Here is a 57,671-nt window from a genome sequence, read left to right as displayed (position 1 = left end):
TTAAACGCTATGGATTTCCAACCCAAACAGATCACCGCAATGCTGATCGGCCTGAAATCAAAAATTCAAACTTTCGCTCTTCAGAGGCAAATTAACACCTACGGCAAAGAACCATTAAGTGCCATCCTACCTGGAGTCGCATTACATGAACTTTGGGGTATGATGTCCGTAGCGGAGCAGGCATTGATGGCCGTTTCCGTGTTCGTCGTTATAGCAGGACTACTGGGTATGCTTTCAAGCTTACTCACCAGCTTGCAAGAAAGACGACGTGAAATGGCAATCTTAAGAGCGATGGGCGCTCGACCTAGACATGTGTTTAGTCTGTTAATTCTTGAGGCTAGTGTCCTGACATTCATCGGCTTAGTCATCGGAATCATCGGGCTCTATGCGGCACTTGCTTTCGCTGCGCCTCTCGTTCAGCAACACTATGGCATCAATCTACAGATATTAGCCCTCTCATCACATGAACTGACGCTGCTGGGAGCGGTACAACTTGCGGGAACCCTAGTCGGATTTATTCCCGCACTAAGAGCTTATAAACAATCGCTTAGCGATGGTATGACGATTAGAGTGTAACAATGAAGAAGATAACGATTTTATTTCTAACGCTGATCACCGTGGCGTTATCAAGCATAACTGCTCATGCAGAAGATACTCTGACTCTCGATTGGATTGACCTGATTCCGGAGAGTGAGCGCAACCAGTTTGACGCATATGGCATGCCCGCCATCGACCACGACGGTGATGTAATGAAACAGTCAAAGGTTGGCACGGTTCGACAAGAGCTAAACGGCAGTATGGTTAAAATCCCGGGCTTTGTCATTCCACTGGAAGGGGATGAAAACATGGTGACGGAGTTTCTACTCGTCCCGTACTTCGGGGCATGTATTCACGTACCACCACCACCACCAAATCAAATCATCTATGTGAAATTCCCTAAAGGCGCGCCCGTTCAACAACTGTGGGATGTTATCTACGTGATTGGGACACTAAAAACAGAAACCATTAGCCATGAGTTGGCAGAAACAGGATATGTCATACAAGGCACCGAGATCGCCGAGTACGATGATATGTAAGTGTTAAAAAATTCGCAGCCTGTTAATTGCCTTTAATTAGGCCAAATAGCTAGACAAATAACCTAGCACCGCTAGGTAAACTAGTAATAAAAGGGCAATTGACAGATGCTTCTTCAGTTTATCTTCATTGAAATACTTCATAAGCTCCCCAAAACTAACGATAACAATTTTAACAACTTGTTATCATTTATGGTAGCGATATTTTTATAAAGTGGCTCACAGTCTTTTTCTGGCGAGCAAAGCCGTTCCGAGGTACATTTAATACTTAACTTTAAGCATATGATGGCTAAGGAAATAGCATGTCTGAGAGCAATAAGCCCGTTGTCATAGAGCATCAAGCTGAGCACACTCAACGCCAAGAAAAGAAATCCAGCTATATCAAAGACAGCGCGAGCCGTGTGCTCAATATCGCCCAGCTTTATGGCTTAGATGCGTTACTTCAGGCTGAGACTCCAGAAAAAAGCACGCTGGAGCGAGCCTTGATTCGCGAAAGGAAACGCAAAGAACTTAGACAGAAAAACCTAGAGCAGATCCTGAAACTGGCACATATCTCATGTAAAGATGAAACAGCCGGAGATCCCGACCAAGACTGGCTCTACCGCTTCTTCGATATGGCACAAGAAGTTCACAACCACTCTATGCAACGCTTATGGGCTCAAGTACTCAAACGCGAGGTCACGAATCCGGGCTCAACCTCGATGAAAGCGCTGAAAGTACTCCAAGACATGACGCCAAAAGAAGCACAGATTCTACAGCGATCCGCTTCATTGGCCTGTAGTTTTGGCGGGGATAACAGCCTAAAGTTATTGGTCGGCTACCGTGCCCAAGGGGGAGTATTCAGTTTTGGTAAACGCAATACCACCAGCAATATTAACGTTGGCAATTACCAACTCCCATACTCCAGTCTGTTGGTGCTGTTTGAACTAGGGCTCATGCATGGTACCGAATTGGAATCAGGGGAAATTGAACTCGAATCACCTCTTCCACTCAACTACCAAGGCAAACAACTCTCTTTACAGGCTCATAGCAAAGGGGTTCGACTACTCTATTACCGTTTTACGCCTACTGGAAACGAACTCTGTAAGCTACTCGGAAACAAGCCTAACATGCAGTACTACGATCAGGTCGTCGCGTTACTGAGTCAGAAATTTACGGCCAGCACAGAGATACAGCCGACAGTGGATACAACGGTATAGCGAAAAGCGAAAAGGGTTGACACACAGTGTCAACCCTTTTTCTTTAAATTCAGACAGTTAAGCTTAAACATTAGCCAACACCGCCTGCAACTTTCGACTCGCTCACCACAAGAACTTATTAAAGGACGAAGCCCGTTCTAAAATCTCGTACGATCTCGAAGCGAAGCGTTCTCGCTCTACGCTTTGTAAGCCTTAAACGCATTGATTAGACCGTTAGTCGAGCTATCGTGCGACGTGATTTCAGAATCATCTGCAAGCTCAGGCAGGATTTGGTTCGCGAGTTGTTTACCTAGCTCAACACCCCACTGATCGAAACTAAAGATGTTCCAGATAACGCCTTGTACGAAGATTTTATGTTCGTACATCGCAATCAGGTTACCTAGGGTACGTGGTGTGATTTTCTTAACTAGGATTGAGTTCGTTGGGCGATTACCTTCAAACACTTTAAATGGTGCTAGCGTAGCCGCTTCCTCTTCACTCTTACCTGCTTTTGCAAATTCAGCTTTTACCGTCTCTTCAGATTTACCGAACGCTAACGCTTCTGTTTGTGCGAAGAAGTTAGACATCAGTTTCTGATGGTGATCACCAGCAGGGTTGTGGCTGATTGCTGGAGCGATAAAATCACAAGGAATTAGCTTAGTCCCTTGGTGAATCAACTGATAGAACGCGTGTTGACCGTTAGTACCTGGTTCACCCCAAATGATTGGGCCTGTTTGGTAAGTCACTGCATTACCATCACGATCAACGTATTTACCGTTAGATTCCATGTTACCTTGCTGGAAGTAAGCAGCAAAACGGTGCATGTATTGGTCATATGGAAGAATCGCTTCAGACTCTGCTCCGTGGAAGTTGTTGTACCACAGGCCAATCAGCGCAAGAATCACAGGAATATTGCTTTCAAGTTCCATTGACGAGAAATGGTTGTCCATCTCGTGAGCACCATCAAGTAACTCAACAAAGTTGTCATAGCCCACTGCAAGAGCAATAGACAGACCGATTGCAGACCATAGTGAGTAACGACCGCCAACCCAATCCCAGAATTCGAACATGTTGTCCGTATCGATACCAAACTCAGATACTGCTGTTGCATTCGTAGACAGTGCTGCGAAGTGCTTAGCGACATGAGCTTGATCGCCCGCAGACTCAAGGAACCAATCACGGGCTGAGTGCGCGTTAGTCATTGTTTCTTGAGTAGTAAATGTCTTAGACGCAATCAAAAATAGAGTGGTTTCAGGGTTAACCTTCTTCAATGTTTCAACGATGTGTGTGCCATCAACGTTAGAAACAAAGTGTAGATTTAGGTGGTTTTTGTATGGTGCGAGTGCTTCTGTCACCATGTAAGGACCTAGGTCAGAGCCACCGATACCGATATTAACGATATCTGTAATGGATTTACCTGTGTAACCTTTCCACTCACCACCAATAACACGCTCAGTGAAAGACTTCATTTTTTCAAGCACTGCGTTCACCGCTGGCATTACGTCTTCACCGTCGACCATAACTGGTTTGTTGCTACGGTTACGTAGAGCCGTGTGCAGCACTGCGCGATCTTCTGTTTTGTTGATCGCTTCACCACTGAACATCGCTTCGATCGCTGCTTTCAACTCAGTTTCGTTTGCTAAAGCAAATAGGTGCTTCAATGTTTCTTCGTTGATTAAGTTTTTAGAGTAATCAACGAGAATATCGCTGCCAAAACGAGCAGAGAAGTTTTCAAAACGAGCTGGGTCTTGAGCAAATAATGCTTTTAGATCCATATCTTGTGCAGATTCGAAGTGCGCTGTTAGCGCGTTCCAAGCTTGTGTTTGCGTTGGATTGATATTTTTCAACATGGTTACTATCCCGATGTTACAGTAGGTTTTATTCCATACAGCCTAGCGAAAACTGGTGGAATCCCCGATTTAGCAAATAATAATATTAGGTATGTTAGGGCAAATTGCCACAAAACAAGACTTTGTAATTTTTTTTCAGGTGCCAATTATGACGCAGGGCTTTCTCACTCACATTGAGTTAGGTCACGTTCCCTGCTTGAACTTTAAACAAACACCTTCATTGCAAGTAAGATTCTACCACTAACCTTGATTAAGCTTAACACTAGAGCAACATCAATCTGCAACAGGCCTGCTTATGTGGACACAAAAAACAATTCAAATCTCAGCGAAGAAGAGAGGATTTCATCTAATAACCGATGAAATTGAACAACAAATACCACAACTTAAACACTATTCCGTCGGATTATTACAGTTATTTATCCAGCATACTTCCGCTAGTTTAACCATCAATGAAAACGCCGATCCAACCGTAAGACACGATATGGAGAAACACTTTAATCACTTTGTCCCTGAGCGAGCCCCTTACTACAAACATACTTACGAAGGTGATGATGATATGCCCGCACACATTAAAGCGTCGACACTCGGTTGCAGTGTGATGATTCCAATAACAAATGGGCGGTTAGCGCTAGGAACTTGGCAAGGGATCTATTTAGGCGAGCATCGTGACTATGGTGGCTCAAGAACCATTATTGCCACTATTCAAGGAAATCACGATTGACTTGGGATACTGGAAGACAAGACTCTCTGTGCGAGAGTCTTGTTATAGCTAAAAAGGTTGGTTAATCATCACGCGAAAAGTGCCTTCATCGGCTCCTTGAGCCACTTCTGCTCGTACCACGATACCTTCCACTTGAAAACGGACAGCACCGCCTAAGTTCCACTTCATATCGCTATGTAAGGTCTTGGCATCGTACTCATCTGCCACACGACCAACCTCTGCAAAAACCACCCATTGCCACCAAGGCAGATCGTAATAATTAATCAAAGGAATGCCATCTAAGGGTTGCCAATCAGGCAGCACTCGGTACTCAGCAGAATAGTGCACCGCTGAACGGCCATGATAACGGCCGCTAGTGTAACCTCGCAGACGATACAAGCCACCCAAGCGTATCTGATCTTGCTCTGGTGGTTTGACACGACTCCAGCTTGGTGTATCCGCAGTATAGAAATCAAACGCTAATACTTGCTGTTCAAACCACTCACCGAGCGGGCCTAACGCATAATATTGGCTATTCTGAAACTCCCACTTAGTCCAAATATCTTCGCTCTGCCAGCGGTCAGCACCAGCAGTAATATCCAATGAGGTATGTGAGCCTTTAGTGGGATTTCTGACGCTATCACGGTTGTCCCAATCAAAACTAAACTTAAAACCACTGGCTTTGTCAGCCTTGTTGTAGATATCCAGCTCTCTTGACGAATAAAACGGAGTCAGCACAACCGAGCTCACTCCAGATTCAATCGGAGATGCAAAGCGCACCTCTCGAATCGGTTGAAACGCACCCATTAAGCCATGCCGCTTCACATTGCCCCATGGCAGCAGGTACTTAAATTCAAACTGGTAGTTCTGTTCGAAACCATTCGTAATGGTTTTTTGCCCTGTTTGTGAGTCATTACTTCCCTGCTCACCCAAGTAGTATGGGTTATCATTGAATTGAGCCTGATACATTTGAGTGCTAAAAAGAAGTTGATCCGCTAACGCGTAATTGAACGCAGACACAAAGCTAACATAGCTCTCTTTCTCTGAATAGAGCGCCATGCCAAACAACGCAGCCTGAGGCTGACCAACACCTTTAGCGACACCTGCAACACCAAAGGTGTGACCGAGAGTTTCAGTGCTAAAGTAAAAAGGCAGGAAGGCGGAATCTTTTTCTGCACTCATTGAGTAGGCAGAAACAAAAAGACTGGCAGTCAATGCCAGTCTTAGCAATAATTTGTACGACATTAGACTACTTCGAAAATTCCATATCAACTCGTGATGTGAGTTTGGTCACCAGTTCATAGGCGATGGTACCGATATGACTTGCCACTTCTTCAGCAGGAAGATCTCGTCCCCACAATATAGCTTCATCGCCAACGAAATCGTGGGCATTTGGACCTAAGTCAACCGTCAGCATGTCCATTGAAACACGACCAGAAATAGGCACTTTTCGCCCATTAACCAAGACGGGTGTGCCATTCGGTGCGGTTCTTGGATAACCATCCCCATAGCCAATAGCAATAACACCCACTTTGGTATCTCGCTCACTGGTCCATACACCACCATAACCGACACTTTCACCCGCTTTAACATCTCGCACAGCAATTAAGTGTGATTTAAGAGTCATTACAGGTTGGTACCCCAGCTCTTGAGCGGTTTTGTCATTAAATGGAGAGACCCCATACATGATAATTCCAGGGCGAACCCAATCGAGTTGGCTATCTGGCCAAGCTAGTAAACCCGCTGATGCCGCGAGTGAACGCTCACCTTCACATCCTTCAGTCAGAGCCATGAACAATTCTGTTTGCTCATTGGTTGTTGAACGGTCAAGCTCATCAGCACAGCCAAAATGGCTCATATAACGGAGCGGTTTTGCGACGTTGTTGCACGCTTTTAGGCGAGTAACAAATTCATCATACTGCTCAGGACGCACGCCCAAACGGTGCATCCCACTATCAATTTTCAACCAAACAACAACCGGGGTTTCAAGCTCCGCCTGCTCTAAAGCGATTAACTGCTCTTCACAATGCACAACCGTTTGAATGTTATTCGTGACTAATACCGGCAAATCACCAGATGAGTAAAAACCTTCAAGCAACAAGATGGGCTTTACTACACCACACGCACGTAATTGAAGCGCCTCTTCAATTCGCGCAACGCCAAAGGCATCTGCACCCTGTGCATTTTTCGCTATGTGGCGCAGCCCATGACCATAGCTGTTCGCTTTTACCACCGCCATGATCTTACTGTTGGGAGCCTGCAGCTTAATCTGCTGTAGGTTATGTTGAAGTGCGTCTAAATCAATATAGGCTGTCGCTGCTTTCATGTAGCTCATAGCGTTACTCATCATCCATATCAAATGCAGGGCCAGCGTAGTTGTCGAAGCGAGACCATTGACCTTGGAAGGTGAGTCTCACCGAGCCGATTGGGCCGTTACGTTGCTTACCGAGGATGATTTCCGCTGTTCCCTTCATTGAACTGTCCGGATTGTAGACTTCATCACGGTAGATAAACATGATTAAGTCGGCATCCTGCTCGATAGAGCCTGATTCACGCAGATCCGAGTTTACAGGGCGTTTGTCAGCACGTTGCTCTAGAGAACGGTTAAGCTGTGATAGCGCAACGACGGGAACATTAAGTTCCTTAGCAAGCGCTTTAAGTGAGCGAGAAATCTCAGCGATTTCCAACGTACGGTTATCAGACAATGCAGGGACTCGCATCAACTGCAAGTAGTCGACCATGATCATAGAAAGACCACCATGATCACGAGCGATACGACGTGCACGAGAGCGCACTTCCGTTGGTGTTAGACCCGAGCTGTCATCGATGTACATATTCTTTTTCTGCATCAGAATACCCATCGTCGATGAAATACGCGCCCAATCCTCATCGTCTAGCTGACCAGTACGAATTTTTGTCTGGTCAACTCGCGATAACGACGCCAGCATACGCATCATAATCTGCTCAGCGGGCATCTCCAGTGAGAAGATAAGTACGGGCTTCTCTTGGGACATTGCAGCGTTTTCACATAAGTTCATTGCGAACGTGGTTTTACCCATCGATGGACGCGCCGCGACAATCACCAAGTCAGAACCTTGAAGACCAGCGGTTTTCTTATTGAGGTCAGTAAAACCCGTATCAACACCCGTGACGCCATCTTGCGGAGATTTGTACAGCAGCTCAATTCGTTCTAACGTTTTCTCGAGGATACTATCAACATTCTGTGGCCCTTCGTTCTCATTGGTGCGAGCCTCGGCAATCGCGAACACTTTACTTTCAGCAAGATCAAGTAAGTCTTCAGAGCTACGTCCTTGAGGATCATAGCCAGCATCCGCAATTTCGTTTGCAACCCCAATCAGATCACGCACCAAAGCGCGCTCAGCGACGATATCGGCATAAGCATTGATGTTTGCCGCACTTGGCGTATTTCTTACCAGATCAGCAAGGTAAGCAAAGCCTCCAACATCTTCAAGCTGTTCACGAAGCTCCAAGAACTCAGATAAAGTAATCAGATCGAGTGGCTTATTATCTTCTAGCGTGGCTTTTACTGCTTCAAAGATCAATCGGTGTGGACGACTATAGAAATCCTTGGCGACAACACGTTCAGCAACGGTATCCCAACGTTCGTTATCCAGAAGAAGGCCACCAATGACAGACTGTTCAGCCTCCAATGAATGTGGAGGGACTTTTATCGCATCAACTTGTGCGTCGCTAAACTTTTTATTTCGATTATCTACTTTCGCTTCAGCCATGGGTCTGCTCAACAACTTGCTATAGACCGCTAATTATAACGAGAATGAAGCCTTTGTCTGTAGCCTTGGGTGAGTTTGTCGGGTTCTAATGTAGAATTAACTTATTGCTGACCGTAAACAGAGCAATTGAAACTACTATTGTGCCATTCTTTTCATCAATATCGAGGTAGTTCGTGTCTAAAATTTGGCTAATGAGTGCAAGTTTAATGAGCTCAATGTTTGTCTATGCCGATGACAATGGACTAAGTAAAACGGATATTGATCTTCCTTCACCATGGAATAGTGAGGTGGAATTTGGTTATCAGGCACACACTGGTAATTCTGACTCGCGCTCGCTTAATTCTCGACTCAGTGCAGAATACGTTGAAGGACGCCACCGGACTAACGGGGAATGGAAATATTACCTACTGTATAAAAATGGTGAGGAAGATAAGCGCCAGTCTAGCTATACCGCTCAAAGTGACTATAAGTTAGGCCCCAAAACCTATCTCTATGGCAGCTTTAAAGGCGTCGACTCTAGGTATAGTGCGTATTTCAAGGATTACACCCTTTCTGGTGGTCTAGGTTATCAGTTCTCTAATACTGACACCTTCTTGCTAGAGCTCGAGTTCGGTCCAGGTTTTCGCTATCAAGAACCCAATCTTGACGAAATTGATGATGATGACATCATTTTTCCTGAGACCGTCCGTGAAGGCATTTTTCGCGGTAACATCAATACCAAGTGGCAAGCGCTCGACAATTTAGCGGTCTCAGCAGATATCACCACTGTTGCTGGTCACAGCAATATCCGCACAGATACAGATATTAGCGTGACAAACAACATCACTGAGGATATCGCGTTGAAGCTTTCCCACTCTCGTCAATATCACGATAAAGTTCCCGAAGGCTTAGAAAAGGCGGACAGTATTTTCTCCGTCAACTTACTGTTCATTTTCTAAACAGCCGGATTTATTTAGATATAAAAAAAGCACCTCTAAGAGGTGCTTTTAAAATACGTCTTGATACTGAATTATTCAGCAGCAACAACTTGTAGAGTAACTGTAGCGAAAACTTCAGAGTGAAGTTGAACGCTGATCTCGAACTCACCGATGTTACGTAGTGCGCCTTCAGGAAGACGAACTTCGCTCTTAGCAACTTCAACGCCAGCTGCAGTGATTGCATCAGCGATGTCGCGAGTACCGATAGAACCGAACAGTTTACCTTCGTCACCAGCTTTAGAAGCAATAACAACTGCTTCTAGTGCTTCAACTTTCTCAGCACGAGCTTGAGCAGTTGTTAGTTGCTCAGCAACTTTAGCTTCTAGTTCAGCGCGACGAGATTCGAACATTTCAACGTTGCCTTTAGTAGCCATAACTGCTTTACCCTGAGGGATAAGGAAGTTACGAGCGTAACCAGATTTAACGTTTACAGTGTCACCAAGACCACCTAGGTTACCGATTTTATCAAGTAGAATAACTTGCATTGTTTAATTCCTCTTTATAAAACGAACCGATTACTGATGCTTGTCAGTGTACGGAAGTAGAGCTAGGTAGCGTGAACGCTTGATAGCGCGAGCTAGTTGACGTTGGTATTTAGCACTTGTACCAGTGATACGGCTAGGTACGATTTTACCAGCTTCAGTGATGTAGTTTTTAAGAGTTGCTACGTCTTTGTAATCAATCTCTTGTACGCCTTCTGCAGTGAAACGGCAGAATTTACGACGACGGAAGAAACGAGCCATGGGCTATCTCCTGATCTTAAATTTGAGTAATGTTGTCGGCATGAAGCACTAATTTACCAATGCCATTTCGGCTGGTTTGGTAAGCGACAAAACCACTTACCTTAATGCTACTGCCTTGTACTAAATTCTGAGTGTCTGCTTGTGACCTTTGCCCGCTGACTACTACCGGCATACGACAATAAACTTGTCTCGGTAAGTCAGCTTCGATAACGGTAGAGCGATGCTCTAACCAAAATCGACAGTGTTCAATACCACTAGGGCTTTTAGAACGAATGGGCGGTTTGGCAATGGTGCCAGATAGATCCATTCGATTGGTCATAAGTTGAATTACTCAGCAGCTGCTTCTGGCTTGAATTCAGCACGCTCTTCGCGACGAGGAGCACGCTCTTCTTTCTGCTTAAGCATGATAGATTGCTCAGTGATCGCTGATTTAGTACGCATGATCATGTTACGTAGAACTGCATCGTTGAAACGGAAAGCAGTTTCTAGCTCATCGATTACAGCTTGGTCAGCTTCAACGTTCATTAGAACGTAGTGAGCTTTGTGAAGCTTGTTGATTGGGTAAGCCAGTTGACGACGGCCCCAGTCTTCTAGACGGTGGATAGTACCGCCAGCTTCAGTGATTGAACCAGTGTAACGCTCGATCATGCCAGCAACTTGCTCGCTTTGATCTGGGTGCACCATGAATACGATTTCGTAATGACGCATGGGTTGCTCCTTACGGATTATTCAGCTTCCACAAATGGCCCGGTCGTCCAGAGGAAGCAAGGAACTAAAGATAATTGACCGAGTTTAAGGAGCACGAATAGTACAGAAAGAAAGCAGTTTAAGCAAGAGAAATGTGATAGGGATCGGCAACGAAATTCACCACACCTCAGGTGTGACATTTCGCTACCGAAAAGGTCGAGTTAGAGTCTAGTCATCTTCATCAACATATTGAGCTTGCAGGTAATTCTGAATACCCGACATATCAATTAGACCTAATTGAGTTTCCAGCCAATCGACATGTTCTTCTTCATCTTCAAGAATATCTTGGAATAGATCTCTAGAAACATAGTCATGGACATCTTCTGCGTAGGCGATAGCGTTTTTAAGGTCTGGAATCGCGGCCATCTCAAGTTTGAGGTCGCATTCAAGCATTTCCTTAGTATCTTCACCGATCATAAGCTTGCCTAAATCCTGAAGGTTAGGCAGACCTTCTAAAAATAGAATGCGCTCTATCAGATGATCTGCATGTTTCATTTCATCGATAGATTCGTGGTATTCCTTTTCCGCGAGATGTTTGAGTCCCCAGTCTTTATACATACGAGCGTGGAGAAAATACTGATTGATCGCTATGAGCTCGTTACCGAGAACTTTGTTGAGATGCTGGATAATGATTGGATCGCCTTTCATGACATAAGCCCTCCTCTTTGGCTCTTTTAAATGTAGAACCAAATGGCAAACTGTCAAAAAAGACTCAGCGATAGCTTAGCTGGCTTGTTTGAGTTGTAGGTATTCTGTTTCTGCTAGGATTTCTTTGGCTGGTTTGATGCACTTACCGCATTGCGAACCCAGCGCAGTACATTTTTTTATCCCCTTGATATCAGTGATCCCTTCATCAATGGCTAACTGTCTAATTTTCTTGTCCGAAACACCATGACAAAGACAAACATACATATCTAAACTTTCCAGTACCGTTAACAGAAGATAAATATAAACAAGAATTGTTATCGTTACCAGTTGTATTGGCACAATAATAAGATCATTTCGTTATAACGCTGGTACCACTCAAGCAACAATTCAAAGCGTTACAGATGAGCCACTAAGCCAAACATCAAACGTAAAATTTTAGAATTAAGCGAAGATCTTAGCAACAACACCAGCACCAACTGTACGGCCACCTTCGCGGATCGCGAAACGTAGACCTTCGTCCATCGCGATTGGAGCGATTAGCTCTACAGTCATCTTGATGTTATCGCCTGGCATTACCATTTCTACGCCTTCTGGTAGCTCGATGTTACCAGTTACGTCAGTTGTACGGAAGTAGAACTGTGGACGGTAGCCTTTGAAGAACGGAGTATGACGGCCGCCTTCGTCTTTAGAAAGTACGTATACTTCTGACTCGAACTTAGTGTGTGGAGTGATTGAACCTGGCTTCGCTAGTACTTGACCACGTTCTACTTCATCACGCTTAGTACCACGTAGAAGTGCACCAACGTTCTCACCCGCACGACCTTCGTCTAGAAGCTTACGGAACATCTCAACACCAGTACATGTTGTTGTGATTGTCTCTTTGATACCTACGATAGCAACTTCGTCACCTACGTTTAGGATACCGCGTTCGATACGGCCAGTTACTACTGTACCACGACCTTGGATTGAGAATACGTCTTCGATTGGCATTAGGAACGGCATGTCTACTGCACGCTCTGGCTCTGGGATGTAGTTGTCTAGCGCTTCTGCTAGTTCAATGATCTTAGCTTCCCATTGCTCTTCGCCGTTTAGTGCGCCTAGAGCTGAACCTTGGATTACTGGTAGATCATCACCTGGGAAGTCGTACTCAGATAGAAGTTCACGAACTTCCATTTCTACTAGCTCTAGAAGCTCTTCATCGTCAACCATGTCACATTTGTTCATGAATACGATGATGTAAGGGATACCAACCTGACGGCCTAGTAGGATGTGCTCACGAGTTTGTGGCATTGGGCCATCTGTCGCAGCAACAACTAGGATACCACCGTCCATCTGTGCAGCACCTGTGATCATGTTTTTAACATAGTCAGCGTGTCCTGGACAGTCTACGTGTGCGTAGTGGCGAGTTGGAGTGTCGTACTCAACGTGAGAAGTTGAGATTGTGATACCGCGCTCACGCTCTTCTGGAGCGTTATCGATAGATGCGAAGTCTTTCGCTTCACCGCCGTACACTTTAGCAAGTGTTGTACAGATAGCTGCAGTTAGAGTTGTTTTACCGTGGTCAACGTGGCCGATAGTACCAACGTTTACGTGCGGTTTCGTACGTTCAAATTTTTCTTTAGACATGAGTTGTCCCTCTAGGTACGGATTTAGGTGGCTTTGATGACCACGCAACCAAAAAGTATTGGTAATAAAATTACTCTCAAACACTAAACGTAGTTCAGCAGCAAGAAAGTATCAAAAGGAAAAGTTTGCTTTAATAGAGCTGGTGCTGATAGGCAGATTCGAACTGCCGACCTCATCCTTACCAAGGATGCGCTCTACCGCCTGAGCTATATCAGCACTCAAAATAGAGTGGAGCGGGCAGCGGGAATCGAACCCGCATCATCAGCTTGGAAGGCTGAGGTAATAGCCATTATACGATGCCCGCAACACGTAACTCTGTGAGCTATTTCCTAAAGAATATGGTGGAGGGGGACGGATTCGAACCATCGAAGGCAGTGCCAGCAGATTTACAGTCTGATCCCTTTGGCCACTCGGGAACCCCTCCAAATTTTCTATCCATTCTCACTACTAAAGGAGAGAATGGTGCCGACTACCGGAATCGAACTGGTGACCTACTGATTACAAGTCAGTTGCTCTACCTACTGAGCTAAGTCGGCATAAGTGGTGCGCATTCTATTGAATGATTTTCTGCCTTGCAATAGTAAATTTAAAAAAAAATCTCTTTTTCGTCCGTTTGGGCTTATTTGTTGAAAATTCGCCCAATTCATCGCCAAAAATTGACTTATGTAGACTATGTCGTTGGAAATCTTTAGCGGTTGTTGTATTTTCGCTGCTCTATCGTATTAGTAAAACCAAGTTAGGATGACTATGACGCCGTATCTCTCTTTTAATCGTCAGCAATGGGCCGCGCTGCGTAACGCTGTGCCTATGACGTTATCCGAGACCGATTTGGTTGAGCTACAAGGTGTAAATGAAAGCCTTACGATGAATGAGGTTGAAGAAATCTATCTGCCGCTAGCCCGTTTACTAAATCTTTACATCGCTGCACGCCAAAGCAGGAACTCAGTATTAAATAACTTCATTTCGAATCAAGAGTCTGCGCCTCCTTTTATCATTGGTATCGCGGGAAGTGTCGCCGTTGGTAAAAGTACCACCGCGCGTTTGCTCAAGGCGCTATTATCTCGCTGGGATAACCACCCTAAAGTTGAGCTGGTGACCACCGATGGTTTCCTGTACCCAAAGAAAGTGCTCGATAAACGCGGCATCATGCACCGAAAAGGCTTCCCTGAGTCATACGATATCAAACAGTTAGTAGCGTTTGTCTCTGATGTAAAGGCCGGCAAACCGAATCTGGAAGTTCCGGTGTACTCTCACATCACTTATGACATTACTGACGAAGTCAAAGTGGTCGATCGCCCAGATGTGCTGATTATTGAAGGCTTAAATGTCCTTCAAAGTGGTATGGACTACCCTCACGATCCTCATCGCGTCTTTGTCTCCGACTTTCTTGATTTTTCACTTTATGTGGATGCTGAGAGCACCATTATTGAACAGTGGTATGTCGAACGTTTCTTGAAGTTTCGTCAGGGTGCCTTTACCAAGCCCGGCTCTTACTTTAGCCATTACACTAAGCTGACTGAACCACAGGCGATTGAAAAAGCGCACAGCATCTGGCAAGCGATCAATGGTGTAAACCTAGATGCGAATATTTTGCCAACCAAAGGACGCGCACACTTAATTTTGCAAAAAGGGCAAAATCATAAAGTCGAACAGGTATTGTTGAGGAAGTAGCGAGAAAATCTTGGAAGGTTGACGTGAAAGCGTCAACCTTTTTTCTGGATTTTAGACGTAAGTCCCTAACAAAAACTCTGTATCAGATACCTACTCAGCATCTATAACGTGCATCTCTCGAAGGGCGCAGCCCGTTCTAAACTCTCGCAGGACGAAGTCCGGTCTCGGAGCGAAGCGTTCTACTTCCCTTCCGGTCCGTATTGATTCTCACCATCCGTGCCTTTAAGGAAACCACACTCAACTAGAATCCATAGACCACAAATCAGTGCTGCCATTGAGCTCACTGCTTGTAAAGTGGTTGGTTGCGCGCTTTGGCTTGGATCGCCAACAGGCATTGTCATTCGGCCAATCACTAAAGGAATATTGAGCAGCAACCACCAACTTGACTTACCTCTGTCATGCCAACGTTTGGCTGTGATGGCGAGATCCGGTAAAAGAACAATCAGCAAGAATACCGGCAAAATAAGATGCGCTATGGATGGAAACAGAACATTCATTCCCAACGCAAAACCGACAATTAGTAAGTAATAAGCCACATTCCAAGTCCAATAGGTTTTACGTCCTATACGACCGTGAAACGAGAATAACAGTTCTTTCATTGACATCTTGAATACCCAAAATTTAAAAATAATTAGATCAAAGTAATCTAATTTACCACTTTCTGAAAACTCTCTTTATCCATGTCGCGGATATTCACCGTTAGACTACGTACATGCCCTGCCTGCTCTGACAGCACATCCATCAATTGACGTGACAACTCTCTTTTTTGCTCTGTACTGCGCCCATCTAACAGTTCAAAACTGATGTGGATAAAGTCAACGCTGTCTCCTTCATCGCCAATCAACCAGTTGTGGTAACGCAGTGCCCTTGACTTGATTGAACCGATATCAAACAACCCACACTGGATCGCAACCTGATGTAAATCTTCCAACAACCCTTGAACATTGACACGTTCATCCACAGAGTTGGAGTATTCCATGACTAGATTTGGCATAGTATTCCTCAAATGTAAGAGAGTTTCACGAGAAAGGGTGAATGGACAACACTATTACCAATTTCTATGCTTAATTCCGAGCATGTTTCAGCAAATTTGTACCATGGGTCACTGATATGTCCATCAATTGCACCAGATATGTGGCATGACTGCTCCTACCAATAAATGATATCCGGTTAAGACATGACGGTAATCATGATCTAACCCATTTTATCTGTTATATTCTTACGAAGATTTTTTACATTAATTGATTAAACACGGAGATATTCCTATGCGTCGTCCTGTAGTGATGGGTAACTGGAAACTTAACGGCAGCAAAACAATGGTAAAAGAGCTGCTAAATGGTCTAAACGCTGAGCTTGAAGGCGTTGAAGGTGTAGACGTTGCTGTAGCTCCACCAGCGCTATACATTGACTTAGCGGAACAGCTAATCGCTAAAGGTGGCAACAAAATCATCCTTGGTGCACAAAACACTGACCTAAACAACAGTGGTGCATTCACTGGCGACATGTCTCCAGAAATGTTGAAAGATTTCGGTGCAACTCACATCATCATCGGTCACTCTGAACGTCGTGAATACCACAACGAATCAGACGAGTTCATCGCTAAGAAATTCGCTTTCCTGAAAGAGAACGGCCTAAAGCCTGTTTTCTGTATCGGTGAATCCGAAGCTCAAAACGAAGCTGGTGAAACTGAAGCGGTATGTGCGCGTCAAATCAACGCTGTTATCGATACTTACGGTGTAGAAGCACTTAACGATGCAATCATCGCTTACGAACCAATCTGGGCAATCGGTACTGGTAAAGCAGCAACAGCTGAAGATGCACAGCGTATTCACGCTTCTATCCGTGCTCTAATCGCTGCGAAGAGCCAAGAAGTCGCTGAACAAGTAATTATCCAATACGGTGGTTCTGTTAAACCTGAAAACGCAGAAGCTTACTTCTCTCAACCAGACATCGATGGTGCGCTAGTTGGTGGTGCATCTCTAGATGCTAAGAGCTTTGCAGCAATCGCAAAAGCGGCAGCAGCGGCTAAAGCGTAATTTTTCTAGATAATAGAATAAAGGTCAGCTTTTGCTGGCCTTTTTTGTGTCTGTTGGCTCAATCAAGTATCCTACGCTTTTCCGAACACTAGTAGTTGTGCCGAATGCAGGATAAGCATGGCCTTTTAACAGGCTCAATTCCCCTAGTTCTCCGTCAGATGACCGTTCCGATGACGTTCGGCATGATCGCGATTCTGATGTTCAACTTAGTCGATACATTCTTTATCTCTCTGCTAGGTACACAAGCCCTAGCGGCGATCAGCTATACCTTTCCAGTGACCTTCGCGGTCAACTGTATCACTATGGGAATCGGTATTGGTCTGTCGACCAGCATTGGACGTTTGCTGGGACAAGGTCAAGCTCAAGACGCTGCGCGATTTTCTACCCACGGTCTAATCTTGGCTGTGACTCTTGTGGTGCTCGCTTCAGCGATAGGTTTCTTTTCCATAGAGCCTTTATTTCTAGCTCTTGGCGCAAAAGCTGATTTACTGCCGCTGATAAAACAGTACATGCAGATATGGTATCTCACCATTCCTCTGCTGGTGATCCCAATGGCGGGTAACAGTGCAATTCGTGCCACAGGCGATACAAAAACCCCAGCAAAAATCATGATGTTAGCTGGATTTATTAACGGGCTACTCGACCCGCTACTGATCTTTGGCTACGGACCTTTTCCAGAACTTGGAATTCAAGGCGCTGCCATCGCCAGTGCATTCAGTTGGCTTGGGGCTTTAATCGGTTCGCTTTATGTATTGGCGAAACGTGAGAAGCTTCTTGCTCTGCCTAACTTTGATTCTCTCTTAAAAGACTGGAAACAAATCCTTAAGATTGGTACTCCAGCGGCACTATCTAATGCTCTAACTCCTATCTCGGGCGCTATTTTAATGATGATGCTCTCTTCTCATGGCACAGCAGCGGTTGCCGCTTATGGCGCAGCGCAGAGAGTTGAGTCAATTCTGATATTAGTTTTAATGGCGTTGACTTCAGCTCTAACGCCCTTCATCGCCCAGAATATGGGAGCGAATAATCCAACGAGAAGTTTTGCTGGTCTATTTCTTAGCATGCGCTTTTCCATCGTCTTCCAGCTCGGGATATTCATTATGATGGTGCCACTCAGTATCCCGATTGCAGCCCTTTTCTCTCAAGAGGTTGCGGTAAAAGATCTGCTTTGGCATTACCTGTTGGTGGTGCCTTTTAGCTATGGTTTTCAAGGCATAATGATGATGTTGGTCTCTGGACTCAATGCCCTTCATCAACCGATGCGTGCTTTCCAATGGAGCTTTATGCGTTTGTTTCTTTTTACCTTACCATGCGCGTGGCTTGGCGGTCAGTGGTACGGTATTGAAGGACTATTTGTCGGAATTGCACTAGGCAATATTGTCGGAGGAACAGCGGGCTATCTTTATGCAACCAAACTTCGTCGTACTTATCTTACTTCACGGCCATAAAACAAAACACCGACCTTTCGGCCAGTGTTTGTGCAAAGATTCACGGGTTATTCATTAACCACGATTTCTTCTTCATCGTCGATTTCTAAATCAACATCAAGTGGTTCTTGAGAAAGAATCACCCCTGTGTTGTCTGCGTATAGGTAATCTTCTGGAAGGAAAGTGACGCCACCGAAGTTAACCGGAATATCAACCTCCCCCACACCTTGGGACGTTGCGCCTACTGGAATAGAAGCAATAGCTTGAATACCGATACTCATGTCTTCCAGTTCATCCACTTCTCGGACGCAACCGTAAACAACAATACCTTCCCACTCGTTCTCTTCTGCCATTGACGCAAGTTCTGCATCAATCAAAGCTCGGCGTAAAGATCCACCACCGTCAATAAGCAGTACTCGACCAAGGCCGTCTTGCTCTAAGATCTCACGGATTAATCCATTGTCTTCGTAGCATTTCACCGTAGTGATCTGGCCTGCGAACGATGCGCACCCACCAAAGTTACTAAACATGGGCTCAACGACATCGACTTGCTCTAAGTAGATGTCGCACAAGGCAGAGGTATTGTATTCCATAGTATTCCTTCCCATACCGTTCGTTATCTCCATCGAGTATATAGGGTCATTAAGTCATTGCAATGACATGCATCATTTAACTCACCAGAGTTTGAGCTATGACCACTCCAGCAAACAGCAAGTTGGTCACCATTGAGCATTTCACTATTGCAGGCATCATTGGCGCAATCTGCGCTGGTTGCTGTGCCAACCAGACTGCTCGACCATGTTTGTAGGTCACAATAAGACTGAGAAGAAAAGGCAGACTGATCCATATTGGGCTAGGTTGATGCACCAAATAGGCGGCAAAAGCAATAACAGCACCCACTAGTAGGACAAAGTGGTACTGCTTGGCACGTTTTTGCCCAAGACGCACGGCGACCGTCTTCTTACCGCATTCTTGGTCGTTATCAATATCGCGCATGTTATTGATATTAAGGACTGCGACAGCCAGTAAACCACAGCCAATCGCTGGCAGGATCAGCAAAGGCGCCACGATGCCGGCATGCAAGAAGTAAGTCCCTGCTACGCCAAGTAAACCAAAGAAAATAAAGACGGAAATATCACCTAAGCCAACATAGCCATAAGGTTTATTGCCAACGGTGTAAGCAATTGCCGCAACGATTGCCAACATCCCCAAGCCAATAAAGGCCAAGATGCTCTGTAAGCTTTCTAACGCGTACATCACCAACGTCAGACCCGCAATAACAGTCAGGACCACATTAATCATCATCGCCTGCTTCATAGCAGACTGACTCACTGCACCTGACTGAATCGCACGCATCGGTCCAAGTCGATTTTCATTGTCGGTTCCTTTCACTGCATCGCCATAATCATTGGCAAGATTCGATAAAATCTGCAGCAGAGTCGCTGTCAAAAACGCCAATAACGCAACAACAAAAGAGAATTGGTGAGTGGAGTACGCCAATACGCTACCCGTTAAGATAGAAACCAATGCGAGAGGCAAGGTTTTTGGTCGAGCGGCATCTAGCCATATTTTAAGAGACTGTTTCATAGGTTATAGTTTAGTACCATCGGACTGACCTAGAATTGTGGCACATCAAACCTTGCAGATAAAAATAAAAAAGGCCACCGAAGTGACCTTTTTCTAAAACTTAACCTAAGCAATGCTTATTTTACACGACTAACGTATTCGCCAGAGCGAGTATCTACTTTGATCACTTCGCCGATAGAGATGAACAGAGGAACGCGTACTACTGCACCTGTAGACAGTGTTGCAGGTTTACCACCCGTACCTTGAGTATCGCCTTTTAGACCTGGATCTGTATCGGTTACTTCTAGCTCAACGAAGTTTGGTGGCGTTACCACGATTGGGTTGCCGTTCCAAAGAGTTAACATACAAGTGTTGTTTTCAACCAACCACTTAGCGTTGTCACCTACCGCTTTAACATCAGCAGCAATCTGCTCGAATGTTTCGTTGCTCATAAAGTGGTAGAATTCGCCGTCGTTATATAGATAATCTAGGTCGATATCCATTACGTCTGCAACTTCACAAGTATCACCAGACTTGAAGGTTTTCTCTAGCACTTTACCAGAAAGAAGTTTACGAATTTTTACGCGGTTGAACGCTTGGCCTTTACCAGGTTTAACGTATTCGTTTTCCAAGATAACGCAAGGCTCGTTATCAAGCATTAGTTTTAGACCGCCTTTAAATTCATTGGTGCTAACAGTAGCCATTTTTTCCTCTTACATTCTTAGAGCTAAATTCAATGCCGCACATCATAACCCGAAAAGTTGAATCTGTTGAGCAAAACTGGCTTAAACAGCTAGCGAATGGGATCTCGGATCCTGCAAAACTGCTCGAACAACTTGAAATTGATCCGACCCCTTGGCTGAACGGGTTTGAAGCTCGAAAGCTTTTTGCGCAGCGTGTGCCGCAAAGTTTTGTCGATAGAATGGAAAAAGGCAACCCTTATGACCCGCTTTTACGTCAGGTGCTGCCATTGAGTGAGGAGTTTGAAATTCATCAAGGATATTCCAACGATCCGCTCGAAGAGCAGAACAATGCCATCCCAGGATTACTGCACAAATATCGTAATCGCGCATTGATGATTGTAAAAAGCGGCTGTGCCGTCAATTGCCGCTACTGTTTCCGTCGTCATTTCCCGTACGACGAAAACAAAGGGTCTAAGCAAGTTTGGCAAACCAGCCTCGACTACATTCAGCAGCACCCTGAGATCGATGAGATCATTTTATCCGGTGGCGATCCTCTCATGGCCAAGGATGAGGAGCTAAATTGGCTCATCAAGCATATTGCAGATATTAGCCATATTAAGCGCTTACGTATTCACTCTCGATTACCTGTCGTCATCCCAGATCGTATCACCCAGACTCTGACGGACACATTGGCTCAAACTCGTCTACAAGTGATCTTAGTTACGCATATCAATCATGCACAGGAGATAGATCAAACTCTTGCCAACGCATTGTCTCGACTCAAACAAGTTGGTGTTACTCTACTCAACCAAGGCGTGATGCTTAAAGGTGTGAATGACAGTGTTGCTAGCCAAGTTGCGCTGAGCAACGCACTGTTTGATGCAGGCATTCTGCCGTATTACATCCATGTACTAGACAAGGTGCAAGGCGCTGCGCATTTCTTTATTTCCGATCAGGAAGCCAAAAGAATCATGGCCGGCGTGCTGGAACAAGTCTCTGGTTACTTGGTACCGAAACTGACTAGAGAAATTGGCGGCCGCGCCAGTAAAACCCCTCTCGACCTACATTTAGAGTAGTAATGAAAAACGTACGTGGATTTACCCTGATTGAACTCATTATCGTCATTGTTGTGCTCGGTATCCTAGCGGTCACAGCGTTGCCACGTATGTTAAATATCCAGTCGGACGCACGCATTTCAGCCCTACAAGGGTTACGTAGTGCCATGCAAGGAGCAAACGATCAGTTAATTGGTTTGTCATCGGTTCGAGGTCTCAACACCGAGGAGAACGCTTCGATTGAAATTGAAGGTGAGAATGTCTTGCTCGTCTACGGCTATGCGAGAGCAGACAATGCAAACGCATGGGCTCATCTTATTGATGCCAACATAGAAAACACCACTTGGGGCCGCGACAATGCTGACTGGTACTTTAGCAATACCAATGGTGACGATGGCATCATTCTCTATATGCCGGCGAGTCGAAGACAAGTTGGACTAAACTGCTTCTTACAGTACACCGAGGCGACGGAAACCGATCCTCCGAGTTTCATTCTTACCACAAATGGCTGCTAGTTTTTTGTCTTAAAGATAGAAATCTTTTGTTCGATCGACACCTGTAATCTATGCATACTCAAGCGTTTTGGAGGTCATAATGCAACCAACTTTAGATCAACTATTAGACTTAGGACCGTTTAGTTGGCTAGCGCTACTTTGCTGCGCTATCAATGGTATTTTAATTGGTGTCGAACGTCAGACTCGTGGCAAACCTGTCGGTATTCGTACTTCAATTCTGATCATTTCTGGTACCTATTTATTTATGTCTATGGCCGTATCACTCTCGCCAAACACCCTTGACCAAGCTCGCGTGCTTGGGCAAATCATTACTGGTGTTGGTTTTCTTGGTGCCGGTGTAATGATGACGCAAGATGGCAAGATCCACGGTGTGACATCCGCAGCAGTTATCTGGATGCTTGCCGCTCTAGGCTTGATGATAGGGTTAGGATACTTACAACAGTCCGTTGTTATCACCTTGCTCGCACTCACGGTTCTGCTTGGCGTAGATAAAGCAGAAAACAGAGTTAAGGCGTTACGTCGAGGCGTACACCAAACATTCCAGAAACGTAAGAGATTACGTTCTGGTGCATAAGCCTTAGATATAAATCGACCTATTTCCTCCATTTAAGCTTCGTTATTTGATAACAAACAAAGAAGAGGCGAATAGTGAAAGTCATGCGCGAGATAAGCAAAAGACCTCACATTTCGCCTACCCCTTTCGGGTTAGCATAATCACAACTTTCAACTTACTGTAGGGTTAGATTATGTTTTACGTACATATGCTCCTGCTTCTGACGGTCATTTTTATCGGTATCCGCCATGGAGGCATTGCGTTTGGTTTACTCGGTGGTCTGGGCGTTTCTGTTCTGGCCTTCGTTTTTGGTGTCGCACCGGGATCACCACCTATCAGCGTAATGCTGATCATTCTCGCGGTGGTCGCAGCATCAGCCACACTCGAAGCAACGGGTGGCCTCAAGCTACTGGTTAAGTTCGCAGAGCGCCTGCTACGCAAACACCCTAGTCAAATCGTCTTCTTAGGCCCACTTTGTACTTACTCTCTTACTGTGTTAGTCGGGACTGGCCACTCGGTTTACCCACTTCTCCCTGTTATTTATGATGTGGCATATAAGAAAGGTATTCGCCCTGAAAGACCAATGGCAATGTCTACGGTCGCTTCACAAATGGGGATCACGGCAAGTCCGATTGCAGCAGCAGCGGCTGTTGTCATGGCGACTGCCGCAGACAACAGTCTCGATATCAGCCTAGTTGACGTACTGCTTGTCACCATTCCAGCAACTCTGATTGGTGTACTTGTTGGCTGTTTATGGAGTTTGAAACGCGGTAAAGATCTCGATCAAGATCCAGCATTCATTGAACGTTGCCAAGATCCTGAATTCAAAGCACAGCTAATTGATGCAAGCGATGAAGACGATCAAACCCCTAGCCACGAAGGCGTTGCGAAGAAAGGTTTAACCATCTTCCTCGCGGGTATCGCCACCGTCATATTTGTCGCGATGTTTGGTAAAGATTTAGGTCTGCTACCAAGCGGAGTTAAGATGTCGGTAGCGATTCAGTTCCTGATGCTATCTGTCGGTGCGTTGATTCTACTCACCACTAAAGTAGAGCCGAAAAAAATCGTCCACAGTAACGTGTTTATCGCAGGTATGACGGCGGTGATCATCATCTTTGGTATTGCTTGGATGAGTGACACAATTATCGGCTTCCACAAACCCTACTTAATCAGTTTGGTGAGTGACATTGTGGCCGCGCATCCATGGACTTTCGCCATCGCGATGTTTGTGGTGTCAGTATTCCTCAAGAGTCAGGCTGCGGTTCTTACCATCATGCTGCCACTTGGATTTGCGATGGGCATTCCAGCCCCTGTTCTGATTGGTGTACTACCCGCATGTTATGCTTACTTCTTCTTCCCGTTCTATCCAAGTGACCTAGCCGCGATTACCTTCGACCGCTCAGGGACAACCCAAATCGGGAAGTACATTCTCAACCACAGCTTCTTGCTACCAGGTTTCATTGGCGTGGTTACCGCTACGACTGTCGGTTACGTTATCTCAACCATGATTGTGAACTAACCAAACGACAAATAGTAAAAAAGCCAGTTGGTTTCCCAACTGGCTTTTTATTTGAATCATTTTAGCGATGTGCTTAGAACAACTCTTCCGCTACCTTGAACAGGTCAGTGCGTACAGGACGCTTCATGTTCTCGATTGCATCGATAATATCGTGGTGAACAAGTTGCTCTTTCTGAATACCAACACAGCGACCACCTTGACCTTCCATTAGAAGATGTACAGCGTAGTTACCCATACGTGAAGCGAGTACACGGTCAAACGCAGTTGGACGACCACCACGTTGAATGTGGCCCAGAACTGTAGCACGAGTCTCACGACCTGTTGCCGCTTCGATCTCTTTAGCTAACTCGTTCGCATCCATCATTAGCTCTGTTAGAGCAATGATCGCATGCTTCTTACCTTTAGCGATGCCATCTTGGATATTACCAATTAGCTTCTCTTTATCTAGACCCGTTTCTGGTGTGATGATGTACTCACAGCCACCAGCGATCGCAGACATAAGCGTAAGATCACCACAATGGCGACCCATGATCTCTACGATAGAAATACGTTGGTGAGAAGATGAAGTATCACGTAGACGGTCGATCGCATCGATAACTGTATTTAGAGCAGTTAGGTAACCGATTGTGTAATCTGTACCTGCGATGTCGTTGTCGATTGTGCCAGGAAGACCAATACATGGGTAACCCATTTCAGTCAGCTTCTTCGCACCCATGTAAGAGCCGTCACCGCCGATAACAACAAGAGCTTCAATGCCGTGTTTCTGTAAGTTTTCGATCGCTTTTTGGCGAACTTCGACTTCTTTGAACTCAGGGAAACGTGCAGAACCTAGGAACGTACCGCCCTTGTTGATCACGTCAGAAACGCTTGAACGATCCAGTTGTTTGATACGATCTTCATATAGGCCTAAGTAGCCATCGAATACACCGTAAACCTCTAACCCTTCAGATAGTGCAGTACGAACTACACCACGGACTGCTGCGTTCATACCAGGTGCGTCACCGCCACTTGTTAAGACACCGATCTTCTTAATCATGCTCACCCTCGATTTTTGGGAATCTTATTTCAATTTTTACGTCAGCCGCTTTCAAACAAGCCACCAACAAAATTCCTTTAACTGTGCAATATGTTACCTTTCCTAGAAAGGAATACTACTTTTATTTGCATCAAATTATGTAAGTTTTCTACTTATGTAAGAGTATTACAGCTTTGCACATTGACTTACTTGATACACATCAGGATCACAGTTAAAAGTGGTATCGCTGAAAAGATAGTCAATAGTTGACGGTTTGTCTGCGTTATTACTCTTACCAATCTTGAGATTTCTGGACTTTCTCCGCTCCCAATACCACAGAATAGGGATCCTGATGAATTAGTACATCCGATTGAGGAAAAAGCTCAAGCAATTTATCCTCGACTTGATCAGAGATTCGATGCGCCTCAAGCAATGGCATATTATCTTCCAATTCCAAATGAAGCTGAATAAAACGTGTCGGGCCAGACATCCGTGTTCTTAGTTGATGAACGCCCAGTACCCCCTTCACATTCAAACAACATTGTCGAATGGCTTTAAGTTCATCATCCGGAAGCTTTCTGTCCAGTAGCGTTTGAATGGCTTCCTGAACCATCTTGAATGCGCTATATAGGATAAACACACCGATCCCGACAGCAAACACCGCATCTGCCTGTGTGATACCAAACCAACTTAAACCCAGCGCCAGCATAATAGCCGCGTTCATATAGAGATCAGACTGATAGTGAAGTGAATCGGCTGCGATCGCTTGGCTGCCCGTTTTTTTGACAACTTGTTTTTGGAAGGTAACCAAACCCAATGTCACCGCAATGGCAAACAAACTGACATATACGCCATACTCTGGTGACTGGAGAGCATGAGGCCTGAAGAAACGTTCTATACCGTTAAGAATAAGAAAGACCGCCGAACCTGAAATGAACATCGCTTGAGCTAAGGCAGCTAAAGACTCTGCTTTACCATGACCAAAGGTGTGCTCTCGGTCTGCCGGTTGTAATGAGTACCGCACGACAACCAAATTGACCAGTGAGGCGGCAATATCAAGCATCGAGTCAATTAGTGACGCGAGAAGACTGACCGATCCCGTGACCCACCAAGCTGCGACTTTAACAATAAGTAAAAGCGTAGCCACTATCGTAGCTGTCCAAGCCGCCATGGTGACAAGGCGAGCGTATTCCTGTTTCATAGTACTTTGATTAGTAAGCAAACATTCCCTAAGTATAACGCTTCACAAGTTGAATAAAAATGATATAAAAAAGACGGCTTTTCAGCCGCCTTTGATCCACTAACTCTAGAACTTAGTTGGTATGTTTTTGCATCTTTTCTGAACGCTCTGTAGCTCGCTCTTGTTGCAACTCGAAATACTTCGCTTTTTGCTCAGGTGTCAGAATACTTAGCATCTTGTGCTGTCTTTCTAACATTTTCACTTTGCGTTCAGTTTGTTGTTCAACCATAGCTTTGGCTAATTCGTTTGCCGCAGCCTGATCAAAATTATCAGCAAGTAGCAACTGTTCTACTTTAGCTTTTTGAGCTAATTTCTCTGCGTGGAATACCGCTTTTTTCTGCTGGTTATTCGTTTCGCGCATCTCTTGAAGCTGAGTTTTTTGCGCATCTGTGAGGTCTAATTGACGCATAATGCCTCGGTCAAAACCACCACCACATTCGCCGTGTCGACCATTTCCACCATTATTGTGATCTTTTCCGCCAAATGCGTAAGCACTTGCTGTACCTAATGCTAGTGGAAGAACAGCGGCTGCCAATACTACCTTTTTTGCTAATTTCATAATCGTACCCTTCACGTTAATCTGTTGAATGAGCTGTCTTCACAGCGGTTAAGTGTAGAATACGACTTGCAGCGTAAAGCAACGTCTATAGAGCGTAAAGAATCGTAAAGAACAATAATGACACTAAATCAATGGACGTTTTCCCAGTAAACTAACGATAACCAAACTAAGTTGAGACCTTGCTATGCCACATATACTGTTAATTGACGACGATACAGAACTCACAAGCCTGTTGAAAGAAGTTCTCTCTTTTGAGGGGTTCGACGTATCGGAAGCAAACAATGGTGAAGAAGGACTAGCACGACTTAGCGATGATGTTGATTTAATTCTGCTTGATGTCATGATGCCTAAACTCAATGGGATGGAAACTCTCAAACGTCTCCGAGAAGACTGGCAAACCCCAGTATTGATGCTCACGGCCAAAGGTGAAGAGATTGACCGTGTTATTGGTCTCGAACTGGGTGCTGATGACTACCTACCTAAACCGTTCAGCGATCGTGAATTACTCGCGCGAATCCGAGCAATCTTACGTCGCACTCAAAGCTCAGACAATGGCAAGCAAAGTAAAAACTCAGACTGTGTCGAATACCAAGATATTCAAATCTATCCCGGCAAGCAGGAGGCTTACTGTCAGGGCCAACTGCTTGATCTGACCACCACTGAGTTCGCATTGTTGAGCCACTTTGTTCAAAATCCGGGACAGACACTAACCAAAGAGACCCTTAGCCTCGATGTACTGGGCAAACGTCTAGCCGCTTTTGATCGCGCTATCGATATGCATGTATCTAACTTGCGGAAAAAACTTCCGGATAGAGAAGATGGCAAATCACGTATCAAAACGCTTCGTGGTCGTGGCTATCTACTGGTTGAGGAGGACTAATGCGACTTCCAAAAATCACCAGTCTGTACGGTCGTATCTTTGCGATCTTTTGGTTTACTATGTTTCTGGTGCTGATGGCGGTACTGTCTCTGCCTCACCTTGATCCAAGGAAAGCTCGTGATATTCCCGCCGATCAATATGATCGTCTGATCGAACTCAAAATGACGATTGAGAAGCAGTTCGCCAACGGGGAAAACCTTGCCAATATTCTATTCAAACTTGAAGGTCCTTCTCGCTCGCCTCGCGATACACGGCCGCGCTTTTTTGTTACCGACCTCGACGGTAGCCTGCTAACCACACAAGATTCAAGAGAACATAGATCGAAAGCGCTACAAAACTTCATCACGAGTGTCGAGCTTTCAGGAAAGCCAAAACAAAAACTATACGGTCACTACATGTTTGCCGGTCCCCTCCCTGTGACATTAGCAAAACAGGAACTATTACTGTTTGTTGGTGTAAAGTGGAATCAGCCACCTCCTTTCTTGCTACGAATGTTTGACCGACCGTTCCAGCTACTATTTGCGGTAATGATCGTAAGTACGCCCTTACTGCTTTGGTTAGCGTGGGCATTAAGTCAACCCGCTCGTAAGCTTGAACGAGCGGCAAAGCGTGTCGCGAAAGGTGAGTTTGTTGTCGACCCTAGCTTGGAGAAAGGCACCAGTGAATTCCGCCAAGCAGGAGCTAGCTTCAACCAAATGGTTGAGGCCGTGAACCAGATGATCTCAGGTCAACAGAGACTGCTGTCCGACATATCCCATGAACTTCGTTCTCCTCTCACTCGTCTGCGCATGGCAAACGCGCTTGCCACCAGAAAACAAGGAGAGAGCGCGGAATTAACTCGCATAGATACCGAAGCGCAACGCTTAGAGCAGATGATTGCTGAACTTCTTGAGCTGTCACGAATGCAAGTCGACAGCCACTTAAATCGAGAGCTACAGCCCGTCAGTAGTCTATGGGAAGCCATCCTTTCTGATGCTCAATTTGAAGCAGAACAAATGGATAAAGAACTGGTTTTCACTCCCTTGCCAAGTTGTGCAATATCAGGTAATCCCAAGTTGCTGATGAGTGCGGTAGACAATATCGTCCGCAACGCCATCTACTACGGAAAGGATCGTATCGAAGTTCAAGTGGTAGAGTCCAACCAGTACATTACGATCACTGTTGATGACAACGGTGATGGGGTACCTGACCATGAACTCGATGCGATCTTCCGCCCTTTCTATCGCGTGTCAACGGCTCGTGATAGGCACAGTGGTGGTACCGGACTAGGATTAACCATCACCGAAAGTGCAGTAAGGCAGCACAGCGGAACCGTGAGTGCAACGCGCAGCAAGCTAGGTGGACTGTGCGTGACGATCACACTCCCTCTCCATCACTAAGTATCCCTACAAAATCACTACATCAGACTTGGCGGCTGTGGCAAGCCGCCTTATACTTTCAGGCCTCAATCCTGTCAGTAATTAAAGAATCACAATATGTTTGATATCGCCCTATATGAGCCTGAGATCGCACCTAATACTGGTAACATTATTCGTCTATGTGCCAACTGTGGTGCCAACTTACATTTGATTGAGCCACTAGGGTTTGATTTGGAAGAGAAGAAAGTACGTCGCGCAGGGCTCGACTATCATGATCTTGCTCGCGTTATTCGACACAAAAACTATCAGGCATTTGTGGAATACTTAGAGAAAGAGCGCGGTGACTATCGCATCTTTGCCTGCACAACAAAAACCACAGGTCATCACGTCGACGCTCAATTCCATAAAGGTGACGTGCTGTTATTCGGCCCAGAAACTCGCGGCCTACCCGCTGATTTGATTGAAAGTATGCCTATGGAACAGCGCATCCGCATTCCAATGATGCCTGATGCACGCAGTCTCAACCTCTCCAATGCGGTGGCGATCATTGCTTTTGAAGCGTGGCGTCAAATGGGCTTTGAAGGGGCGCAATAGCGAGAAGCGAGAAGCGAGAAGCGAGAAGCGAGAAGCGAGAAGCGAGAAGCGAGAAGCGAGAAGCGAGAAGCGAGAAGCGAGAAGCGAGAAGCGAGAAAAACTTGGAAGGGTTGACAGTGTATATCAACCCTTTTCTTTTAAAATCAGACAATTAGACTTAAGCGTTAGCCAGCGCTGCCTGCAACTTTCGACTCACTCACCACAAGAGCCTCTCGAAGGACGAAGTCCGTTCTCGGAGCGAAGCGATCTAGCATCTCGAAGGGCGTAGCCCGATCTCGAAGCGCAGCGTTCTGGCTTTTCTCAGCACTACGGGCGTGTAACGAAACCTACTGCTTGGTATGCTTTCTTCAATGTTTCAGCAGCACGAGCTGACGCTTTTTCCGCACCCTGTCTCATCACTTGATCCATGTAAGCACGATCAGCGCGGATACGATGGTATTCAGCTTGGATAGGCTCAAGCATTGCGACAAGGGCTTCGCCGACATCTTTCTTGAACGGACCATACATTTCAACGCCTTGGTACTTAGCTTCAATCTCTTCAAAGCTTAAACCCGTCGCTGCCGAGTAAAGACCCATCAAGTTAGAAATACCGGCTTTGTTATCCCAGTCATGCGCGATACGTGGTGGTGTCTCTGCGTCTGTTTGAGCTTTGTTAATCTTCTTAATGATTGACTTAGGCTCTTCCAACAGAGTAATCACGTTTTTACGGTTATCGTCTGACTTTGACATCTTCTTAGTCGCATCTTGAAGGCTCATCACGCGTGCATTCACTGTTGGAATATACGGTTCTGGTACTTGGAAGATAGGCTGCTCTGGCGAATAGATGTTGTTAAAACGGTTAGCAATATCGCGTGCTAACTCCAAGTGCTGCTTCTGATCGCTACCTACTGGCACTTGGTGAGCACCGTAAAGCAGGATGTCAGCTGCCATCAATACAGGGTAGTCAAACAAACCCACATTCACATCACCGAACTGGCTAGAGGTATCTTTTGAATAACGAGCAGACTTATCTTTAAACTGAGTCATACGACCAAGTTCACCCATCTGGGTATAGCAGTTAAGAAGCCAACCAAGTTGAGCATGCTCTGGTACATGAGACTGAACAAATAGCGTGCTCTTTTTCGGTTCAACACCAACGGCAAGACAGATTGCTAATGCGTCAAGCGTCGCTTCATGCAGTGCCTTTGGATCTTGGCGAACAGTAATTGCATGAAGGTCTACTACACAGTATTGGCAATCATAATCGTCCTGCATTTGTTGCCATTGACGTAGAGCACCCAAGTAGTTACCGATACTTAGTTCACCTGATGGTTGAACACCACTCAATACAATGGGTTTGCTCATGGGAATGATTCCTTTGACTTCTTAATCTAAATATATGAAAAAACCGTGTCGATTCAGGTTATCAATCACCTAGTGACACGGTTTACTCAGTGTACTCATTAACGAGTATTTTGGAAGATATTTTATTGCACTTACGCGCAAACCGTTACAGCATCGACTAAATCTGCGATGGTGTCCGCGACGTAATCTGGCTCAGAGTCAGAGATTGGCTCACCGTGGTTGTAGCCATAAGTAAGACCAAATGAGTAACAACCTGCATTCTTCGCCGCTTTGATGTCATTGCTTGAATCGCCAACCATCAACATTTCTTCAGGCTGGCAGTTGTGCTTCTCAAGCAGCCAGTTAAGTGCGATGGGGTTAGGTTTTCTTTCAGGGAAAGTATCACCACCAATAACATCTACAAAGTATTGGCCAATGTTATGCTGAGCCAACACTTCAGGAACAAACTTGGAAGGTTTGTTGGTCACCAGCGCCATCGTAAAGCCAGCACGGTGCAGTTCAGCCAAAGTCTCTTTTACCGCTGGGTATAAATGACTTAACTTGTGCCCGCCTTGTTGGTAATAATCATCAAATAACACACGAGCCTTGGCATGCAATTGTGGGTCAAGATCAGGTGACACGGTAAAACTACGGCTAAGTGAACGCCCGATAAGAATATCAGCACCGTTACCCACATAGTCTCGAACTTGCTCTTCAGTGACAGCGGGAAAGCCCAATGCTTGAACAGCTTGATCAGCCGCTACCGCGAGATCAGGTACACTATCAAGCAAAGTACCATCCAAATCGAAGGCAATCAGTTTAATACGCTTATTCATCGAATTACTTCACCTGAGCCAATTCTGCGCGCATATGGTCGATCACTTGTTTGTAATCAGGCTCGTTAAAGATTGCAGAACCGGCTACGAACATATCCGCGCCAGCTTCCGCGATCTCTTTGATGTTATCCACTTTCACACCACCATCGATTTCCAAACGGATATCGCGACCCGATTCGTCAATCATCTTGCGCACTGCACGTAACTTATCAAGGGTATTTGGAATGAAAGACTGACCGCCAAAGCCTGGGTTCACTGACATCAGTAGAATCATATCCACTTTGTCCATGATGTACTCAAGGTGTGACAAAGGGGTCGCAGGGTTGAGTACAACACCCGCTTTACAGCCGTGCTCTTTAATCAGTTGCAACGTACGATCAACGTGCTCTGATGCTTCGATATGGAATGTGATCATCGATGCGCCAGCTTTGGCGAAATCTGGAACGATGCTATCAACCGGCTTAACCATAAGGTGAACATCAATCGGTGCGGTAATACCGTAATCACGCAATGCTTTACAGATAGGTGCGCCAAAAGTCAGGTTTGGTACGTAGTGGTTATCCATTACGTCGAAGTGAACCACGTCAGCGCCTGCTGCGAGCACTTTTTCAACGTCTTCACCCAAGCGAGCAAAGTCTGCAGACAAAATCGATGGAGCGATAAGGAAATCTTTCATACCTGACCTCTAGTAGTAATTGGCATCATTGCATTCAAAACAGATTCTCTGAATTACAGAGCATTTTGCGCGCAATTCTACCTAAGCTAAAGGTCAGAAGATAGGAAAGCTTGATGAAATGTGATTATTCACCGTCTGTTGGCTTAAATAGCGCTAGCAGTTCATCGACTTTATTTCGCCCTGCACCATTGCGGCTTATAGTACGCTTCACCTTAACCACGTTAAGCTCTGCGCCATGATATAAGCGACGAGTGAGTGTTGTATCGTGGTTAGAGATAAGAACTGAGATTCCACGTTCTACCGCAGCTCGCTCGGCAACATCCGCCAAAGCGGCCTGATCATCTAAGCTGAACCCATTGCCTGCGTATGAGGTAAAGTTCGCTGTGTTAGATAACGGTGCATAAGGAGGATCACAATAAACCACACTGCCCTTTCGCGCACGCTTGAAGGTCTCATGGTAGCCTTCACATACGAAAGTCGCCTTCTTTGATTTTTCCGCAAAGAACTCTAGCTCTGCTTCAGGGAAGTACGGATTCTTATACGAACCGAAAGGGACATTAAACCCACCCTTCTTGTTGTAACGGCATAAGCCATTAAAACCAAAACGGTTCATATAAAGAAATGCTAAGGAGCGATACATGACATCGTCAGTGGCATTAAACTGCTGACGAATATCGAGATAAGCTTCCTTACGATTATTCTCAGCACAGAACCAACGCTTCGCTTCCGAGATGTACTCTTGTGGATTTACTTTAAGAAGGTTATACAGGTTGATCAGATCCGGATTAATATCTGCCAGCAGGTATTGCTCGTAGTCCGTATTGAGGAAAACAGAACCAGCACCTACGAACGGCTCTACCAGTTTACGAGCTTCAGGCAAGTGACGCTGGATATCTTCGACAAGTCCATATTTACCCCCTGCCCATTTCAGGAAGGCTCGCTGCTTCTTCATCTAGTGCTCTATCTATCAACCACAAATTAAGGCTGCGGAATGTAACATATTTTGTAATTAATCTCAGGCTATTTTGCGGTGAAAAACAATCTAGTTCTCTTGGCTGCCACGATCTATCTCGCGTTGAACTTGATTCAACGACTTTGCCCACGGATCCAGTTTTTGTAACTCACTCGATAATCCAGCCACTGCATCACGCGCAACCTGAATCGTTGGGTAGTTTTGATAGGTGATAATGTACCATTCAACACCATTGCGTTCCGTTGGATAAATAAAGACTTGGTTAGCAAGTTGATGCTGATCGATAAATTTCTGAACTTCTTGAAGTGAGCTAACGGCAGCAAGCTGCAAAGTATAGCTGCGTGAAGAAAAACTCTTAAGTTCATCTTTAGTAAAGGAGAACTTAATGACCGTTTCTGTTGCTGCTGGCGTCTGTTCTTGAGGCGATACCGCTTCTTCAACGGGAGTCGGCTCTTCGACCATAGATTGTCCAACCACCTCATCGATCACGCTGGTATCCACTTGTTCAGGTTTCCCTTCCATCAGCGCATCGACAACGTCTGATGTGATCACTACACGCTGTTGGGCATCATCGGCAGTACCGACACTTGTTACCTGCTCGGTGACATCGGGTGGCAAAGCCATAGAGTCATCAACCGCATTCACCACGGTCTGATCTATAACGGGCTCTGATTCAATGATAACTGCGCTAGCTTCTGTTTCAGATTCACTTTCAGGGAGAGTAGGAATCACCGTCTGCTCCATCGACTGGGTAATTTGCTGTGCTTTGTCGTCCGCAGATGGTTGCATCATCATCCACCAGTACCCGCCACCGATTAATACCAGCAAAGTAATAACCAGTAATGCAATATTCACCGGAGAACCCACTATCGAGCGGATAATAATCCTTTTTTCCACTTTATAATCCCCTAACGCCATGATCTCGCCAGGGCGGCGAGCGACCGTCCGATACGCGTTGCGTACCCGTTTTTCCATGTCATCTTCGACAAATCGAATCACCAAATGTTCAAAAAAACGATCCGCTTCCTGCTGGCTAAGTGGTTCAATTTCAAGATCAATTGGTTTGTGTTCCTGACCATAACTTAAACGAGTCAGGAGCGCATCCATACTGTTAGACTCTGCAAACAACAGCACATTAACAGTCCAGCTCGGGTTGGTTTGCGCTTCAAGCACTAACATCCAAAGCTCAGACACAAAAGACTCACTCAGCAGATGAGCATCATCCACTGCGATTACCACATCACAGCTTTCACCTTCCATTAAGCGCGTAAAAGATTCCACAAGAGAGTCGGATGGGTTAAATAGCGGCTCGGACACGAGCTGAGTTAAGATTGTCGAGCGACGCTGGTCATCACCTTGGTTGGCATGACACATGAGTAGAGACTGGTTTTTATCTTGAGCCCACGCTTCGAGATAGCATTGCGCTAGCCAAGTTTTTCCAGCTCCCGGAGCTCCTCCTAATGTCACCAAGTTTGAGCCAAAATTAGTTAACAGCTGCAATCGTTCCAGCAGTTCTGTCTGAGAGTCTAATTCCAACACACGTGGATCATGCGCCAAGCTCATTTGCGTTATCCTAATGACAATATGAGTAGTACCAAACCAACATCATTGATGCCAGTTTGGTATTACAGACTAGAAGAATTATACGGTGCGTGCGAAGTCGATCGCTTGCTCAAGTACCGACTCAGGAACACCTTTTACTACTTCGGCTGTTCCTATACTGGTAGGCAAAACCAGTCGAAGTTCACCAGACAATACTTTCTTATCGCGCATCATGTGCTTGATAAAATCAGCAAATGACATCTGCTCCGGTGTATGGACTGGTAGTTGTGCTCTCTTCAGTATAGAAATAATTCGCTCAACTTGCTGCTCAGTGATAAGCCCTTGAAGCTGTGCGGTTTTTGCAGCCATCACGGTACCTGACGAAACGGCTTCTCCGTGTAGCCAATTACCATAACCTAACTCGGCTTCAATCGCATGACCAAATGTATGACCTAGGTTCAGCAATGCGCGAATTCCCGACTCTTTCTCATCCTGTGCAACCACTTCCGCTTTGATTTCACAACAACGTGCAATCGCGTAAGTCAGTGCTTGCTCATCCAGTTGATATAATCTGTCGAGGTTATCTTCTAGCCAAACAAAAAATTCAGGATCGTAGATGATGCCATACTTGATGACTTCAGCCATCCCCGCCGCAAACTCACGACTCGGCAAGGTTTTCAAACAATCAGTATCAATCACGACCGCTTTAGGCTGATAAAAAGCCCCAATCATGTTCTTGCCAAGCTTATGGTTTACTGCTGTTTTTCCTCCCACCGAGGAATCAACCTGAGAGAGTAGCGTTGTTGGGATCTGAATAAAATCGACACCACGCTGATAACAAGCCGCAGAGAAACCGACCAAATCACCAATCACGCCACCGCCTAGCGCAATAACCACAACATCACGGGCATAGTTGCCTTCAAGCAAGTAACTCATGACGGTGTTAAAGGTATCGAGTGATTTGTATTGCTCTCCATCTGGTAGCTCTAACACAGAGGCTTGACAGCCAAGTTGTTCTATAAGAGAGAGGATTTTATCCGCGTATAAAGGAGCCACCGTCACATTGGTGATGACGACAACTTTTTGTTTTGCAGATAAGAAAGAAAGGTGGGCCGGATCATTAAATAATCCGGCGCCAATTGAGATTGGATAGCTACGTTCACCTAAACTGACCGTAATCCGTTCCATGGGTATTCTCCAGTTGCTAAAAGTCTTAACTTTCTTCTAGCATTTTTACGATCTGGTTGGCTACCACTTTTGCACTTTGATCGTCTGTACGTACTGTGTAGTCCGCAATTTCTTCGTAAAGAGGGTTACGTTCACCCGCTAGGGATTCCAACACTTCACGTGGACTATCAGTTTGTAATAATGGGCGCTTCTTGTCGCGGTTAGTACGCGCAAGTTGCTTCTCAATTGTTGTCTCTAGGTAAACAACAATACCGCGAGCAGAAAGGCGATTGCGGTTTTCTTTGCTCTTGATTGAACCACCACCTGTTGCAAGTACGATACCTTGCTCTTCAGTGAGGTCATTAATCACTTTTTCCTCGCGAACGCGGAAGCCTTCTTCACCTTCTACGTCAAATACCCAAGCGATATCTGCGCCTGTGCGTTCTTCGATGACAGTATCTGAGTCAACAAACTCCATATGAAGCTGTTGAGCTAGATGTCTACCAATTGTGCTTTTGCCGGCACCCATAGGGCCAACAAGGAAAATATTGCGTTTCTCAGCCATGTTTAGCAGTAATTTACAACGTTAATTCAATGACATCGCCACAAGAAAAGCCAGTATAGTACTAGCGATGGAAAAGCTTGTGGCACCGATTCCTCACAGATAATTCGTGATAAGACCCGAAATTATCTAGATAAGGTGCCATTAATGCAAATTTATTTTCGCACCTCAGAGAAATCTGACTCAGTGACTATGGTTGGAGTGACGAAAATCAGCAACTCGCTTTTAGCGATATTTTGGTAAGTACGACGAAACAGCGTTCCCAGAATGGGAATATCACCAAGCATAGGAACCTTATCTATAGAATCAGTCACACTGTATTGATAGATCCCTCCCAGGACGACGGTTTGACCATCGTTGACCAAAACTTGCGTCTCGAGTCTCTGAGTATTGATCGCCAGCGCTTCATTTTTCCCCGCTTTGACCACATTACCTGGCCGGTCTTGAGTCACGTTCAAATCGAGTATCAACTTATCTTCAGACAAAATCTGCGGTGTGACCTCTAAGCTCAGTACCGCCTTTTTGAATTCAACACTAACCACACCTTTATCCGATGTTTCAAAATAGGGAATTTCTGTCCCTTGCTCTATGTAGGCTGCCTGTTTATTTGTGGTCATGAGTCTCGGTCTTGATATGACCTCCGCCTTCGCTTCTGATTGCATTGCTGACAACTCAAGATCGAGTAATACATCCGAGCCTAAAGTCGCAAGCTGAAAAGCGATATTGGCGGCATTAACTGAAGTCGAACCAAGGTTGACATTCAGCATTTGGTCGAGGGTAAATTCTTCAAGTGTATTTTCCTCAATACTGCCCCCTATCACCGTGTTTCGGTTTGTGCGATCTAATCCCCACCGGACGCCCAACTCGTCCAATTGCCCTTCATCCACTGTGACAATACGAGCCTCTATCTGCACCTGTTTGAGGGGAATATCCAGTGAACGTACGATGTTTCTAACGCCTATCACATTAGGTTCTAAATCATGAATAAGTAGAGCGTTGGTTCGCTCATCAACACTCAGGGTGCCTCTCTCTGATAGATACGGGTTACTGCCACTTTCATTGTTACTTAGCATCAGTAACAAATCGGCAGCCTTAGCGTATTTGACCCAAATAACCTCCGAGATCGCCTGTTGTCGTTCCCTCTCCGATCGAGTGCTATTTAGAATCTGTTTTTCCCGCTCTTCAACTTCAGATAATGGCGCAACAATGATCACCCCATCTTCGACCCATTTCCCCAGTTGTTTTGACTTGAGAATGGTATTAAACACCTGCTGCCAAGAGACCTTAGTGAGTCGTAAACTCAGATTCCCACTAACCGAATCTGACACCACAATGTTAAAATCGCTGTGTTCCGCCAACAACTGCAATACGATTCTCACTGGAATATCTTGGAAGTTAATCGACAGTTGGTCTCCATCCACCTCTACCTGATTCCTTTGCTGGTCGCTGTATTCGTCGCGACCTGTAGACTCCAGCGCATTAGCAGTGCTATCACTTGTCCATATACATAGCATCGTGACAAGCAACCACAGTGATAGAGAGTGGATGTTGCTACTCATTTTCCTCGGCCAAGACTCACTCATAAGATACCTTCTATTTACTCAATGCAGTTTGAGAGAATGTCGAACTGACCGCCGTTCTGGTTCAGAAAGCACTTCTCGCATCACGACTGAGTCAGCCGTTATCTGCTCAACAACCATTGTTCCCGAATCGAGAGATTGCTCTGTCGTCGCACGTTTTATCTCTCCTTGAGGTGTTTGGAGAAACGCAGAGGCTGCTTTCACACCAATGATGGTGCCTTTGAGTAACCAGTTGTTGAGCGGACAATCAATCGTGGGCTGGCACGTTGATAACTGGTTCTCGACGCTATTATTTTGAGTCTGAGTCTCGATGACTGGCAGCTCAAACGGATCTCGAACCGCCCGTTTAGCACTAAGACCTTGTGCATCCCTAGCCAATAATACAGATGCCGATGCCTCAGTAAGATAATCCATCTTTGATGCCACGAGTTCTTGCTTGGCTAGGCATCCTTTTGCCATCAAGCCAACCACTAAGGCAGAGAGAACCTTAGTCTTCATTGTTCTCTCCAATCAACAACTGATAAAGATAGACCCGCAGTCGGAGTTTCAATGGCGAATTTGCCTCTGCGCTATTTTGCCAATGAACCTCTTCAACGACGATCACTTGAGGGAGTTGAGCGAGATCGCGGATAAATGCTCCGATATCAAAATAGCGCCCACTCAGCTCAATATTGATAAGCTGGCGATAGAATAACCGGTCCGTGTCTTGCTCTTGCACTTCGATACGAGTGAATGTCAGGTTTCGCTCTACACCAAGCCGGTTCATTTCAACCACCACATCGGTGATATCGGGTTGAGACAAGAAGGGGGCCGAGATCTGCCTCTTTTGTTCCAGTGCCAGACGGTAGTTCGCTTTAATATCTGTCAATTCAGCAAGTTTCACCAAACTCTCATCAATCAGCAATTGCAGTTGTTGTTGCTGTTTTTCAGTGACGACGACTTGGGCTAGTTTTGGGGTTAGATACCATTGATAACCAATACCCTGTATAAACACGAAAAAGAGTAGAGTGATGAGTAGTTGGTAACGCAATGGCCATTGTGACCATTGTTCAATGTTGAAAGTTAGCTTAGCCATTTGGGAGTCCCTCACTGCCATCTAGCGAAAATGAGAGCTCCGCTTTGTGGTAAAGAAGACCAGAAAAGTAACTGTCATTGGTTATCGAATGAATTCGGACCTGTTGGCACCATTGGCAATTTTCGAGTGAGTCTAGTAGTGCTCTGATATTGGCGATCTCTCTGCTGATCGCCACCATTTCAATCTTATTCCCCACCATCTGAAGGCTAACGAGATACACACGTAACGGGATATAGACAGGAAGTGATTCAATAAACTGAACGACGGTGTCGGTTCGTTGCTTCAGCTCAGCTAATTCTTCATGATGCCCACGTACGTTATTCAGCTCTCGCCGCACATTGTCCAACTCTCCTTGTTGCTGTTTTGTCTGTGCTAACTCTGAGTTCAATAATGCCAAGTGAGATAGCTTGATATCAATTTGGTGATCAATATAGATACCCGCCAAACCTTGAATAGCAAGAGCCACCATAACACCTGAGTTAACTAACCACTTCAAGCGCTGCTTTTGTTGGTGCCTGCGCCATTCTCTCCAAGGAAGTAAATTAACGTTATACAACACTCTTCGACTCCAACCAGCTAACACCTCGCAAGGCCGCTCCGGTGGCGATCGCAAATGCCCCTCCCTCTAACTCACTTCTTGGCACGCGACAAGACGACCACTCTAGTAGTTCAAAGGGATCAAGTACCTGACATTCTAGCTTTAAGTAAATGTGTAGCCATTTAGAGAGTTTTGACAGCTGCCCTGCCTCTCCGCATAACCAAATTCCCTGAATGTTGACATTGTAGATGGATGCAATGAGCTGAATTTGTCGTTTTAGCTTCTCGACTAATCCTTGCGCGAATGCCTTGAACTGGCACTGTGATAAGGTCGGCTTATGCTCATCTTCATTGCCGACATGAATATCCTTGCAATAAGGAGCATGAAGAGGAAAATCAATACACACTGTCGAGAGATGCCGATCGATATTGATGAGCATCCAGTCATTGCGACCTAACTGACTCGCCGCCAGTTGCCAAACTCGGGCTAGGCTGTGTGAACGAAGGTCTATCAGCAGCGGGGACATTCCTGCGGCTCGCAGCACTTCAATTCGATTATTCACGACACCCTTTTTGGTCGCGAAAACTTGAAACAATCGAAATTGATCGGTGTTTTGCTCCTCCAGCTCAACGTAATCTAAGCACAACTCCTCTACAGGAAAGGGGGACTGAGACGAAAATGCATCGAGAAGAGCAAATTCTATTTCATGCCGACTAGTGGCACTATCTATCTGTAATACTTTACTTATTACTGAATTATCAGCGAGAGTAAGTGCTACTTTGCGACTAATTCTTGGTAAAGTCTTCCTTAGTTCTTTGAGTTTCTTTACAATTTTCTGATAATTTAACATGTGGTTATCAGAGAAAATGCCAGCTTCAATCGGTAACTCTTGGTAACCTACCAGTGCGTATCTGCCCTTGTATGGTTTAAGTACGACCACTTTTATACTGTGGTGGCCGATATCAATACCTGAAACTACTGATTTACCCATGCTGCTAATGCCTTATAGTTGCTAAGCTCTTATGCGTAAGTGAATGGTTCAATAAGCACATAAATGATTGAGCTAACTGTTAGCTTAAAATACAAGGGTTTGCATATAGTGAACCCAATTATTCAGGGAATCTCCGGTGAAGTTCATAAAGCGTTTGTTTATTTTCACACTGATTTGCATATTTCTTGGAATCGGAACTATTTTCGGTTTCTATTTATATGTCAAACCCGAGCTACCAGATGTAGCCACCCTAAAAGACGTTAAACTGCAAACTCCGATGCAGGTATTTAGTCAAGATGGCAAACTGATCTCTCAGTTCGGCGAAAAACATCGCATACCTGTCGCCTATGACGACATTCCCCAACATCTTATTGAAGCGCTTATCGCAACCGAAGATAGCCGTTTCTATGACCACCCAGGTATTGACCCAATTGGTATTACTCGAGCGGCGGTTGTGGTGGCACTTTCTGGCTCAGCGAAACAAGGTGCGAGTACCATTACGCAGCAGCTCGCGCGTAACTTCTTCCTCTCCAACGAGAAGAAGATAATGCGTAAAATCAAAGAGATATTCATTGCCATCCATATTGAACAGCTTCTAAGCAAAGAAGAGATCATGGAGCTGTACGTCAACAAGATTTTCTTAGGCTACCGTTCATATGGGTTTGGTGCCGCTGCACAAACCTATTTTGGCAAAGAGCTTAAAGATTTAAGCCTAAGTGAAATTGCCATTTTAGCGGGCATGCCTAAAGCTCCGTCGACAATGAACCCAATTTACTCATTAGAACGTGCCACTCATCGACGCAATGTTGTTTTACTTCGTATGCTCGATGAAAAATACATCACGCAAGATGAGTACGACCAAGCTCGTGAAGAACCGATCATGTCTCAATACCATGGCGCTGAAATTGAACTAAGTGCACCTTATGTAGCTGAACTTGCTCGTGCTTGGATGGTTGCACGCTACGGTGAAGACGAGGCATACACCTCAGGTATGAAGATCTACACCACGGTCGATTCTAAACTGCAAGCCGCAGCAAACGACTCTGCGATTAACAACCTACTCGCTTACGATGAGCGTCACGGCTACCGCGGTGCTGAGAAAGTATTATGGAAAGAAGACCAAGCCGCGTTTGAACAAGCCCAAATAGATAAAACTCTCAACGATGTGCCAAACTACGGTGAACTCATCCCTGCTGTTGTCACTAAGGTTGAAAACAAACAAGCAACCATCTCAGTAAAAGGACAAGGCATTCAAACCTTAACTTGGGATAACATCAAATGGGCACGTAAGTTCCTAACGGATGACCGCCAAGGTCAGTCACCATCAAACGCAAAAGAAGTGCTCAAAGCTGGTGAACAAATCTGGGTACGCCAAGTCAAGATCACCTCAGATAACGACGAAGCAACATTTGCATGGCATCTCAGTCAGGTTCCAAATGCTAACACGGCTTTCGTTGCTATGAATCCTGAAAATGGCGCTGTACTTTCTCTGGTGGGTGGCTTCAACTTTGTCCACAACAAATTTAACCGTGCGACACAATCGGTACGTCAGGTAGGTTCAAGTATTAAACCATTTATCTACTCTGCCGCGATCGATAAAGGAATGACCCTAGCATCGCTGGTCAATGACGCACCGATTAACCAATGGGATCAAAGTCAGGGAACAGCGTGGCGTCCTAAGAACTCACCACCAACCTACATTGGCCCAACTCGTCTACGTATTGGTTTAGCTCAATCGAAAAACGTAATGGCAGTGCGCGTGCTGCGTGAAGTCGGCCTTGATGAGACCCGTGAGTACCTAACGCGTTTTGGTTTTGAACTTGATCAGTTACCACGCTCAGAAACAATTGCACTCGGCGCAGGCAGCTTAACGCCAATCAAAATGGCGCAAGGCTATTCTGTTTTCGCCAACGGTGGTTACTATGTGGAACCTTTCTATATTAGTCGCGTAGAAGGACCATTCGGAGACCTAGAATTTGAAGCCACACCTAAAACCATCTGCCGTCAGGGCTGTGAGTCAGCGCAAAGCATTAGCGGCCAATTTGCTGAGCAAGACGTGACTGAACAACAGCCACCCCAGTATGCACCTCAAGTTATTTCTGAGCAGACTGCATTCTTAATGCGCGAAATGATGTACAGCAATATTTGGGGTGGCGGTAACTGGCGTGACGGTACTGGCTGGAACGGCACAGGCTGGCGAGCTCAATCGTTAGAACGTCGTGATATAGGGGGTAAAACCGGTACCACAAACGACTCTAAAGATGCTTGGTACAACGGCTATGGCCCAGGTATGGTTGCAATCGCTTGGGTTGGGTTTGATGACCACAATCGTAATCTAGGGACAACCAAGCCAAACAGCAACTTGGATAAAAATCAGATTTCAGGTGCAGAAGCGGGAGCCAAAACCGCTCAACCAGCATGGGTAGACTTTATGCACACCGCTTTAGTTGGGGTACCTGAACAAGCGAAAGTCATCCCTGAAAACATTGTCCGTGTTCGTATCGACAGAGACTCAGGTCTACTTACCAATAAGTTTGATTCAAGCTCCATGTTCGAATATTTCCTTGAAGGAACAGAACCGACTGAGTTTGTCACCAATGAGCTCTCAAACAGCATCTATACCTCAGAAAATGGTGGTGAAGAGCTGTTCTAACCAATAAAAAAGAGGTTGATGTGCAGACATCAACCTCTTTTTTTATCTCAGTATTCTACGCCTGCGATTGCGCTAACTGATGTGCGATGGCTTCAGCAATCTGCTCGAAACGAGCTCTTAAGGGAGACCCTGGGCGGTAAGCCAACACGATACTACGTGAAGGCACAGGATTGATCGCCTTAACGTAGCAAACGCCATCCTTCTGCTTCTCTTTTGGCAATGACAGCTCAGGCAAGAGTGTAATTCCCGCGCCTGCGGCAACCATGTTTCTCAGAGTTTCCAAACTGGTTGCTTTAAAGCGCTCGTCATCTTTCGCACCTGCGGCAAAACAAAAGCCCAAAGCCTGATCACGTAGACAGTGGCCATCACCTAATGCCAGCACAGTTTTGCCATTGAGTTCCAACATATCAAGTTCATCAAGATCAGCCCATTCATGGCCACAAGGAACAGCGACACTCAGTGGCTCATTGTAGATCTCAATCTCCTTGAAAGGCGCCGTTTCTGTCACAGCCGCCAGAACAAGACAGTCAAGTTTGCCATCCTCTAGCTGGCGCACCAATTGATGCGTTTGAGCCTCATGGAGAAACAGTTCTAAATCCGGAAAACGCTCTTTTAGCATAGGGACGATTTTAGGCAGCAGATAAGGTCCGACTGTCGGAATAAAACCGATATGCATTGGCCCGACCATCTCACCAGCTTGACCACTGGCCATATCTCTAAAGGTTTTCACCTCTGCGAGAATTCGCTTTGCTTGGTCAACCAATTGCAACCCCGCGTCGGTAAACAGTACCCTGCGGCTGCTCCTTTCCAGTAGGGCCGCTCCTAATTCATCTTCTAGTTTGCGGATCTGACCACTCAACGTAGGTTGACTGACGAAACACGCCTCAGCAGCTTTACGAAAATGTTTGTGCTCAGCGAGCGCGACTAAATACTCAAAATCTCGAATATTCATAATTGGTTGTTTCTCCATCCTATTAGATAGAAATTATCTATCAAAACTATAGCATTAAACGATTAGAGCTATCAAAGGATTTTTTTAATAATAGCTTCATCGAAACGGAGCACAGTGAAAGCACTGATAAGACTTACCACCAAATTACATAAAATCAAAAGGAAACAAATATGTTTGCATCTAAAGAAGGTCAAAACGTACCACAAGTTACTTTCCCAACTCGTCAAGGTGATGCATGGGTTAACGTAACCACTGATGAGCTATTTAAAGGTAAGACTGTATTAGTATTCAGCCTACCTGGTGCGTTTACTCCGACTTGTTCATCAAGCCACCTACCTCGTTACAATGAGTTGTTCCCTGTATTCAAAGAGCATGGTGTTGATGAAATCCTATGTGTATCGGTCAATGACACATTCGTTATGAACGCGTGGAAACAGGATCAGGAAGCAGAAAATATTACCTTCATTCCTGACGGTAACGGTGAGTTCACAGACGGTATGGGTATGCTAGTTGACAAAAACGACCTTGGCTTCGGCAAACGTTCATGGCGCTACAGCATGCTGGTTAAAGATGGCGTAGTAGAAAAAATGTTCATCGAACCAAACGAACCAGGTGACCCGTTCAAAGTCTCTGACGCTGACACAATGCTTGCGTACATCGCTCCTGACTACAAAACACAAGAATCTATCACTGTGTTTACTAAACCAGGCTGCCCATTCTGTGCGAAAGCGAAACAAAACCTGATTGACCACGGTCTTCAGTATGAAGAAGTGGTTTTGGGTAAAGATGCGACAACAGTAAGTCTACGTGCAGTCACTGGCCGCTCTACAGTTCCTCAAGTTTTCATCGGTGGTAAACACATCGGTGGCAGCGAAGAGCTAGAAGCTTACCTAGGCTAATAAAACCCTCGGTCTCCCGTGCCACTGCGGTGCGGGGGACACCTAAATTCTACTCCTCCCCAGTCTTGATAAGTCGTTGTCTCAGGGCAGTCCCACGACTTATCCAGATTGATACAAACATAGATTCAAATCCTCAAGCTTTCTCACTCGGAAACGCTTGGAGTAAAAAGCGAGACCCAATTATGAAACAGTTAAATGTCGATGTTGCCGTTATTGGTGGTGGTACAGCAGGTTTAGGCGCATACCGCGCAGCAAAAGCACATACAAACAGCGTTGTGATGATTGAAGGCGGCCCATACGGCACCACTTGTGCTCGCGTAGGTTGTATGCCTTCGAAGCTATTGATTGCTGCGGCTGAAAGCGTTCACCAAATCGAAAAAGCACCAGGTTTTGGAGTTCATCCTCAAGGCGAAATCGTGATTAACGGCCGCGAAGTGATGGATCGTGTAAAACGTGAACGTGACCGTTTTGTAGGCTTTGTACTGGAAGGTGTCGATGAGATCCCAGCAGAAGACAAGATTGCTGGTTACGCAAAATTTATCGACAACAACACCTTGATCGTCGATGACCATACTCAGATCCACGCGAAACGTATTGTTATCGCGACGGGTTCACGTCCAGCATACCCTGCGGTTTGGAACGAACTCGGGGATCGTCTCATCATTAATGACGATGTGTTTGACTGGGATGATCTTCCTCAAGCTGTTGCTGTATTTGGCCCTGGTGTTATTGGTCTTGAACTTGGACAAGCGCTGCATCGTTTAGGTGTCAACGTGAAGCTGTTTGGTCTTGGTGGTCAAGTAGGCCCAATCACTGACCCTGAAGTCATGGCTTACGCAGATAAAGCCTTCAAGCAAGAGTTTTACTTGGATGCGGACGTTAAAATCGAAAGCATGAAGCGTATTGACGGCACAGACAAAGTTGAAATTCTCTTTATTAATCAAGATGGTGAATTGGAAAGCTTTATCGTTGACTATGTATTGGCAGCCACTGGACGTCGACCAAACGTTGATAAACTAGGCTTGGAGAATACCACTCTAGAGCTGGATGAGCGTGGCGTTCCAACCGCTGAATATTACACGCTGCAAACGTCAGTAGAGAGCATCTTTATTGCTGGAGATGCCAGCAACCAAATTCCATTGCTGCACGAAGCAGCAGATCAAGCGCGTATCGCAGGGGATAACGCAGGTCGTTTCCCAGATATTCGTGCAGGCCTGCGTCGTTCACCAATATCAGCCGTCTTCTCTGACCCACAAATCGCAATGGTTGGTGAGACCTATAAGCAGCTAACCACACGTTTAGGTAATTGTGGCTGTTTCGCGACGGGTGAAGTTTCATTTGAAAACCAAGGTCGATCTCGCGTTATGTTACGCAATAAAGGCATCCTTCACGTATACGGAGAACAGGGTACTGGTCGCTTCCTCGGTGCTGAGATGATGGGACCGAATGCAGAGCACCTAGCTCACCTGCTAGCCTGGGCACACCAGAATAAAATGACTGTGTCTGAGATGTTAGATATGCCTTTCTATCATCCGGTGATCGAAGAGGGTGTACGCACAGCCTTACGTGACCTAAACGCTAAACTACATCTAGGTCCAGAGATGATCAAACACTGTCTAGATTGCGGCCCAGGCTGCTAATCCAAAATCAAAAGCGAGCCTAAATGGCTCGCTTTTTTGTATCTGGTTGTGGAACAGCACGTTCTCTTTGGGTTAGGATATAAACCACTCAATAGGCTCACTAATAAGCCACCAGCATGACATGCCAGTATTGTAAAAACAGCCAATGGTTTTGGAAAAAACTTGGCCGCTGCCAAAGATGTATCGATCAACTCTCTGTGCTTTCTGTTTTATGTTGGATTGTATGGTGGTTTGCGTTTAAAGATAACCCGAAAACTATCGAATCGATCGCGCTTATTTTGGCTGGTTTTGCTTTCAACGGTCTACTCTTCCTGCACCTTTGGATGCGCTTTGTGATCCTTCCATGGCGAAAACGCAATGGCAAAGAGTAGCACCATAACAGCGAAGTGCTCGAGCCAATCAAATTTAGCGAGACGCTAAAAAAGAAAAAGCCCCAAAACCAATATCTGGTTTGGGGCCTTCTTAGATTCTTCTAAGAAAAAGCAGTGGTATTTTTATAGACTCTGCTTAATCTTATTTGTTCCAAAAAAGAACGATCTTTTTTGATCTTTTTTTGATACATTCAGATTCAATCACTTACGCGACGCTGACGCGTGCAATGGCTTGCTCAACCAAATTGACTTCAAGTGCCACTTCGTCACAAGCGTGTTGCCTTGGACATTGATCGCAATCTTTTAGTACCTTCTCAGGCAATAATGACTTCGATGTCGGCAAGAAGGCCTGCTTCATAAAGAACTCTGGTGTTCTCGTTAGAACAAACACTTTTTTGATTGCCATCAAACGGGCTTTTTCTACCAAATACTGAACAATCGCACTGCCTTGTCCCTGTTTTTGCCAGCCAGCTTCAACACCTAATGAGCGAATTTCAGCTAAACCCGAGTCATACACATAAAGGGATGCACAACCAGTCACTTCCCCATGATGTTCCGCGACAGCAAATGAGCCAATATCACGCACAAGTTCGCTACGTGAACGCGGTAAGTTTTCACCCATATTCGCCCAGTAAGCCACCATACCTTCCAATGCTTCAATATCCGTCAGACGTGCTGGTCTCACCTTCACTGCGGAGGTATCACGTTTAATCAAACGCCCTTCGGCCTGCTCAACCGCATAGGCAACCTGCTTAGGTGAAACCCCACCTAAAGCGCTGCGTTTTTCTAAGCACGACTCGATGGTCAGAATACTGTATACATCCTCTTCGATAACGTCTGAAAACTCTTTGAGCTCAGCGATAGAAAGCTCTTCTAGAGCACTGCCTTTAGCAATCGCACCCACGACAGCCACACCAACAATATGGTGAGCTTCACGGAATGGGATCCCTTTCGCGACCAAATAGTCAGCCAACTCAGTCGCATTCGCATAGCCTTGCTTGGCCGCTTCAAGCGTACGTTCTTTATTTACCTTGATGCCGTCAAAGCAGAGTGCAGCCATCTCCATACAATCGTTCCACGTATCGAGCGCATCGAACAAGCCTTCTTTGTCTTCCTGCATATCTTTGTTGTACGCAAGAGGCAGAGCTTTAACCGTCATCATCATGCCTGCCAATGAACCGTAAACACGACCGGTTTTGCCACGAATCAGTTCAAGAGCATCGGGGTTTTTCTTCTGTGGCATCAGTGATGAGCCAGAGGTGACGGTATCAGCCAATTCGATAAAGTTAGACTCACCCGAGTTGTAAAAGATCATATCTTCAGCAAGGCGAGACAAATGCAGCATCGAAATAGAGGCGACAGACATCAGCTCCATAACATGGTCACGATCGGAAACTGAATCAAGAGAGTTACGTGTTGCTCTGCGGAAACCCAGATTATGCGCTAACACTTCACGATCGATCGGATAAGCCGTGCCTGCTAGCGCACCTGAACCTAATGGACAGGTATCAAGACGGGTAATCGCATCATGTAAGCGCGAGTAGTCACGCTCGAACATTTCCACATACGCCAAACACCAATGAGCAAAGGTCACTGGCTGAGCACGTTGTAGATGGGTATAGCCAGGAAGAACCGTATCCTGATGCTGTTTCGCTACCGATACCATCTGAGCTTGAAGACGATCAAGCGCCATAAGTAACTGCTGCCCTTGTTGACGACACCATAGCTTTAAGTCGGTTGCGACCTGATCGTTACGCGAACGACCAGTGTGGAGCTTTTTACCTAAGTCTCCCACTTTGCCAATCAACTGCTGCTCAACCCAAGAGTGGATGTCTTCCGCATCTGAGCGCAAAATTTGGTGTGGGTCTTCCATCACCTCTAGCTTGAGTTCATTCAATGCCAGTTCGAGCTTCTGCTGCTCTTCTTCACTCAGCACGCCAACAGACATCAGAGCCTTAGACCAAGCGATTGACCCTACAATATCTTGTTCAGCTAGTCGGTAATCGAAGCGCAATGAGTCGTTAAAGTCTTTGAATCTCGTATCTGCCGCTTGGGTAAATCTTCCGCCCCATAATGCCATCGCGTTTCTCCTGATTACCTTGCTCACTATTTGTGCTAGTAGCTATATTGCTTAAAATGACTCTGAATCTGATTCAGTTTTTATGATGAATCAAAGTTACGGCAAAACCCAACAAAAATAAAGTATTAATTCATTATTTTTACATATTTATTCACGATAAAATCTATCACTCATCTGCGATGAACATATACGTAAAAAGCCCATTTGGATACCAAATGGGCTCTAACTGTTAATGCATATCTCAATTATTTTTTCTGGCTATTCAACGCACGAATACGGCTTGATAGCGAGTAGAGACGAATGAAGCCTTCCGCGTGGCTTTGATCGTACACTTCGTCTTCACCGAAGGTCGCAAACTTCTCACAATATAGGCTGTTGTCTGAACGCTTTTGAGTCACTGTCGCTTGACCTTTGTATAGTTTAACCACTACTTCACCGTTCACGTCCTGAGCCAGCTCTTCTGATGCAGCGAGAATCGATTTACATAGCGGTGTGAACCAACGGCCGTCGTACACTAGATGAGATGCTTTTAGGCCTAGCTCTTCACGGAACTCAAATGATGTTTTATCCAGCACCAGTTGCTCTACTGCACGTAGTGCTTCCATCATGATAGTGCCCCCTGGAGTTTCGTAACAACCACGTGACTTCATACCAACCAAACGGTTCTCGACGATATCAATACGCCCTACACCGTGTTTAGCACCTTTTTCATTTAGGTAAACCAGTGCGTTGTATGGCGTCATTGTTTCACCATCAACAGCAACCACTTCGCCTTTTTCAACTTTTAGCGTGACATATTCCGCTTCGTTTGGCGCTTGCTCTGGATCAACGGTCCAAACCCAGCAATCTTCATTCGGCGCATTCCAAGTCTCTTCAAGAACACCACCTTCGGTTGAGATATGCCATGCGTTTGCATCACGTGAATAAATTTTCGTTAATGATGCGGTACACGGAATATTACGCTCAGCGAGGTAGTCAAGACACTCTTCACGGCTAACAAGACCCCACTCACGCCAAGGTGCGATAACGTGCAAATCCGGGGCTAGAGCGGCGAATGCTCCTTCAAAACGAACTTGGTCATTACCTTTACCAGTACAACCGTGACACAGTGCATCCGCACCTACTTTACGTGCTACTTCTACCTGAGCCTTAGCAATGATCGGACGCGCCATTGAGGTTCCTAGTAAGTACTTACCTTCATAGTAAGCGCCCGTTTTAAGCGTTGGATAAATGTATTCCGCGACCATCTCTTCTTTTAGATCCGCGATATAACACTCAGATGCACCAGAAGCTTTTGCTTTTGCTTCGATACCTTCTAGTTCTTCTGCACCTTGGCCAACATCTGCGACAAATGCGATAACTTCACAGTCATAGTTCTCTTTTAGCCACGGAATAATGACTGAAGTATCCAGACCGCCAGAGTATGCGACAACAACTTTATTTACTTGAACTTTGCTCATCTTTCTTTTCTCCAAAATCCCGGCTCTGCGCTTGGCGGTCAGTGCTACGGGTTACATCCTGATTGTTTTTTTTGGCTGCACCGCTACATGCGTTGCAGCTAATTCATTGGTTTATTGCTTAGGTAAGAACTGAGTTCCGATGCTTTGTCCGGCAAACAGATCAACCAGCTTGTCTGGGTAACGCCAAGTCGCAACTTCAATTGGTCGACCTAAATCGTTCGCAGCTTCAAGTGCAGCGTTCACTTTGACGATCATACCGTCAGTGATCACATGCCCTTGAATTAAGCTCTGTGCTTGCTTTTCATCGAGGCTCTTGATCAAATGACCTTTTCCATCGAGAACACCACTCACGTCTGATAGCAGAACTAACTCAGCGTCGAGAGCACCTGCGACAGCAACTGCCGCTTGATCGGCATTCACATTCATCATCTGACCATTTGCTGTTAAGCCGATCGAGCTAATGATTGGCAAAGCGCCAGCGGCAAGAACAGCTTGAAGCACGGTTGAGTCGCCTGGGGTTGCTTTGCCAACCGCACCCAACTCAGGATCGAGCTCTTCAACATGGCATAGCCCGCCATCCGCAAGGCTTAGACCGACCGCATTCAGCCCATCTTTAATCGCCTGACCTTGTAGCATCTTGTTTGCCGTGCCTGCCAAAGCACCGGTAATCACTCCAATTTGATCGTAAGGAGTGACTCTTAGTCCGTCCTTTTTCACTGTTTTAAGTTGTAGGGCAGCCATTAGATCGTCCACCAGATAACCCCCTCCGTGGACGATCACAATTCGTCGCTGAGCCTGCTTTTGATAATTCGCAATTGCGCCAAATATCTGGCTAAGAGTCTCAGTACAAGACAGTGCAGCACCGCCTAATTTGATCACTAATGGAGTTGATTTGTTATCTGTCATTACTCGTCCCTTTACCTACTTGCTTAAGCGTATTTGCCTAAATAAGGGCAGTTAACTCTGGAAATCCGTAGTGGATGTTTAAACATTGCATCGCTTGACTTGATGCACCTTTTAGTAAGTTATCAATCGCAGAGACTACGATGATGTGCTCACCTTGAACCTTCCAGCCGATATCGCAGAAAGGTGTATTTTCTACATTTTGAATACTTGGTAGCACGTCAACGGTGAGACGCACTGCCGGCTTATTTTCATAAGCTGCATGAAATGCTTGAGCGACCTGCTGCTCTGTCACATTTTGAGCAAGTTTGAGCGTGATCGTGGCAAGTATCCCGCGTTTAAAGTTGCCAAGATGCGGTGTGAAAATCACCTCACGACCTAAGTGGCTAGCAATTTCTGGCTGATGACGATGATTAAATACACCGTAAGGCTGTAAGCTCACTTCGCAGTAGCTATTGGTCATGGTTGCCTTTCTACCCGCTCCAGAGACACCGCTAGTCGCATTGATCACTGGCCACTGACTCTCATCAACAAGACCCGCTTCCAATAACGGTTTAATTGCCAATTGAGACGCTGTTGGGTAACAACCAGGAACAGCGATAAGCTGACACTGCTTGATTCCGTCATCGTTCCATTCCGCTAAGCCATAAACCGAGTTATCTAGCCAAGATTCATGCTGATGCTCAAAACCGTAAAACTGGTTATAAAACCCTTCTTTCTTTACACGGAAAGCGCCAGACAAGTCGAAGACCTGACAGCCTTGAGCAAGAAAAAGAGGGGCTAGGTCGTGGCTGACTTCATGCGCGGTCGCTAAAAACACCACATCACTTTCAATTGCGACAGCTTCAACATCAGTAAGAGGAAGTACAGACTGACTAATAATCCCAGCTAACTTACCGTGTAATTGCGAGATGCATTTCCCCGCATCTAAGCTATTGGCGGAAACATACAAACCTGATAGCGTAAGTTCAGGGTGTTTGTGCACCATCAGAGCAAGCTCTGCTCCGGTATAACCGCTTGCGCCTATGATTGTGGTTTTAAGCATCTGAGACATCCAATTTGACCTAAAATCACCACTCAATGAGTGACTATAAATTTAATTAATCTCGCCTTTATTGGTTTTTTATTCAATAAAAGTGATTTAATATGTGTTTTACCTTCTTAACCGTACTCTGTCAACAGGGAATGTAAACTAAATATGAAATTACCAAGTTTTCTTGAGGTCTACAGCGGCCTGATTTCCACCTCTTCTATTAGCTCGACAGACCCAAGTTGGGATGAAGGCAACGCCAAAGTCATTGAAAAATTAGCAGGATGGCTAAAGGATGTCGGCTTCAGCGTCGAAGTCACAACCGTCGAAGAAGGGAAACTCAATCTAATTGCCAAGAAAGGCAGTGGAGAAGGTGGACTGCTACTCGCGGGTCACAGCGATACCGTGCCATTCGATCAAGGGCGATGGAATTTTGAACCTCACGCGTTAACTGAAGCAAACAATCGCTTCTATGGTTTAGGTACGGCAGATATGAAGGGCTTTTTCGCCTTTATTATAGAAGCCGTAAAAAAAGTCGATTGGAGTAAACAGACCAAGCCTCTTTATATACTGGCAACCTGTGATGAAGAGACAACCATGCTGGGTGCACGCCACTTTACTGAGAATGCACCGTTTAAACCGGACTACTGCATTATTGGTGAGCCAACCAGCTTAGTACCTATCCGAGGTCACAAAGGCCATGTCGCCAATGCCGTGCGAGTTACGGGGAAATCCGGGCACTCTTCAGATCCTTCATTAGGTGTGAATGCGATTGAGATCATGCATGAAGTTCTGTTTGTACTAATGCAGCTACGCGATAAATTGATCAAAGAGTACCACCATCCAGGTTTTGCTATCCCTAGTCCCACTCTTAACCTTGGTCATATTCATGGTGGCGACAGTGCGAACCGCATCTGTGGTTGTTGCGAACTACATTATGATGTACGTCCTTTACCGGGCATCAGTTTAGACGGTTTGGACAATATGTTGCGCGGCGCACTTAAAGAAGTTGAAGCTAAGTGGCCTGGCCGAATCAGCATTACTCCACTTCATGAACCCATTCCGGGTTATGAATGTCAGCATGACCACCCATTTATTGGTGGTGTGGAAGAGATCTGTGGGCTCGAATCTCAAACTGTCAACTACTGCACAGAAGCGCCTTTCCTGCAACAACTCTGCCCGACTCTCGTTCTAGGGCCGGGGTCAATCGATCAAGCGCACCAACCGGATGAATTCCTCGCGTTCGAGTTTATTGATCCAACGATCGATGTTTTGTCAAAAGCGATGCATAAGTATTGTTTTTAGAGGCAAAGAAGAAGCAATCGCTCTTGAATAATGGATGCGGATAAATTGAAGGGTTGGCGCGTTACGCCAACCCTTTTTGTTTGAGAACGCTTTGAACTGGATTATCGGCACGAAGTTTTCTAGCAATTCAAAGCAGAAAGTCCGTTTTTGTAATAAATTTTCAACATAATTAGTCAATCGCATGCATCTTGGGGCGTTACATTCATTTGCACAATATTTGCAAACTTAGCCTACAGTATTTGACTCGCAGCGATATTTTTCGCTAGATTGTCTACCTAACAAAGAAACATTGGATGTAATTTTTTTACAAGGCAGGAAGATAATGAACGAGAAATACTCTGCGCTCAGAAGCAATGTGAGCATGCTAGGACACTTGCTCGGCAACACCATCAAGGACGCACATGGTGACGTACTTCTAGAGAAAGTAGAAACCATTCGTAAACTTTCCAAGTCCGCCCTCGCAGGCAATCAGCAAGATAGAAAAAGCTTAATTGATGAAATAAAAAGCCTGCCAAATGATCAACTGACTCCAGTTGCTCATGCATTCAACCAATTTCTAAACCTAACTAACATGGCAGAGCAGTACCATACGATTTCACGTCACTGTGATGCTCATGTATGCGAACCAGACGCTATCAATACGCTTTTCTCAAAACTGGCTCAAAACGACATCAGTAAACTTGATACAGCCCAAGCTGTACGCGATCTAAACATTGAGTTGGTACTAACCGCGCATCCTACTGAAATCACTCGTCGAACCATGATTCACAAGCTGATTAAGATCAACAAGTGCCTTTCTAAACTTGAACTGAGTGATCTATCCGTTAAAGAGCGCCAAAAAACGGAACGTCGTCTTGAGCAGTTAATCGCACAAAGTTGGCACTCGGATACCATCCGTCAACAGCGCCCAACACCACTTGATGAGGCCAAATGGGGCTTTGCAGTGGTTGAAAACTCATTATGGGAAGCGGTACCTGATTTCTTAAGAGAACTAGACCAACGTTTGGAAGGCTATCTAGGCGAAGGGCTACCTATTGATGCGCGACCAGTGCACTTCTCATCATGGATGGGCGGTGACCGAGATGGTAACCCATTTGTCACCTATACCATTACTCGTGAAGTATTACTGCTCTCACGTTGGAAAGCGGCCGATCTCTATCTAGGCGATATCAACGAGCTGGTTAGCGAATTGTCGATGACCAAATGTAACGACGCGGTTCGTGCACTCGCGGGTGACGATGAACATGAACCTTACCGTGCTGTACTGAAGCAACTTCGAGAGCTGTTAAACGAAACCAAAGAGATTCTCGACGCCAAGATTCATGGTCAAAAACTGGCCGTCAAAGCGCCGCTGCAACGTGTCGAACAGTTGTGGGAACCTCTCTACGCCTGTTACCAATCCCTACACGAATGTGGCATGGGTATCATTGCTGACGGTTCATTACTCGATACCCTACGCCGAATCAAAGCTTTTGGTGTCCATCTAGTTCGTCTCGATATTCGTCAAGAAAGTACCCGTCATTCAGATGTATTGTCTGAGCTGACTCGCTACCTAGGTATTGGTGATTACAACCATTGGAGCGAGCAAGATAAGATTGCTTTTCTAACTAACGAGTTAGCCTCTAAACGTCCACTACTACCACGCGATTGGCAGCCATCTGAAGCCGTTCAAGAGGTTTTGGACACGTGTAATATCATCGCCCTTCAACCTCGTGAAGCTTTCGGTGCCTATGTCATTTCGATGGCTCGTACCGCTTCCGATGTACTCGCCGTTCACCTGTTGCTACAAGAATCGGGTTGTCCTTATCGTATGGACGTTTGTCCATTGTTTGAAACTTTAGACGACTTAAACAACGCAGAGTCTGTCATCAAACAATTGATGGGCATCGACCTATACCGTGGCTTTATTCAAAACCATCAAATGGTCATGATCGGTTATTCAGATTCGGCTAAAGACGCAGGCGTGATGTCTGCTGGCTGGGCTCAATACCATGCTATGGAATCTCTTGTAAAAGTGGCTGAAGATGAGGGCGTCGAACTGACCCTATTCCATGGCCGAGGCGGTACTATTGGTCGCGGTGGCGCACCAGCGCATGCAGCACTACTTTCTCAACCACCAAAGAGTCTAAAAGGCGGTCTGCGTGTGACAGAGCAAGGCGAAATGATTCGCTTCAAGCTTGGGCTTCCAGAAGTTGCTGTCAATAGCTTTAGCCTCTATGCAAGTGCAATCCTTGAGGCAAACCTACTACCACCACCAGAGCCAAAACAAGAATGGCGTGATTTGATGAACGTCTTGTCAGAGGTCAGCTGTGAAGCATACCGAAACATCGTTCGTGGCGAGCCAGATTTTGTGCCTTACTTCCGTCAAGCAACGCCAGAGTTGGAACTGGGTAAGCTACCGCTTGGTTCTCGACCAGCTAAACGTAATCCTAACGGTGGCGTAGAAAGCCTACGTGCGATTCCATGGATTTTCTCTTGGAGTCAAAACCGTCTTGTCCTTCCAGCATGGCTAGGTGCAGGTGAGGCAATTCAATACTCCGTAGACAAAGGACATCAAGCGCTATTAGAGGAAATGTGTCGCGAATGGCCATTCTTCTCTACACGTCTTGGTATGCTTGAGATGGTTTACACTAAGTGCAATATGGAAATTTCTCGTTACTATGATGAACGCTTGGTAGACCCTAAACTACTGCCACTGGGTGATCGTCTACGTGAACAACTGCAAAAAGATATCAAAGCAGTGCTTAATGTAGAGAACAACGAGAACCTGATGCAAAGTGACCCTTGGGGACAAGAGTCCATCCGCTTACGTAACATCTATGTTGAACCATTGAACATGCTGCAAGCAGAACTGCTTTACCGCACTCGTCAAGATCAAGAAGCCGCTCCAGAACTGGAAGAAGCGCTGATGGTTACGATAGCGGGTATTGCTGCGGGTATGCGAAACACGGGCTAACCCTCACAGTTAAAGGTTGGTGTCATCACACCAACCTTTTCTTTGATTTTCAGCCCTAAACCACCTACTTCAGTAGGTGGTTATCATTCAGTGAGGCTTTGCCTGTAGTTCTACCCATGTTAAATGCTCCCTTGATTTTTAGCGAAGTCAAAGAGGACAAATAACATGAGTAGATACAATCAAGCTTCCCACGT

At 45.6% G+C, this 57,671-nt stretch carries 57 protein-coding genes and 4 tRNA genes (1 of these 61 running past the window's edge); 21 read left to right on the top strand and 40 right to left on the bottom strand.

The genetic code is table 11. The annotated features are described in order from the left end of the window. The 3 genes from QTN95_RS12435 to QTN95_RS12425 form a co-directional block, all read left to right on the top strand. On the top strand, positions 1-576 hold the 3' end of the coding sequence (locus QTN95_RS12435; RefSeq protein ID WP_331417689.1) for an ABC transporter permease. 684 nt of this gene lie to the left of the window's left edge; 576 of the gene's 1,260 nt are visible here — the last part of the coding sequence; the start codon falls outside the window, past its left edge; the stop codon is at positions 574-576. A gap of 2 nt (positions 577-578) precedes the next feature. Next, entirely contained in the window at positions 579-1,076 is a 498-nt protein-coding gene (locus tag QTN95_RS12430) for a DUF3299 domain-containing protein (protein ID WP_331417688.1), read from the top strand. Positions 1,077-1,375: 299 nt separating this feature from the next. Continuing rightward, positions 1,376-2,272, top strand: a complete 897-nt coding sequence (locus QTN95_RS12425) for a TIGR03899 family protein (protein WP_331417687.1) — start codon at positions 1,376-1,378, stop codon at positions 2,270-2,272. A gap of 176 nt (positions 2,273-2,448) precedes the next feature. Here QTN95_RS12425 and pgi read toward each other — a convergent pair whose 3' ends face one another. After that, on the bottom strand, positions 2,449-4,101 hold the full coding sequence (gene pgi / locus QTN95_RS12420; RefSeq protein ID WP_138971611.1) for a glucose-6-phosphate isomerase: 1,653 nt from the start codon (positions 4,099-4,101) through the stop codon (positions 2,449-2,451). 295 nt (positions 4,102-4,396) lie between these two features. Between pgi and QTN95_RS12415 the strand changes: the two genes are divergently transcribed. Beyond that, entirely contained in the window at positions 4,397-4,822 is a 426-nt protein-coding gene (locus tag QTN95_RS12415) for a secondary thiamine-phosphate synthase enzyme YjbQ (protein ID WP_138971612.1), read from the top strand. Between the two features lie 48 nt (positions 4,823-4,870). Here QTN95_RS12415 and QTN95_RS12410 read toward each other — a convergent pair whose 3' ends face one another. The 3 genes from QTN95_RS12410 to QTN95_RS12400 are packed head-to-tail and all read right to left on the bottom strand — an operon-like array spanning position 4,871 to position 8,553. Then, a complete protein-coding gene (locus QTN95_RS12410; RefSeq protein WP_331417686.1) occupies positions 4,871-6,046 on the bottom strand; it encodes a BamA/TamA family outer membrane protein in 1,176 nt (391 codons plus the stop codon). 4 nt (positions 6,047-6,050) lie between these two features. Then, complete coding sequence (alr, locus tag QTN95_RS12405; protein ID WP_331417692.1) at positions 6,051-7,127, bottom strand: alanine racemase; 1,077 nt, start codon at positions 7,125-7,127, stop codon at positions 6,051-6,053. A gap of 13 nt (positions 7,128-7,140) precedes the next feature. Next, entirely contained in the window at positions 7,141-8,553 is a 1,413-nt protein-coding gene (locus QTN95_RS12400) for a replicative DNA helicase (RefSeq protein ID WP_331417685.1), read from the bottom strand. 173 nt (positions 8,554-8,726) lie between these two features. Here QTN95_RS12400 and QTN95_RS12395 point away from each other — a divergent pair, with 173 nt between their 5' ends. After that, positions 8,727-9,491, top strand: a complete 765-nt coding sequence (locus tag QTN95_RS12395) for a DUF481 domain-containing protein (RefSeq protein ID WP_331417684.1) — start codon at positions 8,727-8,729, stop codon at positions 9,489-9,491. Positions 9,492-9,562: 71 nt separating this feature from the next. On the opposite strand, the gene rplI is transcribed toward QTN95_RS12395, so the two are convergent. The 11 genes from rplI to QTN95_RS12340 form a co-directional block, all read right to left on the bottom strand. Continuing rightward, positions 9,563-10,015 carry a 50S ribosomal protein L9 gene (rplI, locus tag QTN95_RS12390; protein ID WP_331417683.1) on the bottom strand — a complete coding sequence of 151 codons (453 nt, stop codon included), beginning with the start codon at positions 10,013-10,015 and terminating at the stop codon, positions 9,563-9,565. 30 nt (positions 10,016-10,045) lie between these two features. Further along, positions 10,046-10,273 (bottom strand): 30S ribosomal protein S18, encoded by a 228-nt coding sequence (gene rpsR, locus QTN95_RS12385; RefSeq protein ID WP_000090472.1) that lies wholly within the window; start codon positions 10,271-10,273, stop codon positions 10,046-10,048. A 16-nt stretch (positions 10,274-10,289) separates the two neighbouring features. Next, complete coding sequence (gene priB / locus QTN95_RS12380) at positions 10,290-10,592, bottom strand: primosomal replication protein N (protein WP_331417682.1); 303 nt, start codon at positions 10,590-10,592, stop codon at positions 10,290-10,292. Positions 10,593-10,600: 8 nt separating this feature from the next. After that, positions 10,601-10,981 carry a 30S ribosomal protein S6 gene (gene rpsF, locus QTN95_RS12375; RefSeq protein ID WP_331417681.1) on the bottom strand — a complete coding sequence of 127 codons (381 nt, stop codon included), beginning with the start codon at positions 10,979-10,981 and terminating at the stop codon, positions 10,601-10,603. Between the two features lie 207 nt (positions 10,982-11,188). Continuing rightward, entirely contained in the window at positions 11,189-11,668 is a 480-nt protein-coding gene (bfr, locus tag QTN95_RS12370; RefSeq protein ID WP_138971617.1) for a bacterioferritin, read from the bottom strand. Positions 11,669-11,743: 75 nt separating this feature from the next. Beyond that, positions 11,744-11,932, bottom strand: coding sequence for a bacterioferritin-associated ferredoxin (locus QTN95_RS12365; protein ID WP_269377905.1), 189 nt, complete (start codon positions 11,930-11,932; stop codon positions 11,744-11,746). Between the two features lie 177 nt (positions 11,933-12,109). After that, on the bottom strand, positions 12,110-13,294 hold the full coding sequence (gene tuf, locus QTN95_RS12360; RefSeq protein WP_331417680.1) for an elongation factor Tu: 1,185 nt from the start codon (positions 13,292-13,294) through the stop codon (positions 12,110-12,112). A 140-nt stretch (positions 13,295-13,434) separates the two neighbouring features. Further along, positions 13,435-13,510: transfer RNA gene (locus QTN95_RS12355), tRNA-Thr, on the bottom strand. A 13-nt stretch (positions 13,511-13,523) separates the two neighbouring features. Next, positions 13,524-13,598: transfer RNA gene (locus tag QTN95_RS12350), tRNA-Gly, on the bottom strand. Between the two features lie 35 nt (positions 13,599-13,633). Beyond that, a tRNA-Tyr gene (locus QTN95_RS12345) sits at positions 13,634-13,718 on the bottom strand. A gap of 36 nt (positions 13,719-13,754) precedes the next feature. Next, positions 13,755-13,830 (bottom strand) — tRNA-Thr (locus QTN95_RS12340). A 211-nt stretch (positions 13,831-14,041) separates the two neighbouring features. On the opposite strand from QTN95_RS12340, the gene coaA reads away from it, so the two are divergent. Beyond that, complete coding sequence (gene coaA, locus QTN95_RS12335; RefSeq protein ID WP_331417679.1) at positions 14,042-14,965, top strand: type I pantothenate kinase; 924 nt, start codon at positions 14,042-14,044, stop codon at positions 14,963-14,965. Positions 14,966-15,144: 179 nt separating this feature from the next. Here the strand turns inward: coaA and QTN95_RS12330 are convergent, their stop codons facing one another. Then, positions 15,145-15,570, bottom strand: a complete 426-nt coding sequence (locus tag QTN95_RS12330; RefSeq protein WP_138971041.1) for a DUF805 domain-containing protein — start codon at positions 15,568-15,570, stop codon at positions 15,145-15,147. A 41-nt stretch (positions 15,571-15,611) separates the two neighbouring features. Then, entirely contained in the window at positions 15,612-15,959 is a 348-nt protein-coding gene (locus QTN95_RS12325; protein ID WP_138971042.1) for a 5-carboxymethyl-2-hydroxymuconate Delta-isomerase, read from the bottom strand. 271 nt (positions 15,960-16,230) lie between these two features. Here QTN95_RS12325 and tpiA point away from each other — a divergent pair, with 271 nt between their 5' ends. After that, on the top strand, positions 16,231-17,001 hold the full coding sequence (tpiA, locus tag QTN95_RS12320; RefSeq protein ID WP_331417678.1) for a triose-phosphate isomerase: 771 nt from the start codon (positions 16,231-16,233) through the stop codon (positions 16,999-17,001). 104 nt (positions 17,002-17,105) lie between these two features. Then, positions 17,106-18,449 carry an MATE family efflux transporter gene (locus QTN95_RS12315; protein WP_331417677.1) on the top strand — a complete coding sequence of 448 codons (1,344 nt, stop codon included), beginning with the start codon at positions 17,106-17,108 and terminating at the stop codon, positions 18,447-18,449. A gap of 47 nt (positions 18,450-18,496) precedes the next feature. On the opposite strand, the gene rraA is transcribed toward QTN95_RS12315, so the two are convergent. From rraA to efp, 3 genes are all read right to left on the bottom strand, one after another. Beyond that, a complete protein-coding gene (gene rraA / locus QTN95_RS12310) occupies positions 18,497-19,021 on the bottom strand; it encodes a ribonuclease E activity regulator RraA (protein WP_138971044.1) in 525 nt (174 codons plus the stop codon). 76 nt (positions 19,022-19,097) lie between these two features. Continuing rightward, positions 19,098-20,015 carry a 1,4-dihydroxy-2-naphthoate polyprenyltransferase gene (locus tag QTN95_RS12305; protein WP_331417676.1) on the bottom strand — a complete coding sequence of 306 codons (918 nt, stop codon included), beginning with the start codon at positions 20,013-20,015 and terminating at the stop codon, positions 19,098-19,100. Between the two features lie 116 nt (positions 20,016-20,131). Next, entirely contained in the window at positions 20,132-20,698 is a 567-nt protein-coding gene (gene efp, locus QTN95_RS12300) for an elongation factor P (protein ID WP_331417675.1), read from the bottom strand. A gap of 32 nt (positions 20,699-20,730) precedes the next feature. On the opposite strand from efp, the gene epmB reads away from it, so the two are divergent. The 4 genes from epmB to QTN95_RS12280 all read left to right on the top strand — a co-directional run bounded on the left by epmB (position 20,731) and on the right by QTN95_RS12280 (position 24,319). Next, the gene (epmB, locus tag QTN95_RS12295; protein ID WP_331417674.1) at positions 20,731-21,753 is read left to right on the top strand and encodes an EF-P beta-lysylation protein EpmB; all 1,023 of its coding nucleotides are present in this window, start codon (positions 20,731-20,733) and stop codon (positions 21,751-21,753) included. Positions 21,754-21,755: 2 nt separating this feature from the next. Beyond that, positions 21,756-22,247, top strand: coding sequence for a type II secretion system protein (locus QTN95_RS12290; RefSeq protein WP_331417673.1), 492 nt, complete (start codon positions 21,756-21,758; stop codon positions 22,245-22,247). Positions 22,248-22,326: 79 nt separating this feature from the next. Continuing rightward, the gene (locus QTN95_RS12285) at positions 22,327-22,821 is read left to right on the top strand and encodes an MgtC/SapB family protein (protein ID WP_138971049.1); all 495 of its coding nucleotides are present in this window, start codon (positions 22,327-22,329) and stop codon (positions 22,819-22,821) included. A gap of 172 nt (positions 22,822-22,993) precedes the next feature. Continuing rightward, positions 22,994-24,319 carry an anaerobic C4-dicarboxylate transporter gene (locus QTN95_RS12280; RefSeq protein WP_138971050.1) on the top strand — a complete coding sequence of 442 codons (1,326 nt, stop codon included), beginning with the start codon at positions 22,994-22,996 and terminating at the stop codon, positions 24,317-24,319. 73 nt (positions 24,320-24,392) lie between these two features. Here QTN95_RS12280 and pfkA read toward each other — a convergent pair whose 3' ends face one another. From pfkA to QTN95_RS12265, 3 genes are all read right to left on the bottom strand, one after another. Then, positions 24,393-25,355, bottom strand: a complete 963-nt coding sequence (pfkA, locus tag QTN95_RS12275; protein ID WP_138971051.1) for a 6-phosphofructokinase — start codon at positions 25,353-25,355, stop codon at positions 24,393-24,395. A gap of 271 nt (positions 25,356-25,626) precedes the next feature. Further along, entirely contained in the window at positions 25,627-26,535 is a 909-nt protein-coding gene (gene fieF / locus QTN95_RS12270) for a CDF family cation-efflux transporter FieF (protein ID WP_269378344.1), read from the bottom strand. A 112-nt stretch (positions 26,536-26,647) separates the two neighbouring features. Then, positions 26,648-27,133, bottom strand: a complete 486-nt coding sequence (locus tag QTN95_RS12265; RefSeq protein ID WP_331417672.1) for a CpxP family protein — start codon at positions 27,131-27,133, stop codon at positions 26,648-26,650. Between the two features lie 184 nt (positions 27,134-27,317). Here QTN95_RS12265 and QTN95_RS12260 point away from each other — a divergent pair, with 184 nt between their 5' ends. The 3 genes from QTN95_RS12260 to trmL all read left to right on the top strand — a co-directional run bounded on the left by QTN95_RS12260 (position 27,318) and on the right by trmL (position 29,965). Further along, positions 27,318-28,013, top strand: coding sequence for a response regulator (locus tag QTN95_RS12260; protein WP_331417671.1), 696 nt, complete (start codon positions 27,318-27,320; stop codon positions 28,011-28,013). Beyond that, the gene (gene cpxA / locus QTN95_RS12255) at positions 28,013-29,392 is read left to right on the top strand and encodes an envelope stress sensor histidine kinase CpxA (RefSeq protein WP_331417670.1); all 1,380 of its coding nucleotides are present in this window, start codon (positions 28,013-28,015) and stop codon (positions 29,390-29,392) included. Before QTN95_RS12260 ends, cpxA begins: the two co-directional genes overlap by 1 nt. A gap of 96 nt (positions 29,393-29,488) precedes the next feature. Then, positions 29,489-29,965 (top strand): tRNA (uridine(34)/cytosine(34)/5-carboxymethylaminomethyluridine(34)-2'-O)-methyltransferase TrmL, encoded by a 477-nt coding sequence (gene trmL / locus QTN95_RS12250; protein ID WP_331417669.1) that lies wholly within the window; start codon positions 29,489-29,491, stop codon positions 29,963-29,965. Positions 29,966-30,271: 306 nt separating this feature from the next. Here the strand turns inward: trmL and trpS are convergent, their stop codons facing one another. The 12 genes from trpS to pilM all read right to left on the bottom strand — a co-directional run bounded on the left by trpS (position 30,272) and on the right by pilM (position 41,228). Then, positions 30,272-31,309 (bottom strand): tryptophan--tRNA ligase, encoded by a 1,038-nt coding sequence (trpS, locus tag QTN95_RS12245; protein ID WP_331417668.1) that lies wholly within the window; start codon positions 31,307-31,309, stop codon positions 30,272-30,274. A 131-nt stretch (positions 31,310-31,440) separates the two neighbouring features. Continuing rightward, positions 31,441-32,124, bottom strand: coding sequence for a phosphoglycolate phosphatase (locus QTN95_RS12240; protein WP_331417667.1), 684 nt, complete (start codon positions 32,122-32,124; stop codon positions 31,441-31,443). 4 nt (positions 32,125-32,128) lie between these two features. After that, complete coding sequence (gene rpe / locus QTN95_RS12235) at positions 32,129-32,800, bottom strand: ribulose-phosphate 3-epimerase (RefSeq protein WP_331417666.1); 672 nt, start codon at positions 32,798-32,800, stop codon at positions 32,129-32,131. 124 nt (positions 32,801-32,924) lie between these two features. Continuing rightward, complete coding sequence (locus tag QTN95_RS12230; RefSeq protein ID WP_331417665.1) at positions 32,925-33,752, bottom strand: Dam family site-specific DNA-(adenine-N6)-methyltransferase; 828 nt, start codon at positions 33,750-33,752, stop codon at positions 32,925-32,927. Between the two features lie 90 nt (positions 33,753-33,842). Then, positions 33,843-35,336, bottom strand: coding sequence for an SPOR domain-containing protein (locus tag QTN95_RS12225; RefSeq protein WP_331417664.1), 1,494 nt, complete (start codon positions 35,334-35,336; stop codon positions 33,843-33,845). Between the two features lie 78 nt (positions 35,337-35,414). Beyond that, positions 35,415-36,503 (bottom strand): 3-dehydroquinate synthase, encoded by a 1,089-nt coding sequence (aroB, locus tag QTN95_RS12220; RefSeq protein WP_331417663.1) that lies wholly within the window; start codon positions 36,501-36,503, stop codon positions 35,415-35,417. Between the two features lie 25 nt (positions 36,504-36,528). Continuing rightward, positions 36,529-37,047, bottom strand: coding sequence for a shikimate kinase AroK (aroK, locus tag QTN95_RS12215; RefSeq protein ID WP_138971063.1), 519 nt, complete (start codon positions 37,045-37,047; stop codon positions 36,529-36,531). Positions 37,048-37,199: 152 nt separating this feature from the next. Then, entirely contained in the window at positions 37,200-38,603 is a 1,404-nt protein-coding gene (locus tag QTN95_RS12210; RefSeq protein WP_331417662.1) for a type IV pilus secretin PilQ, read from the bottom strand. 42 nt (positions 38,604-38,645) lie between these two features. Then, the gene (locus tag QTN95_RS12205) at positions 38,646-39,122 is read right to left on the bottom strand and encodes a hypothetical protein (RefSeq protein ID WP_331417661.1); all 477 of its coding nucleotides are present in this window, start codon (positions 39,120-39,122) and stop codon (positions 38,646-38,648) included. Then, positions 39,112-39,699 (bottom strand): type 4a pilus biogenesis protein PilO, encoded by a 588-nt coding sequence (locus QTN95_RS12200; RefSeq protein ID WP_331417660.1) that lies wholly within the window; start codon positions 39,697-39,699, stop codon positions 39,112-39,114. The genes QTN95_RS12205 and QTN95_RS12200 overlap by 11 nt, the downstream gene beginning before the upstream one ends. Then, entirely contained in the window at positions 39,692-40,258 is a 567-nt protein-coding gene (locus QTN95_RS12195; RefSeq protein ID WP_331417659.1) for a PilN domain-containing protein, read from the bottom strand. Before QTN95_RS12195 ends, QTN95_RS12200 begins: the two co-directional genes overlap by 8 nt. Next, on the bottom strand, positions 40,248-41,228 hold the full coding sequence (gene pilM, locus QTN95_RS12190; protein WP_331417658.1) for a type IV pilus assembly protein PilM: 981 nt from the start codon (positions 41,226-41,228) through the stop codon (positions 40,248-40,250). The genes QTN95_RS12195 and pilM overlap by 11 nt, the downstream gene beginning before the upstream one ends. Before the next feature lie 136 nt (positions 41,229-41,364). Here pilM and QTN95_RS12185 point away from each other — a divergent pair, with 136 nt between their 5' ends. After that, a complete protein-coding gene (locus QTN95_RS12185) occupies positions 41,365-43,881 on the top strand; it encodes a penicillin-binding protein 1A (protein WP_331417657.1) in 2,517 nt (838 codons plus the stop codon). A gap of 55 nt (positions 43,882-43,936) precedes the next feature. Here QTN95_RS12185 and oxyR read toward each other — a convergent pair whose 3' ends face one another. After that, positions 43,937-44,833, bottom strand: a complete 897-nt coding sequence (gene oxyR, locus QTN95_RS12180) for a DNA-binding transcriptional regulator OxyR (RefSeq protein WP_331417656.1) — start codon at positions 44,831-44,833, stop codon at positions 43,937-43,939. A 170-nt stretch (positions 44,834-45,003) separates the two neighbouring features. Between oxyR and QTN95_RS12175 the strand changes: the two genes are divergently transcribed. The 3 genes from QTN95_RS12175 (at position 45,004) to QTN95_RS12165 (ending at position 47,743) form a co-directional block, all read left to right on the top strand. Continuing rightward, positions 45,004-45,732, top strand: coding sequence for a redoxin family protein (locus QTN95_RS12175; protein ID WP_269378362.1), 729 nt, complete (start codon positions 45,004-45,006; stop codon positions 45,730-45,732). A gap of 182 nt (positions 45,733-45,914) precedes the next feature. Beyond that, positions 45,915-47,372, top strand: a complete 1,458-nt coding sequence (locus QTN95_RS12170) for a dihydrolipoyl dehydrogenase (RefSeq protein ID WP_331417655.1) — start codon at positions 45,915-45,917, stop codon at positions 47,370-47,372. 116 nt (positions 47,373-47,488) lie between these two features. Then, entirely contained in the window at positions 47,489-47,743 is a 255-nt protein-coding gene (locus tag QTN95_RS12165; RefSeq protein ID WP_331417654.1) for a DUF3624 domain-containing protein, read from the top strand. A gap of 205 nt (positions 47,744-47,948) precedes the next feature. On the opposite strand, the gene argH is transcribed toward QTN95_RS12165, so the two are convergent. The 4 genes from argH to argC all read right to left on the bottom strand — a co-directional run bounded on the left by argH (position 47,949) and on the right by argC (position 53,231). Further along, the gene (gene argH / locus QTN95_RS12160) at positions 47,949-49,823 is read right to left on the bottom strand and encodes an argininosuccinate lyase (protein ID WP_138971074.1); all 1,875 of its coding nucleotides are present in this window, start codon (positions 49,821-49,823) and stop codon (positions 47,949-47,951) included. A 245-nt stretch (positions 49,824-50,068) separates the two neighbouring features. Further along, positions 50,069-51,283 carry an argininosuccinate synthase gene (locus QTN95_RS12155; RefSeq protein ID WP_331417653.1) on the bottom strand — a complete coding sequence of 405 codons (1,215 nt, stop codon included), beginning with the start codon at positions 51,281-51,283 and terminating at the stop codon, positions 50,069-50,071. Between the two features lie 111 nt (positions 51,284-51,394). Further along, positions 51,395-52,189: an acetylglutamate kinase gene (gene argB, locus QTN95_RS12150; RefSeq protein ID WP_331417652.1), complete on the bottom strand. Its 795-nt coding sequence runs from the start codon at positions 52,187-52,189 to the stop codon at positions 51,395-51,397. A 37-nt stretch (positions 52,190-52,226) separates the two neighbouring features. Beyond that, the gene (gene argC, locus QTN95_RS12145) at positions 52,227-53,231 is read right to left on the bottom strand and encodes an N-acetyl-gamma-glutamyl-phosphate reductase (protein ID WP_331417691.1); all 1,005 of its coding nucleotides are present in this window, start codon (positions 53,229-53,231) and stop codon (positions 52,227-52,229) included. Between the two features lie 153 nt (positions 53,232-53,384). Here argC and argE point away from each other — a divergent pair, with 153 nt between their 5' ends. Both argE and ppc read left to right on the top strand, forming a co-directional pair. After that, positions 53,385-54,521, top strand: a complete 1,137-nt coding sequence (gene argE, locus QTN95_RS12140) for an acetylornithine deacetylase (RefSeq protein WP_331417651.1) — start codon at positions 53,385-53,387, stop codon at positions 54,519-54,521. A 322-nt stretch (positions 54,522-54,843) separates the two neighbouring features. Then, entirely contained in the window at positions 54,844-57,477 is a 2,634-nt protein-coding gene (gene ppc, locus QTN95_RS12135; protein WP_331417650.1) for a phosphoenolpyruvate carboxylase, read from the top strand. Positions 57,478-57,671: the final 194 nt, after the last annotated feature.

The sequence above is a fragment of the Vibrio sp. M260112 genome, from assembly GCF_036533775.1.
Taxonomy (GTDB): domain Bacteria; phylum Pseudomonadota; class Gammaproteobacteria; order Enterobacterales; family Vibrionaceae; genus Vibrio.
This window is presented reverse-complemented; position numbering and strand designations above follow the sequence as displayed.

Coding starts and splice junctions, on each gene's coding strand:
- QTN95_RS12430 (WP_331417688.1), top strand. CDS start 579: ATGAAGAAGATAACGATTTTATTTCTAACGCTGATCACCGTGGCGTTA.
- QTN95_RS12425 (WP_331417687.1), top strand. CDS start 1,376: ATGTCTGAGAGCAATAAGCCCGTTGTCATAGAGCATCAAGCTGAGCAC.
- pgi (WP_138971611.1), bottom strand. CDS start 4,101: ATGTTGAAAAATATCAATCCAACGCAAACACAAGCTTGGAACGCGCTA.
- QTN95_RS12415 (WP_138971612.1), top strand. CDS start 4,397: ATGTGGACACAAAAAACAATTCAAATCTCAGCGAAGAAGAGAGGATTT.
- QTN95_RS12410 (WP_331417686.1), bottom strand. CDS start 6,046: ATGTCGTACAAATTATTGCTAAGACTGGCATTGACTGCCAGTCTTTTT.
- alr (WP_331417692.1), bottom strand. CDS start 7,127: ATGAAAGCAGCGACAGCCTATATTGATTTAGACGCACTTCAACATAAC.
- QTN95_RS12400 (WP_331417685.1), bottom strand. CDS start 8,553: ATGGCTGAAGCGAAAGTAGATAATCGAAATAAAAAGTTTAGCGACGCA.
- rplI (WP_331417683.1), bottom strand. CDS start 10,015: ATGCAAGTTATTCTACTTGATAAAATCGGTAACCTAGGTGGTCTTGGT.
- rpsR (WP_000090472.1), bottom strand. CDS start 10,273: ATGGCTCGTTTCTTCCGTCGTCGTAAATTCTGCCGTTTCACTGCAGAA.
- priB (WP_331417682.1), bottom strand. CDS start 10,592: ATGACCAATCGAATGGATCTATCTGGCACCATTGCCAAACCGCCCATT.
- rpsF (WP_331417681.1), bottom strand. CDS start 10,981: ATGCGTCATTACGAAATCGTATTCATGGTGCACCCAGATCAAAGCGAG.
- bfr (WP_138971617.1), bottom strand. CDS start 11,668: ATGAAAGGCGATCCAATCATTATCCAGCATCTCAACAAAGTTCTCGGT.
- QTN95_RS12365 (WP_269377905.1), bottom strand. CDS start 11,932: ATGTATGTTTGTCTTTGTCATGGTGTTTCGGACAAGAAAATTAGACAG.
- tuf (WP_331417680.1), bottom strand. CDS start 13,294: ATGTCTAAAGAAAAATTTGAACGTACGAAACCGCACGTAAACGTTGGT.
- coaA (WP_331417679.1), top strand. CDS start 14,042: ATGACGCCGTATCTCTCTTTTAATCGTCAGCAATGGGCCGCGCTGCGT.
- QTN95_RS12330 (WP_138971041.1), bottom strand. CDS start 15,570: ATGTCAATGAAAGAACTGTTATTCTCGTTTCACGGTCGTATAGGACGT.
- QTN95_RS12325 (WP_138971042.1), bottom strand. CDS start 15,959: ATGCCAAATCTAGTCATGGAATACTCCAACTCTGTGGATGAACGTGTC.
- tpiA (WP_331417678.1), top strand. CDS start 16,231: ATGCGTCGTCCTGTAGTGATGGGTAACTGGAAACTTAACGGCAGCAAA.
- QTN95_RS12315 (WP_331417677.1), top strand. CDS start 17,106: ATGCAGGATAAGCATGGCCTTTTAACAGGCTCAATTCCCCTAGTTCTC.
- rraA (WP_138971044.1), bottom strand. CDS start 19,021: ATGGAATACAATACCTCTGCCTTGTGCGACATCTACTTAGAGCAAGTC.
- QTN95_RS12305 (WP_331417676.1), bottom strand. CDS start 20,015: ATGAAACAGTCTCTTAAAATATGGCTAGATGCCGCTCGACCAAAAACC.
- efp (WP_331417675.1), bottom strand. CDS start 20,698: ATGGCTACTGTTAGCACCAATGAATTTAAAGGCGGTCTAAAACTAATG.
- epmB (WP_331417674.1), top strand. CDS start 20,731: ATGCCGCACATCATAACCCGAAAAGTTGAATCTGTTGAGCAAAACTGG.
- QTN95_RS12290 (WP_331417673.1), top strand. CDS start 21,756: ATGAAAAACGTACGTGGATTTACCCTGATTGAACTCATTATCGTCATT.
- QTN95_RS12285 (WP_138971049.1), top strand. CDS start 22,327: ATGCAACCAACTTTAGATCAACTATTAGACTTAGGACCGTTTAGTTGG.
- QTN95_RS12280 (WP_138971050.1), top strand. CDS start 22,994: ATGTTTTACGTACATATGCTCCTGCTTCTGACGGTCATTTTTATCGGT.
- pfkA (WP_138971051.1), bottom strand. CDS start 25,355: ATGATTAAGAAGATCGGTGTCTTAACAAGTGGCGGTGACGCACCTGGT.
- fieF (WP_269378344.1), bottom strand. CDS start 26,535: ATGAAACAGGAATACGCTCGCCTTGTCACCATGGCGGCTTGGACAGCT.
- QTN95_RS12265 (WP_331417672.1), bottom strand. CDS start 27,133: ATGAAATTAGCAAAAAAGGTAGTATTGGCAGCCGCTGTTCTTCCACTA.
- QTN95_RS12260 (WP_331417671.1), top strand. CDS start 27,318: ATGCCACATATACTGTTAATTGACGACGATACAGAACTCACAAGCCTG.
- cpxA (WP_331417670.1), top strand. CDS start 28,013: ATGCGACTTCCAAAAATCACCAGTCTGTACGGTCGTATCTTTGCGATC.
- trmL (WP_331417669.1), top strand. CDS start 29,489: ATGTTTGATATCGCCCTATATGAGCCTGAGATCGCACCTAATACTGGT.
- trpS (WP_331417668.1), bottom strand. CDS start 31,309: ATGAGCAAACCCATTGTATTGAGTGGTGTTCAACCATCAGGTGAACTA.
- QTN95_RS12240 (WP_331417667.1), bottom strand. CDS start 32,124: ATGAATAAGCGTATTAAACTGATTGCCTTCGATTTGGATGGTACTTTG.
- rpe (WP_331417666.1), bottom strand. CDS start 32,800: ATGAAAGATTTCCTTATCGCTCCATCGATTTTGTCTGCAGACTTTGCT.
- QTN95_RS12230 (WP_331417665.1), bottom strand. CDS start 33,752: ATGAAGAAGCAGCGAGCCTTCCTGAAATGGGCAGGGGGTAAATATGGA.
- QTN95_RS12225 (WP_331417664.1), bottom strand. CDS start 35,336: ATGAGCTTGGCGCATGATCCACGTGTGTTGGAATTAGACTCTCAGACA.
- aroB (WP_331417663.1), bottom strand. CDS start 36,503: ATGGAACGGATTACGGTCAGTTTAGGTGAACGTAGCTATCCAATCTCA.
- aroK (WP_138971063.1), bottom strand. CDS start 37,047: ATGGCTGAGAAACGCAATATTTTCCTTGTTGGCCCTATGGGTGCCGGC.
- QTN95_RS12210 (WP_331417662.1), bottom strand. CDS start 38,603: ATGAGTAGCAACATCCACTCTCTATCACTGTGGTTGCTTGTCACGATG.
- QTN95_RS12205 (WP_331417661.1), bottom strand. CDS start 39,122: ATGAAGACTAAGGTTCTCTCTGCCTTAGTGGTTGGCTTGATGGCAAAA.
- QTN95_RS12200 (WP_331417660.1), bottom strand. CDS start 39,699: ATGGCTAAGCTAACTTTCAACATTGAACAATGGTCACAATGGCCATTG.
- pilM (WP_331417658.1), bottom strand. CDS start 41,228: ATGGGTAAATCAGTAGTTTCAGGTATTGATATCGGCCACCACAGTATA.
- oxyR (WP_331417656.1), bottom strand. CDS start 44,833: ATGAATATTCGAGATTTTGAGTATTTAGTCGCGCTCGCTGAGCACAAA.
- QTN95_RS12175 (WP_269378362.1), top strand. CDS start 45,004: ATGTTTGCATCTAAAGAAGGTCAAAACGTACCACAAGTTACTTTCCCA.
- QTN95_RS12170 (WP_331417655.1), top strand. CDS start 45,915: ATGAAACAGTTAAATGTCGATGTTGCCGTTATTGGTGGTGGTACAGCA.
- QTN95_RS12165 (WP_331417654.1), top strand. CDS start 47,489: ATGACATGCCAGTATTGTAAAAACAGCCAATGGTTTTGGAAAAAACTT.
- argH (WP_138971074.1), bottom strand. CDS start 49,823: ATGGCATTATGGGGCGGAAGATTTACCCAAGCGGCAGATACGAGATTC.
- QTN95_RS12155 (WP_331417653.1), bottom strand. CDS start 51,283: ATGAGCAAAGTTCAAGTAAATAAAGTTGTTGTCGCATACTCTGGCGGT.
- argB (WP_331417652.1), bottom strand. CDS start 52,189: ATGACAGATAACAAATCAACTCCATTAGTGATCAAATTAGGCGGTGCT.
- argC (WP_331417691.1), bottom strand. CDS start 53,231: ATGCTTAAAACCACAATCATAGGCGCAAGCGGTTATACCGGAGCAGAG.
- argE (WP_331417651.1), top strand. CDS start 53,385: ATGAAATTACCAAGTTTTCTTGAGGTCTACAGCGGCCTGATTTCCACC.
- ppc (WP_331417650.1), top strand. CDS start 54,844: ATGAACGAGAAATACTCTGCGCTCAGAAGCAATGTGAGCATGCTAGGA.